55 protein-coding genes and 2 pseudogenes (2 of these 57 only partly in view) are annotated in these 54,885 nt (G+C 74.4%); 32 read left to right on the top strand and 25 right to left on the bottom strand.

Annotated features, from left to right (window positions below; all coding sequences use genetic code 11):
• Window positions 1–382: the beginning of a geranylgeranyl reductase family protein gene (locus SCA03_RS04070; protein WP_030890388.1), read on the bottom strand. It extends 995 nt beyond the left edge of the window; 382 of the gene's 1,377 nt are visible here — the first part of the coding sequence; the start codon lies at window positions 380–382; its stop codon lies beyond the left edge, outside the window.
• A 245-nt stretch (window positions 383–627) separates the two neighbouring features.
• Here SCA03_RS04070 and SCA03_RS04065 point away from each other — a divergent pair, with 245 nt between their 5' ends.
• Both SCA03_RS04065 and SCA03_RS04060 read left to right on the top strand, forming a co-directional pair.
• Window positions 628–1,959: a dipeptidase gene (locus SCA03_RS04065; RefSeq protein ID WP_051857103.1), complete on the top strand. Its 1,332-nt coding sequence runs from the start codon at window positions 628–630 to the stop codon at window positions 1,957–1,959.
• Window positions 1,960–1,986: 27 nt separating this feature from the next.
• Window positions 1,987–2,657: pseudogene (locus SCA03_RS04060) on the top strand (dienelactone hydrolase family protein); the annotation flags it as partial.
• 146 nt (window positions 2,658–2,803) lie between these two features.
• On the opposite strand, the gene SCA03_RS04055 reads toward SCA03_RS04060, so the two are convergent.
• From SCA03_RS04055 to SCA03_RS04045, 3 genes are all read right to left on the bottom strand, one after another.
• Window positions 2,804–3,850, bottom strand: coding sequence for an NUDIX hydrolase (locus SCA03_RS04055; RefSeq protein WP_030890397.1), 1,047 nt, complete (start codon window positions 3,848–3,850; stop codon window positions 2,804–2,806).
• Window positions 3,851–4,157: 307 nt separating this feature from the next.
• A complete protein-coding gene (locus SCA03_RS04050) occupies window positions 4,158–4,487 on the bottom strand; it encodes a DUF8129 domain-containing protein (protein WP_030884747.1) in 330 nt (109 codons plus the stop codon).
• A 472-nt stretch (window positions 4,488–4,959) separates the two neighbouring features.
• Entirely contained in the window at window positions 4,960–5,904 is a 945-nt protein-coding gene (locus SCA03_RS04045; RefSeq protein WP_086815956.1) for an ROK family protein, read from the bottom strand.
• Between the two features lie 343 nt (window positions 5,905–6,247).
• Between SCA03_RS04045 and SCA03_RS04040 the strand changes: the two genes are divergently transcribed.
• Entirely contained in the window at window positions 6,248–7,243 is a 996-nt protein-coding gene (locus tag SCA03_RS04040) for a LacI family DNA-binding transcriptional regulator (protein WP_051845898.1), read from the top strand.
• A gap of 31 nt (window positions 7,244–7,274) precedes the next feature.
• Entirely contained in the window at window positions 7,275–7,565 is a 291-nt protein-coding gene (locus SCA03_RS37150; protein WP_141275204.1) for a DUF2992 family protein, read from the top strand.
• A gap of 172 nt (window positions 7,566–7,737) precedes the next feature.
• Here the strand turns inward: SCA03_RS37150 and SCA03_RS04030 are convergent, their stop codons facing one another.
• Together SCA03_RS04030 and SCA03_RS04025 are read right to left on the bottom strand one after the other, a co-directional pair.
• Complete coding sequence (locus SCA03_RS04030) at window positions 7,738–8,475, bottom strand: response regulator transcription factor (protein ID WP_030884731.1); 738 nt, start codon at window positions 8,473–8,475, stop codon at window positions 7,738–7,740.
• Window positions 8,472–9,734 (bottom strand): sensor histidine kinase, encoded by a 1,263-nt coding sequence (locus tag SCA03_RS04025; RefSeq protein WP_141275203.1) that lies wholly within the window; start codon window positions 9,732–9,734, stop codon window positions 8,472–8,474. The genes SCA03_RS04030 and SCA03_RS04025 overlap by 4 nt, the downstream gene beginning before the upstream one ends.
• A gap of 213 nt (window positions 9,735–9,947) precedes the next feature.
• Here SCA03_RS04025 and SCA03_RS04020 point away from each other — a divergent pair, with 213 nt between their 5' ends.
• Window positions 9,948–10,856, top strand: a complete 909-nt coding sequence (locus SCA03_RS04020) for a CPBP family intramembrane glutamic endopeptidase (RefSeq protein WP_086817901.1) — start codon at window positions 9,948–9,950, stop codon at window positions 10,854–10,856.
• 132 nt (window positions 10,857–10,988) lie between these two features.
• On the opposite strand, the gene SCA03_RS04015 is transcribed toward SCA03_RS04020, so the two are convergent.
• Together SCA03_RS04015 and SCA03_RS04010 are read right to left on the bottom strand one after the other, a co-directional pair.
• Complete coding sequence (locus SCA03_RS04015; protein ID WP_030884721.1) at window positions 10,989–11,636, bottom strand: response regulator transcription factor; 648 nt, start codon at window positions 11,634–11,636, stop codon at window positions 10,989–10,991.
• Window positions 11,621–12,880, bottom strand: coding sequence for a sensor histidine kinase (locus SCA03_RS04010; RefSeq protein WP_086817900.1), 1,260 nt, complete (start codon window positions 12,878–12,880; stop codon window positions 11,621–11,623). The genes SCA03_RS04015 and SCA03_RS04010 overlap by 16 nt, the downstream gene beginning before the upstream one ends.
• A gap of 333 nt (window positions 12,881–13,213) precedes the next feature.
• On the opposite strand from SCA03_RS04010, the gene SCA03_RS35930 reads away from it, so the two are divergent.
• Window positions 13,214–13,495: a hypothetical protein gene (locus SCA03_RS35930; protein ID WP_230988475.1), complete on the top strand. Its 282-nt coding sequence runs from the start codon at window positions 13,214–13,216 to the stop codon at window positions 13,493–13,495.
• A 282-nt stretch (window positions 13,496–13,777) separates the two neighbouring features.
• Window positions 13,778–14,719 carry an alpha/beta fold hydrolase gene (locus tag SCA03_RS04000; protein ID WP_086817899.1) on the top strand — a complete coding sequence of 314 codons (942 nt, stop codon included), beginning with the start codon at window positions 13,778–13,780 and terminating at the stop codon, window positions 14,717–14,719.
• 76 nt (window positions 14,720–14,795) lie between these two features.
• On the opposite strand, the gene SCA03_RS03995 is transcribed toward SCA03_RS04000, so the two are convergent.
• A complete protein-coding gene (locus tag SCA03_RS03995) occupies window positions 14,796–16,094 on the bottom strand; it encodes a DUF6986 family protein (protein WP_030884709.1) in 1,299 nt (432 codons plus the stop codon).
• 224 nt (window positions 16,095–16,318) lie between these two features.
• Between SCA03_RS03995 and SCA03_RS03990 the strand changes: the two genes are divergently transcribed.
• On the top strand, window positions 16,319–17,455 hold the full coding sequence (locus SCA03_RS03990; protein ID WP_371863892.1) for a pyridoxal-phosphate-dependent aminotransferase family protein: 1,137 nt from the start codon (window positions 16,319–16,321) through the stop codon (window positions 17,453–17,455).
• Window positions 17,456–17,575: 120 nt separating this feature from the next.
• Here SCA03_RS03990 and SCA03_RS03985 read toward each other — a convergent pair whose 3' ends face one another.
• Window positions 17,576–18,805, bottom strand: coding sequence for an acyl-CoA dehydrogenase family protein (locus SCA03_RS03985; protein ID WP_086817898.1), 1,230 nt, complete (start codon window positions 18,803–18,805; stop codon window positions 17,576–17,578).
• A 296-nt stretch (window positions 18,806–19,101) separates the two neighbouring features.
• Between SCA03_RS03985 and SCA03_RS03980 the strand changes: the two genes are divergently transcribed.
• On the top strand, window positions 19,102–19,746 hold the full coding sequence (locus SCA03_RS03980) for a TetR/AcrR family transcriptional regulator (RefSeq protein WP_030884701.1): 645 nt from the start codon (window positions 19,102–19,104) through the stop codon (window positions 19,744–19,746).
• A 90-nt stretch (window positions 19,747–19,836) separates the two neighbouring features.
• On the opposite strand, the gene def is transcribed toward SCA03_RS03980, so the two are convergent.
• Entirely contained in the window at window positions 19,837–20,406 is a 570-nt protein-coding gene (gene def / locus SCA03_RS03975) for a peptide deformylase (RefSeq protein WP_030884699.1), read from the bottom strand.
• Window positions 20,407–20,562: 156 nt separating this feature from the next.
• Here def and SCA03_RS03970 point away from each other — a divergent pair, with 156 nt between their 5' ends.
• From SCA03_RS03970 to SCA03_RS34965, 4 genes are all read left to right on the top strand, one after another.
• On the top strand, window positions 20,563–21,801 hold the full coding sequence (locus tag SCA03_RS03970; protein ID WP_030884696.1) for a Mur ligase family protein: 1,239 nt from the start codon (window positions 20,563–20,565) through the stop codon (window positions 21,799–21,801).
• Window positions 21,802–21,852: 51 nt separating this feature from the next.
• A complete protein-coding gene (locus SCA03_RS03965; protein WP_030884693.1) occupies window positions 21,853–22,581 on the top strand; it encodes a type 1 glutamine amidotransferase in 729 nt (242 codons plus the stop codon).
• 109 nt (window positions 22,582–22,690) lie between these two features.
• Window positions 22,691–23,659, top strand: coding sequence for a cytochrome c oxidase assembly protein (locus SCA03_RS03960; RefSeq protein WP_030884690.1), 969 nt, complete (start codon window positions 22,691–22,693; stop codon window positions 23,657–23,659).
• A gap of 172 nt (window positions 23,660–23,831) precedes the next feature.
• Complete coding sequence (locus SCA03_RS34965) at window positions 23,832–23,987, top strand: hypothetical protein (RefSeq protein WP_030884687.1); 156 nt, start codon at window positions 23,832–23,834, stop codon at window positions 23,985–23,987.
• 33 nt (window positions 23,988–24,020) lie between these two features.
• Here SCA03_RS34965 and SCA03_RS03955 read toward each other — a convergent pair whose 3' ends face one another.
• From SCA03_RS03955 to SCA03_RS03945, 3 genes are all read right to left on the bottom strand, one after another.
• Window positions 24,021–24,560, bottom strand: a complete 540-nt coding sequence (locus SCA03_RS03955; protein WP_030884685.1) for a type 1 glutamine amidotransferase domain-containing protein — start codon at window positions 24,558–24,560, stop codon at window positions 24,021–24,023.
• Between the two features lie 95 nt (window positions 24,561–24,655).
• Entirely contained in the window at window positions 24,656–25,453 is a 798-nt protein-coding gene (locus SCA03_RS03950) for an ABC transporter permease (RefSeq protein ID WP_170297990.1), read from the bottom strand.
• A 113-nt stretch (window positions 25,454–25,566) separates the two neighbouring features.
• On the bottom strand, window positions 25,567–26,361 hold the full coding sequence (locus SCA03_RS03945; RefSeq protein ID WP_086817709.1) for an ABC transporter ATP-binding protein: 795 nt from the start codon (window positions 26,359–26,361) through the stop codon (window positions 25,567–25,569).
• A 73-nt stretch (window positions 26,362–26,434) separates the two neighbouring features.
• Between SCA03_RS03945 and SCA03_RS03940 the strand changes: the two genes are divergently transcribed.
• The 4 genes and pseudogenes from SCA03_RS03940 to SCA03_RS03925 all read left to right on the top strand — a co-directional run bounded on the left by SCA03_RS03940 (window position 26,435) and on the right by SCA03_RS03925 (window position 29,436).
• Window positions 26,435–27,097 carry a TetR/AcrR family transcriptional regulator gene (locus tag SCA03_RS03940; RefSeq protein ID WP_030884678.1) on the top strand — a complete coding sequence of 221 codons (663 nt, stop codon included), beginning with the start codon at window positions 26,435–26,437 and terminating at the stop codon, window positions 27,095–27,097.
• Window positions 27,085–27,426: a DUF6204 family protein gene (locus SCA03_RS03935; protein ID WP_051845894.1), complete on the top strand. Its 342-nt coding sequence runs from the start codon at window positions 27,085–27,087 to the stop codon at window positions 27,424–27,426. The genes SCA03_RS03940 and SCA03_RS03935 overlap by 13 nt, the downstream gene beginning before the upstream one ends.
• Before the next feature lie 97 nt (window positions 27,427–27,523).
• Window positions 27,524–28,246, top strand: coding sequence for a lysophospholipid acyltransferase family protein (locus SCA03_RS03930; RefSeq protein WP_086817708.1), 723 nt, complete (start codon window positions 27,524–27,526; stop codon window positions 28,244–28,246).
• A gap of 139 nt (window positions 28,247–28,385) precedes the next feature.
• Window positions 28,386–29,436, top strand: a pseudogene (locus tag SCA03_RS03925) (NAD-dependent epimerase/dehydratase family protein).
• A gap of 79 nt (window positions 29,437–29,515) precedes the next feature.
• Here SCA03_RS03925 and SCA03_RS03920 read toward each other — a convergent pair.
• The 7 genes from SCA03_RS03920 to SCA03_RS03890 form a co-directional block, all read right to left on the bottom strand.
• A complete protein-coding gene (locus SCA03_RS03920) occupies window positions 29,516–31,195 on the bottom strand; it encodes an alpha/beta hydrolase (protein WP_086817707.1) in 1,680 nt (559 codons plus the stop codon).
• Window positions 31,196–31,309: 114 nt separating this feature from the next.
• On the bottom strand, window positions 31,310–32,101 hold the full coding sequence (locus SCA03_RS03915; protein WP_086817706.1) for an urease accessory protein UreD: 792 nt from the start codon (window positions 32,099–32,101) through the stop codon (window positions 31,310–31,312).
• Window positions 32,098–32,799 (bottom strand): urease accessory protein UreG, encoded by a 702-nt coding sequence (gene ureG / locus SCA03_RS03910; RefSeq protein WP_030884657.1) that lies wholly within the window; start codon window positions 32,797–32,799, stop codon window positions 32,098–32,100. The genes SCA03_RS03915 and ureG overlap by 4 nt, the downstream gene beginning before the upstream one ends.
• Window positions 32,800–32,946: 147 nt before the next feature.
• Window positions 32,947–33,612 (bottom strand): urease accessory protein UreF, encoded by a 666-nt coding sequence (locus tag SCA03_RS03905; protein ID WP_030884653.1) that lies wholly within the window; start codon window positions 33,610–33,612, stop codon window positions 32,947–32,949.
• A gap of 116 nt (window positions 33,613–33,728) precedes the next feature.
• A complete protein-coding gene (locus SCA03_RS03900; RefSeq protein ID WP_086818266.1) occupies window positions 33,729–35,450 on the bottom strand; it encodes an urease subunit alpha in 1,722 nt (573 codons plus the stop codon).
• Window positions 35,443–35,754, bottom strand: a complete 312-nt coding sequence (locus tag SCA03_RS03895; protein WP_030884648.1) for an urease subunit beta — start codon at window positions 35,752–35,754, stop codon at window positions 35,443–35,445. The genes SCA03_RS03900 and SCA03_RS03895 overlap by 8 nt, the downstream gene beginning before the upstream one ends.
• Before the next feature lie 11 nt (window positions 35,755–35,765).
• On the bottom strand, window positions 35,766–36,068 hold the full coding sequence (locus SCA03_RS03890; RefSeq protein WP_030884644.1) for an urease subunit gamma: 303 nt from the start codon (window positions 36,066–36,068) through the stop codon (window positions 35,766–35,768).
• 608 nt (window positions 36,069–36,676) lie between these two features.
• Between SCA03_RS03890 and SCA03_RS03885 the strand changes: the two genes are divergently transcribed.
• Window positions 36,677–37,639 (top strand): M28 family metallopeptidase, encoded by a 963-nt coding sequence (locus SCA03_RS03885; RefSeq protein ID WP_230988474.1) that lies wholly within the window; start codon window positions 36,677–36,679, stop codon window positions 37,637–37,639.
• 63 nt (window positions 37,640–37,702) lie between these two features.
• On the opposite strand, the gene SCA03_RS03880 is transcribed toward SCA03_RS03885, so the two are convergent.
• Entirely contained in the window at window positions 37,703–38,014 is a 312-nt protein-coding gene (locus SCA03_RS03880; RefSeq protein WP_030884638.1) for a type II toxin-antitoxin system Phd/YefM family antitoxin, read from the bottom strand.
• Window positions 38,015–38,100: 86 nt separating this feature from the next.
• Between SCA03_RS03880 and SCA03_RS03875 the strand changes: the two genes are divergently transcribed.
• Both SCA03_RS03875 and SCA03_RS03870 read left to right on the top strand, forming a co-directional pair.
• Window positions 38,101–38,745 (top strand): ATP-dependent Clp protease proteolytic subunit, encoded by a 645-nt coding sequence (locus SCA03_RS03875; protein WP_030884635.1) that lies wholly within the window; start codon window positions 38,101–38,103, stop codon window positions 38,743–38,745.
• 6 nt (window positions 38,746–38,751) lie between these two features.
• The gene (locus SCA03_RS03870; protein WP_030884632.1) at window positions 38,752–39,060 is read left to right on the top strand and encodes a hypothetical protein; all 309 of its coding nucleotides are present in this window, start codon (window positions 38,752–38,754) and stop codon (window positions 39,058–39,060) included.
• A 269-nt stretch (window positions 39,061–39,329) separates the two neighbouring features.
• Here the strand turns inward: SCA03_RS03870 and SCA03_RS03865 are convergent, their stop codons facing one another.
• Window positions 39,330–39,770, bottom strand: a complete 441-nt coding sequence (locus SCA03_RS03865; RefSeq protein ID WP_030884629.1) for an ATP-binding protein — start codon at window positions 39,768–39,770, stop codon at window positions 39,330–39,332.
• A 323-nt stretch (window positions 39,771–40,093) separates the two neighbouring features.
• The gene (locus tag SCA03_RS03860) at window positions 40,094–41,251 is read right to left on the bottom strand and encodes an 8-amino-7-oxononanoate synthase (RefSeq protein WP_141275202.1); all 1,158 of its coding nucleotides are present in this window, start codon (window positions 41,249–41,251) and stop codon (window positions 40,094–40,096) included.
• A gap of 284 nt (window positions 41,252–41,535) precedes the next feature.
• On the opposite strand from SCA03_RS03860, the gene bioB reads away from it, so the two are divergent.
• The 11 genes from bioB (at window position 41,536) to SCA03_RS03805 (ending at window position 53,332) form a co-directional block, all read left to right on the top strand.
• Window positions 41,536–42,615 carry a biotin synthase BioB gene (gene bioB / locus SCA03_RS03855; RefSeq protein ID WP_030884624.1) on the top strand — a complete coding sequence of 360 codons (1,080 nt, stop codon included), beginning with the start codon at window positions 41,536–41,538 and terminating at the stop codon, window positions 42,613–42,615.
• Window positions 42,608–43,981 carry an adenosylmethionine--8-amino-7-oxononanoate transaminase gene (locus SCA03_RS03850; RefSeq protein WP_086817004.1) on the top strand — a complete coding sequence of 458 codons (1,374 nt, stop codon included), beginning with the start codon at window positions 42,608–42,610 and terminating at the stop codon, window positions 43,979–43,981. Before bioB ends, SCA03_RS03850 begins: the two co-directional genes overlap by 8 nt.
• Before the next feature lie 5 nt (window positions 43,982–43,986).
• Entirely contained in the window at window positions 43,987–44,799 is an 813-nt protein-coding gene (gene bioD, locus SCA03_RS03845; protein ID WP_086817006.1) for a dethiobiotin synthase, read from the top strand.
• Window positions 44,800–45,150: 351 nt separating this feature from the next.
• Complete coding sequence (locus tag SCA03_RS03840) at window positions 45,151–45,819, top strand: class I SAM-dependent methyltransferase (RefSeq protein WP_086817949.1); 669 nt, start codon at window positions 45,151–45,153, stop codon at window positions 45,817–45,819.
• 100 nt (window positions 45,820–45,919) lie between these two features.
• Window positions 45,920–46,372 carry a GNAT family N-acetyltransferase gene (locus SCA03_RS03835; RefSeq protein ID WP_086817948.1) on the top strand — a complete coding sequence of 151 codons (453 nt, stop codon included), beginning with the start codon at window positions 45,920–45,922 and terminating at the stop codon, window positions 46,370–46,372.
• Window positions 46,373–46,603: 231 nt separating this feature from the next.
• Window positions 46,604–48,001, top strand: a complete 1,398-nt coding sequence (locus tag SCA03_RS03830; protein WP_051845892.1) for a hemolysin family protein — start codon at window positions 46,604–46,606, stop codon at window positions 47,999–48,001.
• Window positions 47,998–49,008 (top strand): hemolysin family protein, encoded by a 1,011-nt coding sequence (locus tag SCA03_RS03825; RefSeq protein WP_030884609.1) that lies wholly within the window; start codon window positions 47,998–48,000, stop codon window positions 49,006–49,008. Before SCA03_RS03830 ends, SCA03_RS03825 begins: the two co-directional genes overlap by 4 nt.
• Window positions 49,009–49,133: 125 nt before the next feature.
• Window positions 49,134–49,952: an SGNH/GDSL hydrolase family protein gene (locus SCA03_RS03820; RefSeq protein ID WP_030884605.1), complete on the top strand. Its 819-nt coding sequence runs from the start codon at window positions 49,134–49,136 to the stop codon at window positions 49,950–49,952.
• 24 nt (window positions 49,953–49,976) lie between these two features.
• A complete protein-coding gene (gene purB, locus SCA03_RS03815) occupies window positions 49,977–51,407 on the top strand; it encodes an adenylosuccinate lyase (protein WP_030884603.1) in 1,431 nt (476 codons plus the stop codon).
• A gap of 56 nt (window positions 51,408–51,463) precedes the next feature.
• Window positions 51,464–51,970, top strand: coding sequence for a G/U mismatch-specific DNA glycosylase (mug, locus tag SCA03_RS03810; protein ID WP_037849190.1), 507 nt, complete (start codon window positions 51,464–51,466; stop codon window positions 51,968–51,970).
• Between the two features lie 159 nt (window positions 51,971–52,129).
• Window positions 52,130–53,332, top strand: coding sequence for an ROK family protein (locus tag SCA03_RS03805; protein WP_141275201.1), 1,203 nt, complete (start codon window positions 52,130–52,132; stop codon window positions 53,330–53,332).
• Window positions 53,333–53,544: 212 nt separating this feature from the next.
• Here the strand turns inward: SCA03_RS03805 and SCA03_RS03800 are convergent, their stop codons facing one another.
• On the bottom strand, window positions 53,545–54,303 hold the full coding sequence (locus SCA03_RS03800) for a GntR family transcriptional regulator (RefSeq protein ID WP_086815406.1): 759 nt from the start codon (window positions 54,301–54,303) through the stop codon (window positions 53,545–53,547).
• Window positions 54,304–54,493: 190 nt separating this feature from the next.
• Here SCA03_RS03800 and SCA03_RS03795 point away from each other — a divergent pair, with 190 nt between their 5' ends.
• Window positions 54,494–54,885 carry the 5' portion of an SDR family NAD(P)-dependent oxidoreductase gene (locus SCA03_RS03795; RefSeq protein ID WP_086815405.1) on the top strand. The gene runs 382 nt beyond the window's last position, so only the first 392 of its 774 coding nucleotides appear in the window; its start codon is at window positions 54,494–54,496; its stop codon lies beyond the right edge, outside the window.

Genomic DNA, 54,885 nt, shown 5'->3' with positions numbered 1-54,885 from the left:
CCGACTCGACCAGCCGGTGGTCGAACTCCGCCCGGTTGACGAGACCGAAGAGCATGTTCCGGGAGCGGCGGGTACGCGAGAGCTTGCCGTTCAGGGAGAACGTGACGGCGTGCACACGGTCCCGCAGCGGCAGTTCGAAGCCCGGCGGGAGGCTGTCCCGGGACGGTCCGATGATGCCGCCGCCGCAGGTCTTGTAGCGGGGCAGTTCGGCCTTCTCCAGGAGCAGCACCCGGCGTCCGGCGACCGCCGCCGCGTAGGCAGCCGAGGCCCCAGCGGGCCCCGCCCCCACCACGACGACGTCCCAGACCTGCTCCTCGCCGCCGGACCCGGCGCCCCCGGCTCCTGCGCCGTCCTCGCTCCCGGCTGCGTTCTCGCTGCTCACGATGTGCTTCTGCTCCCGGTCGACCTCGTTGGGGAATCGTGCACCGCATCCTACGGCGCCGCTCATGTGCGATACACATGTCTCCGTACACGTGTGCCAACGTCGCGCCCACAAGGAGCGTTCCCATGCAGCACTCTCCGTCCGACCCGACGGTCGTCCCCGGTGCCTCCGTCTCTCCGGCGACCGCCGGCGCGCACGAGTCCGCCGCCGCGCCGGCGGGCATCGCCGGCACGGTCGCCTCCCTCATGCCGAGGGCCCGCGACGAGCTGGCGGAGCTGGTGGCCTTCCGCTCCGTGGCGGATCCGCAGCAGTTCCCGCGCAGCGAGTGCGAGGGCGCCGCCGCCTGGGTCGCCGACGCGCTGCGCGCCGAGGGGTTCGAGGACGTCGCGGCGCTGGACACCCCGGACGGCACCCAGTCCGTCTACGGCTTCCTCCCCGGCCCCGAGGGCGCACCGACCGTCCTGCTGTACGCGCACTACGACGTGCAGCCGCCGCTGGACGAGAGCGCCTGGCGCACCCCGCCGTTCGAGATGACCGAGGGGCCGGACGGGCGCTGGTACGGCCGCGGCACGGCCGACTGCAAGGGCGGCTTCGTGATGCATCTGCTGGCGCTGCGCGCGCTCAAGGCGAACGGCGGGGTGCCGGTCTCCGTCAAGGTGATCGTCGAGGGCTCCGAGGAGCAGGGCACCAGCGGTCTGGAGCAGTACGCCGAGGCACACCCCGAGCTGCTGCGGGCCGACACGATCGTGATCGGCGACACCGGCAACTTCCGCCGCGGGCTGCCCACCGTCACGGCGACGCTGCGCGGCATGGCCGTCGTGCACATCACCGTCGACACCCTCGAAGGCAACCTGCACTCCGGGCAGTTCGGCGGCGCGGCGCCCGACGCGCTGGCGGCCCTGATCCGCACGCTCGACTCGCTCCGGGACGAGGCGGGCGACACCGTCATCGACGGGCTGGCCACCGGCGAGCGCTGGGAGGGGCTCGGCTACCCGGAGGAGGAGTTCCGTTCGGACGCCAAGGTGCTCGACGGGGTGGAGCTGCCCGGCAGCGGCACCGTCGCGGACCGCGTGTGGGCCCGCCCCGCGGTGACCGTGCTCGGCATCGACTGCCCCCCGGTGGTCGGCGCGACCCCGTCCGTGCAGGCCCGGGCGCGCGCCTCCGTCTCGCTGCGGGTGCCGCCCGGCATGGACACCACGGAGGCCATAGAGCTGCTGACGGCGCACCTGGAGGCGCACGTGCCGTGGAACGCGCGGGTCGCGGTCCAGGTCATGGGGCAGGGCCAGCCGTTCAGCGCCGACACCACGAGCCCGGCCTACACCGCCATGGCGACGGCGCTGCGCACCGCCTACGACGGGCAGGAGATGCAGACGGCCGGCATGGGCGGCTCCATCCCGCTGTGCAACACCCTGGCCGCGCTCTACCCCGAGGCGGAGATCCTGCTGATCGGGCTGAGCGAGCCGGAGGCGCAGATCCACGCCGTCAACGAGAGCGTGGACCCGGAGGAGCTGGAGCGCATGTCCGTCGCCGAGGCCCTGTTCCTGCGCGCCTACTCGGGCCACGCGGCGGACGCCTGACGGAACGCCCGCTGCCGGACGCACCTCCTGCGCGGACCGCCCGCCGTCGACAGCCGTACACGAACGGGCGGCCCGCGCTCCGCGGTCGGGCCCGAGGGGATGGGGCTCAGCGATGTGGAGCGCGACCGGGCCGACGCGCCGGCCGAACCCGGGTACGTGGCGCCGGCCTTCGACCTGCACGGCGGGCGCTGTCCGAGCGACCCGGAGGAGATGCCGGCCCGCTGTACGCCGCTGCTCGCCGGCTCCGGGCGGACGCGGGACACCGGCCGGGCGGCGCTCGACGTGCTGCGCGCCGAACCGCGCAACGGCCCCGGCCGGATCGCCGCCGTCGGCCACGGCACCGGAGGCGCCGTGGCCCTGGAACCCGGGCGCGACGGTGCCGGTCTGCGGGCGATCGGGACGGTCAACGCCGTGACCACGGGCCGCCCCGGCGAGGCGTCACGTATCCGCTGCCCGGTGTGGGCGGGGGTCGGCTCCGAGGACCCGGGCATGCCGTCCGCGCAACAGGCGGCGTTCACCGCGGAGATGCAGGCCGCGGGCGTCGACTGGCGCCTCGTGGTGTACGGCGGGGCCCTGCACGCCTTCCACCACTCGCCGGCCGGCCACGCGGCGGTTCCCGGCGTCGGTCACCCCCGCTGCACGCACGGCGGGCCTGGCGCGACATCGTCGGCCTGCTCTCCGAGTGCGTGCCCGTGACGCCGTGGCCGACCGGCGCCACGGCCTCGTCTTCGGCCCCCCGGGTTCCCCGGGTCCTCCGGGCCTCGGCCCCGCGGTCCCCGGGACACAGCGGTGAACGTCCGCCGACGCGGCGGCGGTTGGGCGGCTGCGGGAAGCCGGGCGCCCGTCACTCCGGTACGACGGTGTCGGGCGCACCGACCGGAACGCCCGCCTCCAGGTAGAGCGGCAGTCCGGAGCGCCGGGCCCGCAGCGCACAGCGCAGCCGCTCCCTGCGCACCGGCGGCAGCAGCCGTGCCGCCTCCTCCTCCGTGGCGAAGCACCAGCCGCGCAGCTCGGCGCTCGGCAACAGCAGCGCCGCGGCGTCCCCGGCCGCCAGCCGGCCGCCGTCGAACAGCAGCCGCAGCCCGCCGAAGCCCGGCGGCTTGGGCGGCTCCCAGTCGACGACGAGGAGGGAGGGCGGCGTGGACAGATGCAGCCCCAACTCCTCGAAGACCTCCCGGACTCCCGCCGGCACCGGCGCCTCACCGGGCTCGACCACACCGCCGGGGAACTCCCAGCCCGGCTTGTAGGTGGGGTCGACGAGGAGCACCCGGTCGCGCTCGTCGAAGAGCAGCACGCCCGCCGCGACGGTCTCCGCCGTCGGCTCGGGTGTCTGCACGATGTCGACCGCGCCGTGCCCGGCCTCGACCGCCTCGGCGAGGCGCTCGGCCGTCCTGCGCGGGGTCAGCCGCGAGGTGTCGACGGTGTGCGCGTCGTCGGTCAGCCAGGGCAGCGCCGCCGTGTACTGCCCGAGCCGGCGCAGACACCAGGCGCGCCCGGCCTCGTCCCCCTCGGCCGAGGCACGCTGGTCTATCCGGCAGCGCAGCACCGGCTCCTCGGCGTGCAGCAGCAGATGGCGCACGGGTATGCGGCGGGCCGCGAGCGCCCCGAACATCTCGTCGCGGTACTCGCGGCGCAGCAGCGTCATCGGGGCGATGAGCGGCCCCGGCACCTCGTTGAGCAGGGCGGCCGCCGTGTCGACCACGAGCCGGCGCCAGGACGGCAGCTCCTGGAAGTCGTCGACCTCGCCCAGGCGTTCCTTCGGCAGCATGTGGCGCAGGCCCGCGCCTATCAGTTCGGGGTCGTAGAGCGTGCTGCCCGGCAGCAGGTCCAGGAGTTCGTTCGCCGCCGTGGTCTTGCCCGCGCCGAAAGCGCCGTTCAGCCAGACGATCACGGTCGTTCCCCCCTCATCCGTCGTCCCCCGTTCAGTTGCCCGCATCCCCCGGTGCGGGAAACGCGCCGGGCGGCTCTGCGGGCGCCACGGAAATCTGGGCGCTCACGCCCCGGCGCATTCGACGGGCGCACACAACCGACGAGGCCGCGGCCTTCGGGCGGGGCGTCCCGGCCGTCACCCGCGGCCCGGACCGGAACGGCCCCGCACACGGCCGGGCGGCCGGGCGGCGGCATGCGGCGAGCGCGGCCGGTTCAGGACGGCGTCGGACGGCCGCGGTCCCCGGCGAGGATTCAGGTCAGGAGTCCGCTCAGGGCATCCGGTACTTGCCGTGCCGCAGGGGCTCCGTCGGCTCGGCCGCACTGTCCGGGGAGACGGGGGACGAGCCGGAGGTCGCGTCGGGGACGTCGGGGCCGCCGGCGGCCGGATCGCCGCCGGAGGGCTCGCCGCCGGCCGCCAGCTGCTCCAGGCGCGCTTCGAGGACCGCCACGACCTGCGGCCGGTCCGCGTGCGCACGCTCGTGCTCCAGCAGATGCCGGACGGCACCGCTCTCCAGCGGGCGGATCCGGTGCTCGATGCTGGCGGCGGGCAGCTGATCGTAGTCGGGCAGCGGCAGAGGGTTCGACTGCTGTGCTGACATGGCAGTGGGGCCTCCTTCCCGGACGCCCGGGTTCCGGTGCGTTCCGCGCCGTCGTTCCCAGGATGCGGGCCGTCTCTCCCGCCCGCAGTCCGACGACGGGTGTCCAGCGACGCGGGCGCCTACACCTGCGCGGGACGCGACACCGGGCGCGGAGCGCGCCCTGAGCGCCGGAAGGCCGCGGGTCGCCGGAAGACCCGCCCCCGTGTGAAGCCGAGGCGTGCCCGGGCGGGGAGCCGGGAGACAGTCCGGGTGAAGGCCAGGACACGACCGGGGACGAAGCCCGGGAGACAGTCCGGATGAAGGCCGGGGCGGCCCCGGGGCGAGAACCAGGGCGCGGCACGGGCGAAGACCGGGAAACGGCCCGGGTGAAGGCAGGGCACGGCCCGGGCGAGGGCCAGGGCACAGTCCGGACGCAGGCCGAGGGCCGCCACGGGAGGAAGGCTCGCTCCCGGCGGATGTCCCGGGCGGCGGCTCAGGCCACGGGTTCGCCCAGCAGTTTCCAGGCGGCAGCGGCGGCGCCGATCAGTCCCGCGTCGGTGCCCGTCCGGGCCGGGGCCAGCTCCAGGCCCTGGACGAAGGAGAGCGTGGCGTAGCGGTCCAGCTCCACCCGCAGCGGGTCGAACAGCACCTCGCCGGCGCGTGCGACGCCGCCGCCGATGACGGCGATGTCGATCTCGACGAGCGTGGCGGTGGCCGCGATGGCCGCGGCGAGGGCGCGCGCGGCCCGGCCGTAGGCGGCGCGCGCGAGCGGGTCGCCGGCCCGCGCTGCCGCCGCCACACCGGCCGCCGTGGCGTCCCCGTCCGGCCCGGGCCGCCAGCCGGTCTCCCGCGCGTAGCGGGCGATGTTGGTGCCGCTGGCGATCCGTTCGACGCAGCCGTGACCGCCGCAGGGGCAGCGCTCGCCGTTCATGTCGACGCTGATGTGGCCGATGTGCCCGGCGTTCCCGGTGGGGCCCGGGTGCAGGGTGCCGTCCAGGACGAGTCCGCCGCCGACCCCGGTAGAGACGACCATGCAGAGCGCGGCCGTCCTTCCCTGGGCCGCGCCCTGCCAGTGTTCGGCGGCGGCGATCGCGGGGCCGTCGCCGATCAGCGAGACGGGCATCCCGTCGACCCGCTCACGCACCGTCGCCACCAGCGGATGGTCGCGCCAGACGGGGATGTTGACCGGGGAGACCGTGCCCGCCTTGGCGTCCACGGGGCCCGCGCTGCCGATCCCCAGGGCGCGGGCCCGCTGCCACTCGGGGGCGGCCCGCAGCTCGTCGAGCACCTCCAGGAGCGAGGAGTCCACCTTGGCGGCGCTCTCCTGCGCGAAGGTGGGCCGCTGGGCGCGGACGAGCAGCCGGCCGGCGCTGTCCACCAGGGCGCCGGCGATCTTGGTGCCTCCGATGTCGAGCGCGACGACGAGATCCTGGTGCATCAGCAGCGACTCCTGCGCGTGCGGTGGACGGACGACCCGCACGGTGCGCGGGGTGGGCCGGACAAGTGTGGCCAGTTCTGACAACGTTGTCCAGTCCCGCCCGCGTTCCGACTATGCTGCTCGGTGCCCGGTCCCCCACGCGGCGGAACGCCCCTGCCGCTCCGGGGTCCGGACCGCGACGGACGGCGCACGACGGCCGGTGGGCGACCGCCTCCGCACCCGTCTCCCCGCGCGCTTCCGTCCGCCCGAGCCGTCCCACCGGAACAGGAGCCCCGTGGCCGAGACCGTACGCTCCGCAGCAGCTCAGCCCGCCGGACGCCGCCGCCATGCGGGGCGGCCGACGATGAAGGACGTGGCGGCCCGGGCCGGCGTCGGCCTCAAGACGGTCTCGCGGGTCGTCAACGGCGAGGCCGGGGTCTCCAGCGACACCGAGCGCCGGGTCAAGGAAGCGATCACCGCGCTCGGTTTCCGGCGCAACGACAGCGCCCGCGTCCTGCGCAAGGGCAGCACGTCCAGCATCGGCCTCGTCCTGGAGGATCTGGCCGACCCCTTCTACTCACCGCTCAGCCGCGCGGTGGAGGAGGTCGCACGGGCCCACGGGGCGCTGCTGATCAACGGCTCCAGCGCGGAGGACCCGGAGCGGGAGCAGGAGTTGGTGCTCGCCCTGTGTGCGCGGCGTGTGGACGGGCTCGTCATCATCCCGGCCAGCGACGACCACCGCTATCTCGCCCCGGAGATCGACGCCGGCGTCGCCACCGTCTTCGTGGACCGGCCCCCGGGGCGTATCGACGCCGACGTGGTGCTCTCGGACAGCTTCGCCGGAGCACGGACCGGCGTCGCCCATCTGATCGCGCACGGGCACCGGCGCATCGGCTTCATCGGTGACCAGCCCGGCATCCACACCGCCGACGAGCGGCTGCGCGGCTACCGTGCGGCGATGGCCGAGGCCGGGCTGGAGCCCGCGGACTCCTGGGTGGCGCCCGGCAGCACCGACGCGGCCCGGGTGGCCGCCGACGCCGCGCGGATGCTGGACGCGGCCGAGCCGGTGACCGCCTTCTTCTCCGGCAACAACCGTGTCACGGTCACGCTGGTACGGGAGTTGGCGGCGCCCGCGCGCGCGGGAAGCGGGGTGGCGCTCGTCGGGTTCGACGACTTCGAGCTGGCCGATCTGCTCGCACCGCCGGTCACCGTCGTCGCACAGGACCCGGCCGACCTCGGCCGCAACGCCGCCGAACTACTCTTCCGCCGGCTGGACGGCGCCGAGGACCCGCCACGCCGCCTCACCCGCCCCACCCGCCTCGTCCCCCGCGGCTCGGGCGAACTCCCGCCCCGGCTCTAGCCGAGGAGGCAACGCGGAACCGCCGGCCTTCGTGCGCCGCGGTTCCGACGCGTTGCCGGACCGCGGCCCGGCCGCATCCGCGGTGCCCGACGGGGCGCGGCCGGCGACGACCTCCGTCAGCCCCGAGCGGCCGGCCCGGCCGGCGGCTCGGGAGCAGGCGCGGCGGCCCGCCGGCCCGGCCGCCGCCGAGGCGCTCCGGGCCGCGCACGGGCAGGCCGGCCACGAGAACGCGGCCGCCGCGAAGCGCCGCAGGGCCGCGGAAGCCGCACAGCGCCGCGCTCTCGCCAGGGCGAAGGCCAGGGCCCCGCATTGCAGGCGCTGACCGCCGGCGGCCCGCCCCACCGGTGAACCGGCGGACGACGAGCGGGAGTTGAGCGGGCCGCTGCCGCCGACGGGGGACGCGGGCCGCGGACGGTCGGGACGCACCGCGGCGGGTCGTCGTCCGGGAGCACACCCGGAACAGAGGGACGTACGGAACACGCCTCCGACGCGGCTCACCACGCCTCCTGTTCGGCGTCCGTGCCCGGTGCGGGATGCAGGAGGCCGTGTTCGTAGGCGACCACCACCGCGTGGGTGCGGTTGTCGGCGTGCAGTTTGGCGAGGATGTTGGCGACGTGGGTCTTCACGGTCTCGACGCCGACCGTGAGCCGTCGGGAGATCTGCTGGTTGGAGAGGCCCTCCGCCATCAGGCGCAGGGTGTCTCCTTCCCGTCGGGTGAGCGCGGTGCCGAGGAGGGGGCGGTCCCGGCGTGCGGGGGCGAGGGGCGGGCGACGGACCGCGAGGCGGCGCAGGGTCTCCGGGAAGACCAGCGCGTCGCCGGTGGCCACCGTGCGGATGGTCTCCGCGATCCGGGTCGAGGGGGCGCGCTTGCGGATGAAGCCCGCGGCACCGGCCAGCAGCGCGTCCCACACGTACTCGTCGTTCTCGAAGGTGGTGATGACGACGACCTTCGGCGGCTCGGCGACCTCGGCACGCAGCCGCCGCGTCGCCTCGATGCCGTCCAGCCGCGGCATACGGACGTCCATCAGCACGACATCGGGCCGCAGCCGCCCCGCCAGCGGCACGACGTCCGCGCCGTCGGCCGCCTCCCCCACCACCTCGATGCCGGGGCGGGCCGACAGCAGGGTGCGCAGTCCCGCCCGCGTCAACTCCTCGTCGTCCACGACGAGTACGGACACCGCCGCCCCGTCCGGTGTGCCCGCCCCGTCCGGCGCACCGCAGGGGGCCGTCATGCCGCTGCCGCCGACGGCAGCGGCAGCGCGACGGACAGCCGCCACCGGCCGTCCGGTGCCGGCCCGGCCGACAGCTCCCCGCCCAGCAGTTCGACCCGCTCGCCGATGCCGGCCAGCCCGTGCCCGACGCGTTCCGCGTCCGGCCGCTCGGCGGAGGCGAGGGGCTTGCCCGGCAGCGGGTTGGTCAGCTCCAGACACAGCCGGTCCGCCGAGGCCGTCACGCTCAGGCGCAGCGCGGAACGGTCGCCGTGCCGCAGCGCGTTGGTGAGGGCCTCCTGGAGGATCCGGTACGCCTCCCGTGACGTGGCGGCGGGCAGCCGCGTCAGATCGCCCTCCACCCGGGCGGTCAACTGCGCGCCGGCGCGCTCGGCCTGCGCGGTCAGCGTGCCGAGTGCGGCGAGGGTGGGCTGCGGCCGGGTGGGGGCCCGCTCGTCCCGCAGGGCGCCGACGACGTGGTCGAGGTCGTCCATGGCGGCACGGGTCGAGCCCTCGATGTTGCTGAGCGCGCGCTTGGCCGCCTCCGGGTCGCGGTCGATCAGCTCACGTCCCACCGCCGCCTGGATGGTGGAGGCCGTCAGGGTGTGCCCGATGGAGTCGTGCAGATCCTGCGCGAGCCGGTTGCGGTGCTCCAGGCGCCGTGTGCGTTCCTCCGCCGCGGCGAGCCGTTCCGCCGGACTGTGGCCCAGCAGCCGCGTGGCGAGACGGCGCAGCACGAGGGTGGCGCCGGCCGTCAGGTAACCGACCGCCAGCAGACAGCCGGCGCCCAGCAGCAGCGTCCACGCGCCCCGCCAGCCGTGCGGCGCGGCGAGAGTGAACCAACCGAGGGCGATCCGGCCGCCGTCGGAGAGCCAGATACCGGGGAAGGCGAACGCCGCGAAGAGGCCGAGCCCTGTGGCGCACAGCAGCACGCTCCCGACGACGGTGTGCGCCAGCATCCACCCGGCCGTGCGCAGCCGGTCGCCCCAGGGCATGCGCGGACGGTCCACGGGCGCCGGGAGCCGGGCGTCCAGCAGCGCCCGGGCCAGCGCCACGCTGCCGCGCCGGACCGGGCGGGGCAGCGCCATGAGGACGACCGCCGACACGAAGCCCAGCAGAAGAAGGCCCGCGACGAGCGGTGCCGCCGTTTCGGGGCCCCGTACGGCCGCGGTGGCGACGACCGCGACGGCGAGCGGGGGCAAGGCCGCCGCGGCGCCCGCACAGGCGAGGACCCAGCCTCGGCACGAGGACCGGCTCAGGGCCGGAGCGATCACGTTGCGCATGGCGGCACTGTAGAGGCGGCGCCACAGGTGCACCTCCCCCGGAAGAGCCAGCGGCGCCTCACCGCAAGGAGCCACCCCTCGCCCGCTCCGACCGGTGAGGCGTTTCCCCGCCCCGGCCGCCACGGTGGTCCGCGCCCCGCTCCCGAAGCCGCCACGGCGGACGGGGGCCGGCAGGTCCGACCGGCACACCGCATCCGCAGGAGGAACCGCACCATGACGTACCCCGTGCACGTCCCGGCCCCGCACGGCGGCCCGCCCGTCCCCGACGTCCGGGCGACGAGGCGCAAGGGCACGGCCGTCTTCCTCGCGCTGTCCTTCGGCGGCACCTGGCTGTGGCTGTTCTTCGCCACGGCCGTGCTCGGACTCTCCCCGCTGCACCCGCTGTTGCAGCTCCCGGCGTTCTGCATGCCCGGGATCGCGGCCTTCGCCGCACGCCGCTGGGTCACCCGGGAGGGCTTCGCCGACGCGGGACTGCGGCCGCGGCTGCGGACGGCCTGGCGCTCCTACGTGGTCGCCTGGTTCGGCCCGCCCCTGCTCGCCTGCGGCACGTTGGCGACGGCTGCCGCGCTGGGCATGTGGCACCCGCGCTTCTCCGGGCCGGGCGGGCTCCTGCCCGGTCCCGGCGAACTGCTGTCCCTGCTCGGGCTGATGCTGGTCGCGCTGGTGCTCACGCCGGTCTATCTGGGTGAGGAGTTGGGCTGGACCGGCTATCTGCGGCCTCGTCTGTGCGGCGGCGCGCTCCTGCCCTCCACCGTCGGGACGGGGTTGATCTGGGCGGTGTGGCACTTCCCGCTGGCCTTCATCGGCTACGTCGAGTACGCGGATGTGGGCCTGGGGCTGCTGATATGGACGGTCTCGTTCCAGCTCCAGGAGGTGATCCTGCTGTGGCTGTACAAGCGCAGCGGCACCGTCTGGGTGGCCGGTCTGGCGCACGCGGGCAACAACATGGTGCTGTTCGTCGTCCTCGGGGAGTACCTGGAGGGCGAGGCCGGGCTGGGCGCCGCCCGGCTCACGGCGCTCTCCACGGTGCCGATGGCCGCGGTCTGCCTCTGGCTCGTGGCGACGCGCGCACTGAGCACGGGCAAGGGCCTGGGCGCGGGCGCGGTGCACGACCGCGGCTGAGGTGGCTCCCTTGCGGCCGGACGGCTCCCGGAACGCTCGGCGGCGCGGGCGGGGGGCGGGTCCGTCCCCCGGCCGGTCCGGGCCGGTTCGGGTCCTGTGGGAGTACCGGTTCAAGCCCTGGGAAGCAGCGGTTCAGGTCCTGTTGAAGTAGGCGAGGACGGCGCGGACGCGGCGGTTGGTGTCCTCGTCGTCGGTGATGCCGAGCTTGCCGAACAGCGAGGTCGTGTACTTGCTGACGGCGCTCTCGCTGAGGAAGAGGCGCCGGCTGATGGCCTGGTTGGACAGCCCCTCGGCCATGAGGGCCAGCACGGAGTGCTCGCGGTCGGTGAGCCGCTCCAGCCCCCGGTTCGGCGCGCTGCCGGCCAGGAGTTTCGCGATGACGGCCGGATCCATGGCGGTGCCGCCCTCCGCGACGCGCTCCAGGGCGGCGAGGAACTGCTCGGCGTCGAACACGCTCTCCTTGAGGAGGTAGCCGACGCCGCCGGAGCCGTCGGCCAACAGTTCGCGGGCGTAGAGCTGTTCGACGTGCTGGGAGAGGATGAGGACCGGCGTTCCGGGCATTTCGGCGCGGGCCGCGAGCGCCGCCCGCAGGCCCTCGTCGGACTGGTCCGGTGGCATACGGACGTCGATGACGGACACGTCCGGGCGCCAGGTGCGCAGTGCTTCGAGGGTCTCGGGCCCGGTGGACGCGGTCGCCACCACCTGGTGTCCGTACGCCTCGATCAGACGGACCATTCCGTCGCGGAGCAGGTAGAGGTCTTCGGCTACGACGATTCGCATGGCACCGCCATCCTCACACGGGTCGGACCGCCCGGCGGACTGGTGATCGTGAGGACGCCGTCGAAGACGGCCAGCCGGCGACGGAGTCCGTCGAGTCCGCCGCCGGGCCGGTCGTCGGCGCCGCCCCGGCCGTCGTCCTCGACCTCGATGACGACGCCGGCGGCGTCCCGGGCGAGGGTGACGTGGGCGCGGGTGGCGCGGGCGTGCTTGACCGTGTTGGTCAGCAGCTCGGCGACGCCGAAGTAGAGCGCCGACTCGATCGGCGCCTCCAGGCGCGGCGAGGTGTCGGCGTCGACGGTCACGGCGAGCGGGACGTCCAGCCCCAGGGCGCGGACCGCGTCGACGAGTCCCCGCTCGTTCAGCACCGGCGGGCTGATCCCCCGTACCAGTTCCCGCAGTTCGGCCAGCGAGCCGGCGGCGCCGGCCCGTGCGTCCCGCAGCAGCGCCCTGGCCCGCCCGGGGTCGGTCTCCATCAGCTTCTCCGCCGTCGCCAGGGAGAGCCCGAGCGAGACGAGACGGGCCTGCGCCCCGTCGTGCAGATCCCGCTCGATGCGGCGGATCTCGGCGGCCTGCGCGACCGTGGTGTCCGCGCGCTGTGCGGTCAGTTCGTCCACCCGGTCCGCCAGCGCCATCGCGGCCGACGGGCGCAGAAAGCGGCGGGCCACCGGCGCGAGGGGCCGCCAGGCGTACGGGGCGACGGCGACGGCCGCGACCAGGCCGAGCGCCCCGGCGAGCCGGGAGGCGGGCCCCGGCCCGCCGAGCCCGACGACCGCGGCGGCCACCCCGGCGGGCGGGAGCGCGGCGACCGGGCCGGCGGTGAACGGCAGGATCAGGGTGAAGCGCAGATCGCGCCGGACGGCGGGGTCGGCCCAGCGGACCCGCCACTTCTGGTCCAGCAGGGCGTCGCGGCGGGTGCGTGCGTAGCCGGAGCCGTTCCACCAGTAGCCGGTGGACATCTGCGTCACCGGCCCGGCCCGGCGGTACCCGGCGGGGACGACGGTGCCCGTCCACCGGGCGACGAGCCGGCGGACGATCCGGCACACCGGGCGGGACAGGGCGAGCGTGCCCGCACCGACCAGCAGCACCGGCCCCACCCACGACCACGGGTTTCCCGGCCCCCACCACACGCCCCAGGCCACGGCCGCCGCCCACACGGCCGGGGTCAGCATGCCGACGGCCGCCACGGCGCACGCCCGCGCGAACCCCACGGCGACGCGCACCGGCCACCGATCCGACTGCCTCATGCTCCCTCCCTCTCCTCTTCCTGCCTCGTGCCGTCCGTCTCCGTCCGGCGCTCCCACTGTGCACCGCACCGAAGCCGCTTCCTGCCTGGTCGGCCCGGGAGTGGGTGCAGACCCACCCCGTCGTGCGTCCAGGCGCATACCGGGGGCGCCGCGCGGTTCCTAGCGTCTCGGGCATGGAAACCCACACACCTCACACGGCCGGAGCGGCACCCCACGAAGTCCCCGGTGCGCAGGCGGCGTTCGGCAGGGCGAGGAACAGCGTCCTGCTGTACGGAGCGCTCAGCGGGGCCGTTCCTCGTGGCGGTCGCCGTGGCGGCGGGCGGCGGACACCCGGTGAACACGTTCATGTGGGTCCGGGCCGTCCTGCTGCCGGTGGTCGCCGTGCTGGTCCACCGGCTGACCGTGTCCGCCTCCCGGGGGTCCCGCCGGGCCTTCGAACGCCTCGGTGCGCTCGCCGTCGTCATGCCGGTCGCGATCATCGGCGTCGACGCGGTCCCCGGCGTCTGTCCGCCGTGGTACGCCGTCGCGCAGACCGTCTGTGTCCTGCCCGTCGTCCGCGTCGCCTTCCTCACCCGCGGCTCCGCGCTGCGCGCCGCCTTCCCCAAGCGGCCCTGACCGGGGGCGGGTTGTGCGCCCGCGGCCCTCGCGGGACGGCGCACGGGCAGCCGGCGCCGGGCCTGTCCCCCGTGGGAGCTACGCGCAGATGTCCACCGCGGGGTGACGATCGCGGGGCGCCGGATCCGTAGCGTACGGCGCAGCCGCGGCGGCCGGGGAGCACCGGCCCGCGGGGCAACGGGCCGGTGCCCGTGTGCCGTTCCGTGGTACGCGGTGCCGTTCTCCGTCGCACCGGCGCGCGTTCCACCGATCCCCCGTCGATTCGTTTACCGAGAGGGCAAGATGACGCGCAAGGGCAGGGCATTCTCCACGGTCGCGCTGTGCTGCTGCACGGCGGCGGCCGGTGCGGGGCTGGTGGGTTGTGAGGACGCCTCGAAGGCGGAGGGGAAGCCGGCGGCCGGGCACAGCGCCTCGTCCGCCGAAAAGCGGCCGGACGGCGGCCTGTTGACCGGCACCCGGAAGATCGACGTCTCCGGCCACTCGGTGCACGTCTCCTGCTCGGGCCGGGACGAGGGGCCCGGCGCGCCCGTGGTCGTCCTGCTGTCCGGCGGCGGCGACCATCTGGGGAAGATGGCCGCGTTCCAGAAGACGCTGGGCAACAAGAACCGGGTCTGCTCCTACGACCGGCTCGGCCAGGGCGCCAGCGACAAGCCGTCCGGCCCGCAGACCTTCGAGAGCACCGGCCAGATCCTCACCGGGGTGCTGAAGCGGGTCGCCGGGGACCGGCCCGTCGTCCTGGCCGGCCACTCCCTGGGCGGGATCATCGCCGCCCGGTACGCCCCCGACCACCGGGACAAGGTCAAGGGGCTCGTGCTGCTGGACGCGACCTCGCCGACGAACACGGCCGACATCGCCCAGGCCATCCCCGAGTCGGCCGGCGGCGAGGCGGGGCAGCTGCGCGAGCAGAACCTCGCGATCTTCCGGGGGAAGAACCCGGAGAAGCTGCGGATCCCGGACGGCAAGGTCCGCTCGGCGGGCGACATCCCGGTGGAGGTCGTCAAGCACGGCAAGCCGTATCTCGCGGCCGTTCCCGAGTACGGGCCCGCGCTGGAGCGGTCGTGGACCCGCGGCCAGCACAAGTGGCGGGCCCTGTCCACCGAGAGCAGGGGAAGCACGGCCGAGCACAGCGGGCACTACATCTACCTGGAGGAGCCGGACGTCGCCGTCGAGGCTGTCCACCGCGTCACCGCCCGGGTCGCGGACGCGGAACGGAGCGCCGGCTGAGGGCGCCCGGAACGGCCCGTGCGACCGGCGGCGTCCGGGAGAGCCCGGGGCCGCCGCCGGTGTGCCGGGGTCGCCGTCAGCCGGCGGACGGGCGCCCCGCCAGCCCGGCGAGGGCCGCCCGGTCCATGCCGGCGGCCTTCTCGACCTCGTCGGACGTGAGCGCTCCGCAGTCGAGTCCGCGCAGCAGATAGGTGCTGAGCGCCCGGGCTGTGGCGGGCTCGTCCATGACGTCCCCGCCGGAGCGTGCGACGTAGGCGGCGAGCCGCTCCCCGGCCCGGGCGAAGCCCTCGCGGTGGAAGGCGTAGACGGCCGCGTACCGCGTGGGCAGGTGGCCGGGGTGCATGTCCCAGCCCTGGTAGTAGGCGCGGGTCAGCGAGCGGCGCACCAGCCCGTGGTGCAACTGCCAGGCGGCGTGCACCTGTTCGCGGTCGCCGACCGGCAGGACGTTGGTCGAGCCGTCCGAGAGCCGCACGCCGGTACCGGCCGCGGCGGCCTGCATGACGGCCTTGGCGTGGTCGGCGGCGGGGTGGTCCATGGCCTGGTAGGCGGCGCTGACGCCGCAGGCCGCGCTGTAGTCGAAGGTGCCGTAGTGCAGCGAGGTGGCCCGGCCGCCGGCGGCGTCGATCATGCGCGCGACGGTGGCCCGGCCGTCGGGCCCGACGATCGACTGCGCGGTCTCGATCTGGATCTCGAAGCCGATGCGGCCGGCCGCCAGTCCCCGCGCCTTCTCGAACTCCTCGCACAGCCGCACCATCGCGGTGACCTGCTCGGGGTAGGTGACCTTGGGCAGGGTGAGCACGAGCCCGTCGGGCAGCCCGCCGGCCTCCATGAGCCCGGTGAGGAAGATGTCGAGCGTGCGGATGCCGCGCTCGCGCACATCGGCTTCCATGCACTTCATCCGGATGCCGGCGTAGGCGGGGGCGGCCGGTCCGCGGCCGGCGGCGCGCGCGGCGAACGCGGCGGAGACCAGCTCGGCGGCGCGAGCCGCCGCCGCGTCCTCCTCGGCGTCGGGCCGGGGGCCGTAGCCGTCCTCGAAGTCGATGCGCAGGTCCTCGACGGGCTCGGTGCCCAGCTTGGCCCGTATCCGCTCGTACACCGGCCCGGCCAGCTCCTCGTCGATGCCGAGGACGCGGGCCAGCGCCGGTGCGTCGGGAGCGTGCGCGTCGAGCAGTTCGAGGGCCTGCTCGCCCCACTCCTGGACGGTGGTCCGGGTGACGGCGTCGGCGGGGACGTAGACGGTGTGCACCGGCTGGCGGGTGCCCGGGTCGCCCGGGTACCGCCGGGCCAGCTCGGCGTCCACGTCGGCGAGTTGGGCACCGATGTCCTTGCTCACCGAGGTGCCGAAGGTGGTGCTGACCGTCCCGCCCTGCGTCATCTGCGCTCCTTCTGCCGATCCGAGCCTCAACAGTTTGTTGAAGCACCGCCGGTGACGCTAAGGTCCGCCGCTCCCCCGGTCAAGGGTCCGCCTCCGGCGGCGACCCGGTAGCGACCTGGTGCGCGGGCGCGGAGCCGGTACGGGCGGGCGGCCCAGCAAGTCGTAGAGTCGGGCGGGTAACCGGAGCCGTGGCCCAAGGCGGCTCTTCGTGCTGGAAGGCGACCGTGACTGCGCAACACGAACCCACGCCCGACTCCCGCCGGCTCCCCTGGCTGCTGGACCTGCCCGCCATGGACGCGGCCCGCTTCGCCGCCGTCGAGGACAAGGCCGCGGCCGTCCTGCACACCACCGGCGACGTGGTCACGATGCAGGGCGAGGCACTGCTGCCGCTGGAGTCCTGCATCCGCTCGGCGGCCGGCCCGGGCACGACGGCACTGAACGTGATCACCGGCCCCTACGGCGAGACCTTCGGCACCTGGCTGCGCTCGACCGGCGCGCACGTCGTCACCCTGGACGTGCCCTCCAGCCGCGCCGTCACCCCGGACGAGATCGCCGGGGCCCTCGCGGAGCATCCCGCGATCGACTTCGTCTCGCTCGTGCACGCCGAGGCCGCCACCGGCAACACCAACCCCGTCGACGCGATCGGCCCGCTGGTGCGCGCACACGGCGCGCTGCTCATGGTCGACGCCGTGGCCTCCGTCGGCGCCGAGCCGGTGCTGACCGACGAGTGGGGCATCGACCTGTGCGTGATCGGCGGCCAGAAGGCGCTCGCCGGGCCCGCCGGGGTCTCCGTCACCTCGGTCAGCGAGCGCGCGTGGGAGCGCATCGCCGCCAACACCCGTGCCCCGCGCGGCTCGTACCTCTCGCTGCTCGACTGGAAGAGCCGCTGGATCGAGCCGGGGCGCACCGCACTGCCGCACGCACCGGCGCAGTTGGAGATGCTCGCGCTGGAGCAGGCGCTGGACCGGATCGCGGCCGAGGGCCTCCCGGCGGCGCACGCGCGGCACGCCGCGACGGCCCGTGCCCTGCGCGCCGGTGTCCGCCGACTGCCCGGCGTCGGCTGCTACGTCGTCGAGGACGCGCACGCGGCACCGGCCGCCACCACGCTCACCGCGCCGGACGGCACCGACGCGCGCACGCTGACCGCCGATCTGCTGGCCGCCGATCCCTCGCTGCCCCTCCAGACGGCGACCGGCACCGACGGCCCCGTCCTGCGGGTCAACCACTACGGCGCCGCAGCGGGCCTGCCCACCGTCCTGGACACCCTGGCCGCACTCGCCCGCGCCACCGCTCCGGACGCCCCGGATGTCCTGGAGGCAGCCCGCGCCGCGGCGGAGTCCGCCTGGGAGGACGCGCGGTAGCCACGCCGCGGGCCCGCCTCCGGGCCACCACCCGTGACCCCGCGCGCCCCGGAAGCCCTGGGCCTCCGGGGCGCGCCACGTGCTGCTGCGCGGTACCCGCGGTGTCCGGTGCGCGTGCGCTCAGCGGATCGGGACGTCCGAGAGGCTGCGGGCGATCACGAGGCGCTGGATCTCGCTGGTGCCCTCGAAGACGGAGTAGATCGCCGCGTCACGGTGCATCCGCTCGACCGGGTACTCGCGTGTGTAGCCGTTGCCGCCGAGGATCTGCATGGCCTGCGCGGTGACGGCCTTGGCGGTCTCCCCCGCGTACAGCTTCGACATCGAGCCCTCGGCGGACTCGAACTTCCGCCCGGCGGCGGCCATCCAGGAGGCCCGCCACACCAGCAGCCGCGCGGCGTCCACCCGGGTGCGCATGTCGGCGAGCTGGAAGGCCACGCCCTGGTTGTCGATGATGGGCCGGCCGAACTGCACCCGGGTCTGTGCGTAGTCGAGTGCGACCTCGTAGGCGGCGCGTGCGATGCCCACCGCCTGCGCGCCGACGGCGGGCCGGGACGCCTCGAAGGTCGCCATGGCGGCGTTCTTCACACGCTCGCCACCCTTGGCCCGCTCCCGCGCCCGCGCGAGCCGCTCGTCCAGCTTCTCCTTGCCGCCGAGCAGGCAGTGCCCGGGCACCCGCACGTCGTCCAGCACGACCTCGGCGGTGTGCGAGGCCCGGATGCCGTGCTTCTTGAACTTCTGGCCCTGGGAGAGGCCGGGGGTGCCCGGCGGGACGATGAAGGAGGCGTGGCCCTTGGAGCCCAGCTCGGGGTCGACGACCGCGACGACGACGTGCACGTCGGCGATCCCGCCGTTGGTCGCCCAGGTCTTGGTGCCGCTGAGCACCCATTCGTCCTTGGCCTCGTCGTGGACCGCGCGGGTGCGCATGGCCGCGACGTCGGAGCCGGCGTCGGGCTCGGAGGAGCAGAAGGCGGCGACCTTGACGTCGTTCACATCGCCGTACATCTGCGGTACCCAGGTGCCGATCTGCTCCTCGGTGCCGTTGGCCAGGACGCCGACGGCGGCGAGGCCGGTGCCGACGATGGACAGCGCGATCCCCGCGTCGCCCCAGAACAGTTCCTCCATCGTCACGGGGATGCCGAGGCCGGTCGGATCGAAGAACTGCTGGGCGTAGAAGTCCAGGGAGTACAGCCCGATCTTGGCCGCCTCCTGGATGATCGGCCAGGGGGTCTCCTCGCGCTCGTCCCACTCGGCGGCGGCGGGCCGGATCACGTCGGCCGCGAACCCGTGGACCCAGTCGCGTACTTCCTTCTGGTCGTCGTTGAGGTCCAGGGTGAACTGGGTGTCGGCCATCGTCGGGGTCCTCCGCCTGTCTCTCCGGTCGTTACCATGGGTAATCCCTCGGCGTCGCCAGTCTGTTACCGGCTAGTAGCGCTGTCAACTCCTCTCCTGCCACCCCGGCCACCCCCTCTCGCGGGGCGGCAGGACACCCGGCGGTGTTACGTTGCGTCGGGAAAGTCCGGGCTGCGCCAGGGGCACACGGCACCGGACGGGGGCAGGAACCGGGGGACGTGCACGACGGGCCGCAGCGCGACGAGCGGCCCGAGAGGGGCCGGGACGGGCCACGAGGGCGGGGAGAGAACGCACCGATGGAGACCACACGTGAGGACGCGCCGCTGAGCGCGACCGAGAAGCGGCGCGCCGAGCTGCTGGAGGCCGCGGACCGCGTCGTCCTGCGGGACGGCCCGGGCGCCTCGATGAACGCGATCGCCGCCGAGGCCGGCATCACCAAGCCCATCCTCTACCGGCACTTCGGCGACAAGGGCGGCCTCTACCGCGCGCTGGCCGTCCGGCACACCGACGCCCTGCTGGCCTCGCTGCGCGCCGCGCTGGACGCCCCGCGGGAGCGCCGCGAGCGCGTCGAGGCGACGCTGGACACCTATCTGGCGGCCATCGAGGCGCGCCCCCAGGTCTACCGGTTCCTGATGCACCCGGCGGAGAACTCCCCGGCGGGCGAGCGGGGCTTCGACGTCGGGCAGTACTCGGCGCCGCTGCTGCGCCGGCTGGGCGAGGAGCTGGCGAAGGTCATCGCCGAGCGGGTCGATCTGGGCCCGGAGAGCGAAGGGCTGGCCCGGGTGTGGGGCCACGGGATCGTCGGCATGATGCACGCGGCCGGGGACTGGTGGCTGCGCGACCGGCCGTGCGAGCGGCGGCAGTTGGTGCGGCACCTGGCCGATCTGCTGTGGGGCCGGCTGGCGGCGGCGGGCGACCGCGTCGGCGGCCCCGGCTTCTGACGACCGTCCCTCGCCTCCGTCCCCGCCCTCACCGGCATCGCCGTCGTCACCGGCATCGCCGTCGTCGTACCGGCGGCGCCGACAGCGACGTCACCGCCCCTGCCGCTCCGCCGTGTTCCAGGGCGCCCGCCGGGCCGCGCGCAGCGCCCGGCGGCGGCGCAGCCCGGTGAGGCGGTCGGTGTAGAGGACGCCGTCGAGGTGGTCGCACTCGTGCTGGAGGCACCGGGCGAAGAAGCCCGTGCCCTCGATGCGGAGGGGTTCGCCGCGCAGGTCCTCGCCCTCGACGACGGCGACGTCGGCGCGCGGCGTCACGGACTCCAGCCCCGGCAGCGACAGACAGCTCTCGAATCCGCTGACGGTGTCGCCCTCGGTGTGCACCAGCCGGGGGTTGAGCACGTACCCGCGGTGCCGGCGCTCGTCGTCGTCGGGGCAGTCGAAGACGAACAGCCGCAGCGGCACGCCGACCTGGCAGGCGGCCAGGCCCACACCGTCGTGCGCGTACATGGTCGCGTACAGGTCCTCGACCAGGTCCTCGACGGATCCGGCCGGCGGCCCGTCCCCGGGGCCCACCGGGCGGTCGACGGCGTGCAGCACGGGGTCCGGGTACAGCCGCATCCGGCGGACGGTACCGGCGCTGCCGGGAATGGGAGATCGTCGCACCGCGACAGGGTACGGGCACCGCGACAGGGTACGGGCACCGCGGCAGGGTACGGGCGGCCCCCCGCGGATGATCTTGGCAGGGGTGGCGCGGTCCTGGAGGGGTCGCGGGCTCGGTAGGCTTCTCTCCTACGCGAGGGGCAAGGAGGTTCACACACGATGGCAGGCAACACGGAGCCGCTGTCCGCGCGGTCCCGGCTGGCCGTGACGGCGGGAAAGGCGGCTGCGGCGGTGTCGCGGGCGGCCGGCCGCGGCAGCGGGTCGGTGATCGGCGGAAAGGTGGCGCTCAGGCTCGACCCGGACCTGCTCCAGCGGCTGGCCCAGCATCTGGACGTCGTCCTGGTGTCCGCGACCAACGGCAAGACCACCACCACCCGGCTGATCGCCGAGGCGCTGCGGGCCAACGGCGAGGTCGTCTCCAACGCCCTGGGCGCCAACATGCCTGCCGGTATCACCTCGGCGCTCGCCGGCGGGTCCTCGGCGCGGTACGGCGTGATCGAGGTGGACGAGAAGTACCTGGCGGGCGTCGCACGGGATGTGACGCCCAAGGCCATAGCGCTCCTGAACCTCTCGCGTGACCAGCTCGACCGTGCGGCGGAGACGCGGATGCTGGCCGAGAAGTGGCGCGAGGGCCTCTCCGGCCAGAAGGCCGTGATCGTCGCCAACGCGGACGACCCGCTCGTCGTGTGGGCGGCCTCCTCCTCGCCGAACGTCGTCTGGGTCGCGGCGGGCCAGGAGTGGAAGGACGACGCCTGGTCCTGCCCGGCCTGCGGCGGTGTGATGCAGCGCCCCGGCGACGACTGGTTCTGCGGCGAGTGCGGCTTCCGCCGCCCCACCCCCAGCTGGGCGCTGGCCGGCGAGCACGTGCTCGACCCGCACGGCTCGGCCTGGCCCATCCACCTCCAGCTGCCCGGCCGGGCGAACCGCGCGAACGCGGCCACCTCGGCCGCCGTCGCCGCCGCCTTCGGCGTCGCGCCGCAGACGGCGCTGGAGCGGATGTACGCCGTCAAGGCGGTCGCGGGCCGGTACGACGTCGTCGGCTACGAGGGCCGTGAGCTGCGGCTGCTGCTGGCGAAGAACCCGGCCGGCTGGCTGGAGACGTTCTCGCTGATCGACTCGCCGCCGGCGCCGGTGATCCTGTCGGTGAACGCCCGGGGTGCGGACGGTACGGACACCTCGTGGCTGTGGGACGTCGACTACGGTCGACTGGCGGGGCACCCGATCTGTGTGATCGGTGACCGGAAGCTCGACCTCGCGGTCCGGCTGGAGGTGGCCGGCGTCCACTTCGAGGTGTGCGAGGACGCACAGGACGCGGTGCGCCGGTGCCCGCCCGGGCGCATCGAAGTGATTGCGAACTACACCGCGTTCCAGGATCTGCGCCGTGCGGTCGGCAACTGATCCGGCTTCTTCCTCCGTCCGACCCATCGATCCGCTGAAGGAGCTGGCGGTATGAGTGACGCGAGTCTGCGTCTGGTGTGGATCTACCCCGATCTGCTGAGCACGTACGGTGACCAGGGCAACGCGCTCGTGGTGGAGCGCCGCGCGCGGCAGCGCGGGCTGGGTGTGCAGCGGCTGGACGTCCGCTCGGACCAGCCGATCCCCACCTCCGGGGACATCTATCTGATCGGCGGCGGCGAGGACCGCCCGCAGCGGCTCGCCGCCGAGCGGCTGCTGCGGGACGGCGGCCTCAACCGGGCCGTCGACAACGGCGCGATCGTCTTCTCGGTCTGCGCCGGCTACCAGATCCTCGGCCACGAGTTCGTCAACGACCTCGGCGAGCGCTCCGCCGGGCTCGGTCTGCTGGACGTGGTGAGCACCCGTGGCGAGGCGGAGCGCTGCGTCGGCGATGTCCTCGCCGACATGGACGAGAACCTGCGGCTGCCGCAGCTGACCGGGTTCGAGAACCACCAGGGCGTCACCCACCTCGGTCCCAGCGCCCGTCCGCTGGCGCGGGTCCGCCTGGGCCAGGGCAACGGGACGGGCGACGGGACCGAAGGCGCCTGGAACGACACGGTTTTCGGCACCTATATGCACGGCCCGGTGCTGGCCCGGAACCCGCAGATCGCCGATCTGCTGATCAAGCTGTCGCTGGATGTGAACGCGCTGCCGCCGGTCGACGACCGGTGGTACGAGGCCCTGCGGCAGGAGCGGATCGCCGCGGCGACCCAGCCCGTCTGATCCCCCGGAACGCCTGGGTACCGCCCGGGTGCGCCGCCCCGGCGAGGGTGGCGTACCCGGGCGGTTCTAGTCTGGTGCGGGCGTATCGGTCGGTTGCGGGAGAGTTCGGATGGATCACGGCGGGCACGGCGGCATGACGATGGATCTGCCGCCGTTCACTCTCGGTCGGGGACTGGAGTTCACGGGCGAGCCGTTCTTCCTGGTGGGGTGTCTGGTGGCGCTCGCCCTGTACGGCTGGGCGGTGGTGCGGCTGCGTCGGCGGGGGGACGCGTGGCCGGTGGGGCGCACGGTCGGCTTCGTGGTCGGTGTGCTCACCGTCGCGCTGGTGATGTGCACCGCGCTGAACGACTACGGCATGGTGCTGTTCAGCGTGCACATGGTGCAGCACATGGTCATCAGCATGCTGTCGCCGATCCTTCTGCTGCTGGGTGCGCCGGTGACGCTGGCGCTGCGGGCGCTGCCGTCCGCCTCCCGCGGGCCGGGGGGCGAGCGCCGCACGGGCCCGCGCGAGCTGCTGGTGGCGCTGTTGCACAGCCGCTACATGCGGGTGATCACGCACCCGGTGTTCACCATCCCGCTGTTCATCGCGAGCCTGTACGCGCTCTACTTCACGCCGCTGTTCGACTTCCTGATGGGCTCGAAGGCCGGGCACATCGCGATGATGGTGCACTTCCTCGCCGTCGGCCTGGTCTTCTTCTGGCCGATCATGGGTGTCGACCCGGGGCCGCACCGTCCCGGCTATGTGATGCGGATGCTGGAGCTGTTCGCGGGGATGCCCTTCCACGCCTTCTTCGGCATCGCGCTGATGATGGCCTCCGAGCCGATGATCGAGACCTACAGCGATCCGCCCGCCTCGCTGGGGGTGAGCGCGCTCTCCGACCAGTCCTCGGCCGGGGGGATCGCCTGGGCGTTCAGTGAGATCCCGTCGGTGATCGTGCTGGTGGCCCTCGTCTTCCAGTGGTACGTGACCGAGCAGCGTCAGGCCCGGCGCCGGGACCGCAGGGCCGACCGGGACGGCGACAAGGAGCTGGCGGCCTACAACGCCTATCTCGCCTCGCTCCAGGCCAGGAGCAACTGACGCGGACCTGTGCGGTAGCGCGAGGGGCCGCGGCCGGGGGACCATGGGACCCGGCCGCGGCCCCTGTGTCTGTGTGCGCGACCCGTGCCGTCCCGGGGCCGCCGGGAGGAGGGTGGTTCTCATGCCAGGGAGCCCGACACCGAAAACGCCCAGAGTGCCCAGGACCTCGCGCATGCCGGCTTCGGCGAAGGCGATGACCGCCTGCACGCTGACCGGCCTGGTGGTGGCCACGGCCTACACCGTGGCGCTGGGCGGCAGCGGCTGGCTGTGGTTCCTGTGGGTGGTCCTGGGGCTGCTCACGCTGGGTGTGCTGGCGACCCGCGGCTAGCGGGAGACCAGCGGGAGGTGGGGCGGCGGGCGCTCAGCCCGCCGTGCCGAACTCGTTGAGCATCGCCGCGTCGAACGCCTTGAGGTCGTCCGGCTTGCGGCTGGTGACCAGGACGTTCGGGCCACCCTTGCAGGTGACGACCTGCTCGTCGCGCCAGGTGCCGCCGGCGTTCTCGATGTCGGTGCGCAGGCTCGGCCACGAGGTGAGGGTCCGGCCGCGTACGACGTCCGCCTCGACGAGCGTCCAGGGCGCGTGGCAGATGGCGGCGACGGGCTTGCCGGCGTCGAAGAACGCGCGGGCGAAGGCGACGGCGTTCTTGTCCAGTCGCAGCGCGTCGGGGTTGGCGACGCCGCCGGGCAGGACCAGCGCGTCGTAGTCGTCGACGGAGGTGTCGGTGACGGCCACGTCGATGTCGAAGGTGTCGGCCTTGTCCAGGTGGTCGAACGCCTGGATGCTGCCGGTCGTGGTCGAGACGAGCACCGGGGTGCCCCCGGTGTCCTTGATCGCTGCCCACGGGTCGGTCAGCTCCACCTGCTCCACGCCCTCGGGTGCGACGAGAAATGCGGCACGCATGCGGTTCACGTCCCTTCCGGTTGTCGGTTGCGGCTCGTCCCCGGGTCCCCGGGGCGCGGGGGCGGCATGCATGGGCGCGGCCCGGTCGGCGCCGGTCAGCCGCGGCCGGCGCGGGTGAACAGCCGGGTCGCGGCCGCCAGGCACAGCGCGGCCAGGGCGAGGGTGACCGCGGCGCCGAGCCCGACCGTCCCGGCCGCGTAGTGGCCGCGGAAGACCTCACGTACGGCGTCGACGGTGTAGCGGAACGGCACGGCGCGGGAGAGGCCGTCCAGCCAGCCCGGGGCGAGGCTCATCGGCAGCAGCAGCCCGGAGAGCAGCATCAGCGGGATGACGCCGGTGTTGGCGACGGCGGCGAACTCCGGCGGGGTCCGCAGGCGCGCGGCCAGTCCGTAGGAGAGCGCGGCGAGGGCGCCGGACAGGACGGCGACGAAGGCGAGGCCGGCGAGCACACCGGGCAGCGGGGCGCGCAGGCCGAACGCGAAGCCGAGCAGCACCAGCAGCACGGACTGCGCGACGAGCTGGACGACGTCGCGCAGGGTGCGTCCGAGCAGGAGCGCGAGCGGGGCGACGGGCGTGGCCCGCATCCGGTCGACGACGCCGAGGTTGCGGTCGACGATGAGCCCGAGGCCGACGAACGAGCCGCCCAGCAGGGCGAGTTGGACGAGGATGCCGGGGACGAACGTCTGCCAGGGGGAGCCGTCGGCGCCGAGGTCGAGCCGGGTGAGCAGCGGCCCGAAGAAGGTGAGGAAGAGCAGCGGCTGGAGCATGCCGAACAGGAGGTTCGTCCGGGAGCGGAGGGTGGCGCGCAGACAGCGGCCGAAGACGACGGCGGTGTCGGCGGGCAGCCGGGGGATGCGGGTGGGTGCGGGTGCGGGGTGTGCCGTGGTGGTCATGGTGTGGTCCGGTCTCGGGCCGGTGCGGGGACCGGCGGGGTCGGTGACGGGGATCGGGGACAGGGACGATGACGGGGCGGGCCGGGCCGGGCCGGGCCGCCGTGGGGCGCGGCTCATACGGCGAGGGGTTTCTCGGTGGGGCCGCGCCCGGTGAGGGCGAGGAAGGCGTCCTGGAGGGTGCCTGCCGAGTCCGCGGGCGCGTACCGGGACCTGAGCTGTGCGGGGCTGCCCTCGGCGACGGCCCGGCCGCCGTCGATGACGACGACGCGGTCGCACAGCGCGTCCGCCTCGTCCAGGTAGTGCGTGGTGAGGAAGACGGTCGTGCCGAGGTCGCGGCGGATGCGGCGGATCAGCTCCCACAGCCCGGCCCGGCTTCCGGGGTCGAGTCCGGTGGTGGGCTCGTCGAGGAAGAGCACCTCGGGACGGTTGACGAGACCGAGCGCGATCTCCACGCGCCGGCGCTGGCCGCCGGAGAGCGCCCCGGTCGGCCGGTCCAGCAGTGCGGTCAGGCCGAGTTCGGCGGCCAGTTCGCCGGCGCGGGCGCGGGCCGCGGCGCGCGGCATGCGGTGCAGCCGCCCCTGGGTGACCAGCTCCTCGCGGACGCCGCAGCCGGGGTCGAGGCCGCCGGCCTGTGCGACGTATCCGATGCGGGCGCGTACCCCGGCGGGGTCGCGCACCAGATCGCGGCCGGCGACGCGGGCCTGTCCCGCGGTGGGCGGGAGCAGGGTGGCGAGCATCCGCTGGGTGGTGGTCTTGCCGGCGCCGTTGGGGCCGAGGAAGCCGAGGATCTCGCCGCGCGGGACGGTCAGATCGAGGCCGCGCACGGCGTGCACGGGGCCGGAGGGGAGCCGGTAGCTGCGGGCGAGCCCGCGGACATGGAGGGCGGGGACGGGTTCCTGGTCGGACATGGCGACGAGGAAAGCACAGCGGAATACAGAAATGCAATGCGATTCAGTTTTGGAGTGCGGTTAGACTTCTCCTATGAGTGAAGGGCTGCGCGAGCGCAAGAAGCGACAGACGCGGGAGCGGATCCAGGCGACGGCCATGCGGCTGTTCGTCGAGCGGGGCTTCGACAAGGTGACCATCGCCGAGGTCGCGGCGGCGGCCGAGGTCTCCGTGAACACCCTGTACAACTACTTCGAGGCCAAGGAGGACCTCGTCCTGCCGCCGGATCAGGCATCCCCCCAGCGCCTCGCCGACATCGTGCGCGAGCGCGGCCCCGCCGACTCCCCCGCACGGGCCGTGCTGAGCAGGCTCCGGGACGAACTGCGCGACCACGACCCCAAGCTGGGCCTCACCGAGGGCTTCGGCGCCGTCTTCGAGATGATGCGCAACGCGCCCACCCTCACCGCGCGCCTGGAGGACCTGGGCCGGCAGATGACCGACGCGCTCGCCGTCCTGCTCACCGAGGAGACGGGCGCCGAGCCGGACGATCCCGAACCGCTCGTCGTGGCCGGGCAGATCGGCTGGTTCCACTCCCTCGTCTTCGCCGAGATCGGCCGGCGTGTGACGGCCGGCCGCTCCCCCGACTCCATCGCCACCGACATGCTGCGCCTCCTCGACGTCGTCGAGGAACAGCTCGGCGCCCGCGCCTTCACCTACGCCGTCCGCGACGCACGAGAGGAACACCCGTGTTCAGAGTGACCATCAGAGGGGCCTTCGGCCCGCTCGACGACGCCGGCCGGGCCGCGCTGCGGGCCGGTACCGACGGTGCCGTACCCGGCTACACCGAGGCGGGCTCCTTCACCTGCGACGCCGGGCTCTCGTCGTTCACCTTCCGCTGCCAGGTGGCGCCCCCGCCGCCGGGCCAGGAGGAGGACGAGGAGGGCTGGGCCACCCTGCGGGCGCTGGAGGCCCTGGAGGCGCACGGCCATCCGCACCGGGTGCTCCGGGTCGGGGTGACGGACATGCGCGCCATCAAGATCCGGCGCAAGGGCGGGGCGGGGCAGCGGGCGGAGCGCCGGGCCCGGTGACGTGCCGGGCCCGCGGCCCTACACTGACGCTCCCGGCGCCGGGCACCGGCGGCCCCGCTTCCTGCCTGCCCCCTGCCTGCCCCGAGGAGCGCCCCGCGTGTTCTACCAGCTGCTCAAGTACGTACTGCTGGGGCCGCTGTTGCGGCTGCTGTTCCGGCCGCGGATACAGGGGCTGGAGCACATCCCGGAGCGGGGGGCGGCCATCGTCGCGGGCAACCATCTCTCCTTCTCCGACCACTTCCTGATGCCCGCGATCCTCCGCCGGCGCATCACCTTCCTCGCGAAGGCCGAGTACTTCACCGGACCCGGCCTCAAGGGGCGGCTGACGGCCGCGTTCTTCCGCAGCGTCGGACAGATCCCCGTGGACCGCTCCGGCAAGGGCGCCGGGCGCGCGGCCGTCGAGGAGGGCCTGACCGTCCTGCGCAGGGGCGAGCTGCTGGGCATCTACCCGGAGGGCACCCGCTCGCACGACGGACGGCTCTACAAGGGCCGGGTCGGGGTGGCGTCCATGGCGCTGGAGGCCGGTGTGCCGGTGGTGCCCTGCGCCATGGTGGGCACCTTCGAACTCCAGCCGCCCGGACGGAAGTTGCCCCGGCCGGGGCCGGTGACCATCCGGTTCGGCAAGCCGCTGGACTTCTCCCGGTTCGCCGGGCTGGAGGGCGAGCGCGCCGTGCTGCGGGCCGTCACCGACGAGATCATCCACGAGATCATGCGGCTGTCCGGCCAGGAGTACGTCGACATGTACGCACCCGACGCCAAGGCGGCGCAGGCGGCCGAGCGGGGACGGCTGCGGCCCCGGCGCAGGGGCGCCCGCCCCTGACCTCCCCCGTGCCGGAGCCCACCCTCGCGCGGCGTCCAACTGCCGTACGCCCGGCCTCCGTTGGACTGCGCTCTCAGCGGAATCCCCCGCGGGCGAAACACCCCGGCCCGCCCCTCGCCCTGCCCGTAGCGTGCCCGGTATGGCAGATCACGCACGGGCACTGGTGGTGGGGGCGACGGGACAGATCGGGCGGGCGGCGGTGCACGCGCTCGTGGCCGACGGATGGGAGGTGACGGCGGCCTCGCGCGGCGGCGGACGCGACGCGCGCTGGCCGCGTGAGGTGCGCACGCTCGCCCTCGACCGGGACGAGCCGGAAGCGCTGGCGGCGGCGGTGGGCGAAGGGGTGGGGCTGCTGGTCGATGTGACGGCGATGTCCGGGGAGCACGCGCCAACTCGCCGCGCTGGCCGGGCGGGTGGGCTCCGCCGTGGTGCTCTCGTCGGCCGCCGTCTACGTCGACGCGCGGGGGCGCGCCTTCGGTGCGCACAGCGACCCCGGCCTGTGCGCCGACTACCCGGTGCCCGTCACCGAGCGGCAGCCGACGCTGGAGCCCGGCGAGGGCTACGGGGCGCAAAAGGTATTGCTGGAGCGGGAGTTGCTGGCGCTCGGCAAGCGGCTGCCGGTCACGCTGCTGCGGGCGGGCGCGGTGCACGGGCCGCACTGCCGTACGCCGCGCGAGCTGTACTTCGTCAAACGGTGGCTGGACGGCCGCCCGGTGCGGGTGCTGGCCCACGGCGGGGAGAGCCGGTTCCAGCCGGTGCATGTGGACAACGTCGCCGAACTGGTGCGGCTGGCGGCCCGGCGGCCCGCCTCCCGGGTGCTGAACGCCGGTGATCCGACGGCGCCCACCGTCGCGGAGATCGCCCGCGCGGTCGACGCCGCCGTCGGCTGGGAGTGCGAGACGGTACTGCTGGAGGGGGCGCCGCCCGCCGCGGAGCCGTCGGTGGGGCGGACGCCCTGGTCGCTGCCGAAACCGCTGGTGTTCGACATGGCCGCGGCCGAGGCGGAGTTGGGCTACCGGCCCGTGACCACGTACGAGGAGTCGCTGCCGCGGACGGTGGAGTGGCTCGCGGCCACCCTGCGCGGCCGGGACTGGCGCGTGGCCTTCCCCGAGATGGCGGCGGCCTACGAGCCGACGGAGCTGTTCGCCTACGACGCGGAGGACCGCTGGCTGGCCGGCCGGCGCGCCTGAGCGGCGAGGCACCGCGGCACACGCGGAAGGGGCGGCCCCGCCTTGGGGACCGCCCCTTCTCAGGGTGTTCAGCCGCGTGTCACCGGCCCGTGGGCAGGGCGGGAAGCGCCGCCGAGGCGCTCTCGGCCTTCGCGGTGGCCTTCTTCGCGGACTTCTCCGGTTCGGGCGTCGCGTGCGGGCCGCAGGTGACGTCCTTCGGGTCGGTGGTGCCCTTCAGCAGATAGGCGTCCACCCGCTTGTTGATGCAGTCGTTCTTCAGGTTCGTGATGCCGTGCGAGCCGGCGTCCTTCTCCGTGATGAGGCGGGAGTTCTTGAGCCGCTTGTGCAGTTCGACGGCGCCCGGGTACGGCGTGGCGGCGTCCCGGGTCGCGGAGATCATCAGCACCGGGTGCGCCGTGCGGGTGTTGACGTCCGTCGGCTTGTGCTGCTTGAACGGCCAGACGCCACAGGGGTAGTTCATCCAGGCGTTGGACCAGGTCAGGAACGGGTACTTCGCGTGCAGCCGGGTGTTGTCCCGGTCCCAGGTGCGCCAGTCGCGGGGCCACTTGGCGTCGTTGCACTCGACGGCGGTGTAGACGGCGTTGCTGTTCTCGTCCGCCCTGTTGCCGGCCTTGTCGGACAGGTCGGCGCCCGCGGCCTCGACGAGCGGCTTCTCGTCGCCCTTGAGGTAGGCCGACCAGGCCGAGGCCACCTCGGCCCACGCCGAGTCGTAGTAGGGCGCGCTCTGGAAGAAGCCCAGCAGCTCCTCGGGGCCGACGGCGCCGCCGAGGGGCTCCTTCTTCGCGGTGGCGCGCAGCTTCTTCCACTGCGTCTCCACCTTCGCGGGGGTGGAGCCGATGCCGTAGACGTCGTCGTGGCGCGCGACCCACTTCTTCCAGTCGTCCCAGCGGGTCTGGAAGGCGATGTCCTGGTCGAGGTTGACGTCGTACCAGACCTTGTCCGGCGCCGGGTTGACCACGCTGTCGGTGATCATGCGGCGGACGTGGCCGGGGAACAGCTCGGCGTAGACGGCGCCCATGTAGGTGCCGTAGGAGACGCCGAGGAAGTTGAGCTTCTTGTCGCCGAGCGCGGCGCGGATGACATCGAGGTCACGGGCCGCGTTGGGCGTGGTCAGCGAGGAGATGAGCGCCTTGTCGTTGCGCTCCTTGCAGCCGTCCGCGTACTCCTCGGCGACCTTGCGGTGGGCCCGCTTGTCGGCCTCGTCGTCGGGCACCGGGTCGGGCTTGGGGCCCTTGACCCACTCCTGCGGGTCGGCGCAGGAGACGGGGGCCGAGTGGCCGACACCGCGCGGGTCGAAGCCGACGAAGTCGTAGGCGGTGGCCGCCTTGGCCCACAGCGGGTTCTTGGCGGGGATGCGGTTCGGGAAGGCCAGGCCGGAGCCGCCGGGACCGCCCGGGTTGTAGACGAGGGAGCCCTGGCGCTCGCTCTTGCCGCCGGTGCTGCGCGCCCGGTCCACGGCTATCTTGATCTTCTTCCCGTCCGGGTGGGCGTAGTCGACGGGGACGGTCACCCAGCCGCACTGCACGGGTGCCTTCAGGCCCCAGTCCGCGGGGCAGTCCTTCCAGTCGACGCCGACGCGGGCCGCCCGTGCGGCGGCCTTCGCGACGCCGCGGGCCTCGGCCGAGCCGTGCCGCCGGTCCTTGGCGGCGCCGGCCGCCGTGCCGTCGGCGAAGGCGGACGGCACGGATATCAGGCCCGCCGTCAGGGCTCCCGCGGCGATCGTGCCGGCGGCCGCTATGGCCGCCTTCCGTCTGTTCACGCTGTTCCCCCACTCTGTCCTGACGCCGCTGTGCGACGGCGTCCCGGTGGCGTCGGATGTCAGGAGGATCTTTCTCCGCCACCACCGGCAGGGGACAGAGCCGGTGGACGTTCTTTACCAAGACGTAAAGGTGTACGAGGCGTCGAGCGCACGTCTGAGCTGCAACGCGTCGGATGCGACGGCGGTGACCAGCACACCGGGCCCGGCCAGCGGGGTGAGCACGGTGCCCTCCCCCAGCACGGCCGCCTCCCGGGGCAGCCGGCCCGGCTCCGGGTCGACGACGAGGAGCTGCCCCACGGCGCGGTGGCCGCCGAGCACGGCCGGGCCGTCCCAACCGGGGGCGCCGGGGCCGTGGTCGAGCTGCTGGTCGAGCAGCGGCCGGCCCGCCCGGTGCACGGTCAGCCGGGTGCTCAGCCTGCCCGGCTCCTCGGCCGTGCGCCCGAGCACCTGCTCGTCGCGCAGCACGAGACGGGCGTCGGCCGCCATGTCCACCCGCAGGCTCTGGTACAGCTCGCTGCCCCGGGCGGAGATCAGCGGTTCGGGCAGCCAGTGCACCCGGGCGCCCGCGCCGAGCGTCAACCGCACGTCGTAGTACGCCGGTTCGGGGATCCGGCCGGGCAGCGCGATCGTGGCGGCGGTGCTGTCGATGCGCAGCGCGGCGCCCGCCTCCGCCGTCACGTCCACACCGATCCGGTCGCCGCCCAGCGGCGCGCTCATGGCGCCGACGAGGGTGATCCGGGCCCAGGAGGGGTCGGCGGCACGGGTGCGGCGCGGCGCCAGCGGTCCGTCGCCGCTGCGGACGGGCAGCGCCGTGCCGCCGCACCCGTCGGGTGCGGCGACGATCCGGGTGCTGCCGCGCACGCCCGCGGACGACGGGCGGGCGCGGGGGACGGTACCGGTGGTCATGCGGCGGGTGCCGCCCCGCCGGTCCAGGCGGCGAGCTGCTCGCGCGCCCAGTCGGCCACCGGGCCGACACCGGCCTCGGAACGCAACGACTGGAAGATCACCGGGAGTTCGCCGCGCTGCGCCTTGGCGTCCCTGGCCATGCCCTCCAGATCGGAGCCGACGTACGGGGCGAGGTCGGTCTTGTTGATGACCAGCAGATCGGCGGTGCTCACGCCGGGCCCGCCCTTGCGCGGGATGTCGTCGCCGCCGGCGACGTCGATGACGAAGATCTGGGCGTCGATCAGCCCCTGGGAGAAGGTCGCGGTCAGATTGTCCCCGCCGGATTCGACCAGCACGAGGTCGAGCGGACCGACGGCCTCCTCCAGGTCCTCGACGGCCTCCAGGTTGGCGGAGATGTCGTCGCGGATCGCGGTGTGCGGGCAGGCGCCGGTCTCCACGGCGGAGATCCGCTCGGGCGGCAGCACGGCCTCGCGCAGCAGGAAGGCCGCGTCCTCGCTGGTGTAGATGTCGTTGGTGACGACGGCGAGCGAGAGCCGGTCGCGCAGGGCGCGGCACAGCGCGGCGACGGTCGCGGTCTTGCCGGAGCCGACGGGGCCGCCGAGGCCGATGCGCAGGGCGCGGCGGCTGCCGTCGGCCCGGGTGGCGGGGGCGCTGTGGGTGTGCCGCTCGGGGTCGGTGACCTGGTGGTCGAGATGCACGGTGGTCCTCCGAAGGAAGCGTGGGCCCGGGCGTGGGCCGCGCGGGCCGGTGTTTCGGTACTGAAGTGATGAGGGCGGTGAGGGGGACGGGGGGTGAGGGGTGGTGCGGTGGAGAGGGGCCGGACGGGGCGGCTCCGAGGGAGACGGTCAGGACGCGAACAGGCGGACGGGCCAGGTCGCATGGGACTCGGCGACGAGGTCGAGCAGCGGCGCCGACGCGGCCGGCAGGGCCTCGACAGGACCGTCCGCCGCGCGGGCGGCCGTCTGCGCGACCTGTTCCGTCTCTGGGGCGAGCCGGGCCAGTACGGCGGTGGCGTCGAACGGGTCGAGGCTCAGCAGCCGGACGACGGCGGTGGCGGGGCCGCTGATGTTCTCGTAGGCGGCGGCGTACGCGGCGTCCAGCGGGGTCAGCCCGGCGGACCGGGCGGCCAGGCCCAGCACGACGGGCTGGTGTGCGCCCTTGGGCCGGGCGGCGGCCAGTTCGTCCAGCGCGGGCGAGGGCCAGGTGGCGCGGGCGGCCCGCATCATCTGGCGGCCGAGCCGGCGTGCCGTGCGGCGCAGTGCCGGCGAGGGGGTGCGGGCGTCGGCTGCCTCGTCCAGCGCGAGCGGGTCGTGGCCGGCGGCGGCAGCCGCCGCGAGGCCCGCCGCGGTCAGTCCCGCGGTGTGCAGCCGCCCGCGGCAGAAGTGCTCCAGATCGCCGGCGCCGCGCAGCCGCCCGGCCTTGACCGCGCCTTCGGCGCCTCCCGAGTGGGCGTGGCCCCCGGCGGGGAACCGTCCGTCGGCGAGTACCAGCAGTGCGGCCGAACCCGACATGTGTCACCTTCCTGTTCTGCTCCGGCCCGGGGCCGGGGCCCCGCTGCCGTCCCGGTGCCGCTCCCCGGTGCCGGGGAGCGGTGCTCCTGTGCGGTGTTCCTGCTGCGGCGGGGCCGTCAGAACAGGAAGTACCGCTGGGCCATGGGGAGTTTGGCCGCGGGCTCCGGGTCGACGACGGTGCCGTCGATGGTGACGGTGAAGGTGTCCGGGTCGACCTTGACGTGGGGCCGTGCGTCGTTCTGCCGCATGTCGGCCTTGGTGACGGGGCGGGTGTCGCGGATGGCGACGAACCGCTTGCCCAGGCCGAGCCGTTCGGGCAGCCGGTCCTCGATCGCCGTCGGGGTGACGAAGTTGACCGAGTTGGCGCCCGGGGCCCGCCCGGTGGCGCCGAACATCCGGCGCGGCAGCACGGGCTGCGGGGTGGGGATCGAGGCGTTCGGGTCGCCGAGCTGCGCGTAGGCGATCTGTCCGCCCTTGATCACGGTCAGCGGCTTGACGCCGAAGAAGGCCGGCTCCCACAGCACGAGGTCGGCGAGCTTGCCGGGCTCGACGGAGCCGATCTCGTCGTCCATGCCCTGGGCGACGGCGGGGTTGATCGTGTACTTGGCGACGTAGCGCCGGGCCCGCAGGTTGTCGGCACGGCCGTCGCCGGCCAGCGCGCCGTAGCGCTCCTTCATCACGTGCGCGGTCTGCCAGGTGCGCAGCACGACCTCACCGATGCGGCCCATGGCCTGTGCGTCGGAGGAGAGGATCGAGATGGCGCCCAGGTCGTGCAGGGTGTCCTCGGCCGCGATGGTGCTGGGCCGGATCCGGGACTCGGCGAAGGCGAGGTCCTCGGGGACGGCGGGGTTGAGGTGGTGGCAGACCATCAGCATGTCGAGGTGTTCCTCGACGGTGTTGACGGTGTGCGGCCGGGTCGGATTCGTCGACGAGGGCAGCACGTTGGACTCGCCGACGACGGTGATGATGTCGGGCGCGTGGCCGCCGCCGGCCCCCTCGGTGTGGTACGCGTGGATGCCGCGTCCGGCGATCGCGGCGAGGGTGTCGCCGACGAACCCGGCCTCGTTGAGGGTGTCGGTGTGGATGGCGACCTGGGCCCCGGTCTCGTCGCACACGGAGAGCGCCGCGTCGATGACGGCGGGCGTGGCACCCCAGTCCTCATGGATCTTGAACCCGACGGCCCCGGCGCGCAGTTGTTCCATCATGGAGGCGCGCGACATGGTGTTGCCCTTGCCGAGCAGCCCGACGTTGACGGGCAGCTGGTCCATGCCCTCCAGGGTGCGCGCCATGTGCCAGGCCCCGGGGGTGACGGTGGTGGCCTTGGAGCCCTCGGCGGGGCCGGTGCCGCCGCCGACCAGCGTGGTGATGCCGGAGGCGAGGGCCTCGTCGGCGAGCTGGGGGCAGATGAAGTGCACATGGGTGTCGATGGCCCCGGCGGTGAGGATCTTGCCGTTGCCGGCGATGATCTCGGTCTCCGGGCCGATCACCAGCTCGGGGTGCACCCCGTCCATCGTGTCCGGGTTGCCGGCCTTGCCCAGCGCGGTGATACGGCCGTCACGGATACCGACGTCGGCCTTGATCACTCCCCAGTGGTCGAGGACGAGCGCGCCGGTGATGACAGTGTCCGGGGCGCCTTCGGCGCGGGTGACCAGGGACTGCCCCATGGACTCCCGGAGGACCTTGCCGCCGCCGAAGACGGCCTCGTCACCGGAGCCGTCGGGCCCCTGGGAGCGGTCCTCCTCGATCTCGACGACGAGCGCGGTGTCGGCGAGACGGACCCGGTCCCCGGTGGTGGGGCCGAACAGGTCGGCGTAGTCGGGGCGGGACAGCTCAGGCATCGAGGGGGCCTCCTGTGGCGGCGCGGAGCCCGGCGACGACGCGCTTGCCGCGCAGCGGGACGAGAGCGACGTCGACGGGTATGCCGGGCTCGAAGCGCACGGCTGTCCCGGCGGCGACATCGAGGCGCTTTCCGCGGGCTGCGTCGCGGTCGAATTCCAGCCCGGGGTTGGCCTCGGAGAAGTGGTAGTGGGAGCCGACCTGGATCGGACGGTCGGCGGTGTTGAGCACGGTCATGCGGGTCACTTCGGCGCCCTTGTTGACCACGACCGGCTCCTCGGCGAAGAGGATCTCTCCGGGGATCATGCGGCTCCTTGTCAGGCGATGGGCTCGTGGACGGTGACGAGCTTGGTGCCGTCCGGGAAGGTCGCCTCGACCTGCACGTCGTGCAGCATCTCGGGGATGCCCTCCATGACGTCCTCGCGGGTGAGGACGGTGCGACCGGAGGCCATGAGTTCGGCGACGGTCCGCCCGTCGCGGGCGCCCTCCAGGACGTGCGCGGTGATCAGCGCGACGGATTCGGGATGGTTGAGCCGCAGCCCTCGGTCCTTGCGCCGCTGTGCCACGTCGGCCGCCACATGGATGAGCAGCCGCTCCTGTTCGTGCGGGGACAGTTGCATAGATCTCCACCTCACCGTCGTCACGCCGGGCTGGGACAGCCCTGGTTCATTCGCGACGACAGACAGCTTCGATAGATGTATCACACACTGGAGTCCGGGGTCACAAGTACCCCTGAATGACAGAGTGATGAGGTTTCATCGGCGTTACCGCCCTGTTTCACGCCCCAAACAGACATATCCGGAATGACCGCCGGGCTGTATTCGGCCGGTTCGATGCGGCTTGACCGCGCCTTCAGCAACTTCCAGGGACTCCTGGTGCTCCCGGGACGCCGCCGCGACATTGCGCAGCGTCGGGGTGAGCACAGGGCGCGCGGGAGCGAGGGCATGCGGGCGGGGCCGGAAGGGCGCCGGTGAACACCCCGCCGGTGGCCGCCCGCTCACGACAGGGAGCCCGCGCGGCACTGTTCAAGTTACGCGCCCCCTCTGCCGCTCCGTCACCCGGGGCGGCCCCGCACCGGCACTCCGCGTACCGCCCGCCCCCGCGGACACGGGCCGCAACTGGGCATGCACCGGGCGCTCTTGACGGGGTGACGGGCACCCAGCACCATCATGCCCACGTCAAATCGCGGTCGCTCCGCACGGCATCCCCCACAGCATCGGAGCCCACAGTGATACGCAGACCTCAGCGCCGCACCCTGTGCGCGCTCACGGCCAGTGCCGCGCTCACCCTGACCTTCGCCGGCGCCGCCGGGGCCCAGCCGGGCTCCGGCGGCGCCGCCGCACGGGCCGAGGCACCGGACATCCCGGTGGCCGCCGTACAGCAGCACCTCAAGGAGTTCCAGACCCTGGCCGAGCAGAACGGCGGCAACAGGGCGCACGGCGAGCCCGGTTACCGGGCGTCGCTGGACTACGTGAAGGGCAAGCTGGACGACGCCGGATTCGAGACGGACATCCAGGAGTTCACCAGCGGCGGGAAGACGGGCTACAACCTGATCGCCGACTGGCCCCGCGGCGGCAGCGCCGCGGACGGAACGGTGATGACCGGCGCCCACCTCGACTCGGTCCCCGCCGGCGCCGGGATCAGCGACAACGGCTCCGGCTCCGCCGGCGTCCTCCAGACGGCGCTCGCCGTCGCCGAGGCGAACCTGGAGCCGGCCAAGCATCTGCGCTTCGCCTGGTGGGGCGCGGAGGAGCACGGCATGGTCGGCTCCAGCAGCTACGTGGAGAGCCTCCAGCAGGGCGAGTTGGACGGCATCGACGCCTATCTGAACTTCGACATGATCGGCTCCCCCAACGCCGGCCACTTCGTCTACAACGAGGACCCGTCCCTGGAGAAGGTCTTCACCGACTGGTTCGCCGCGAAGGACGTCCCGACCGAGGCGTCCAAGGAGACCGACGGGCGCAGCGACCATGTGCCCTTCCAGGACGCCGGCGTACCGGTGGGCGGCTCGTTCACCGGCGCCGGGTACACCAAGTCCCAGGAGCAGGCGGACAAGTGGGGCGGAACGGCCGGTGAGCCGTACGACCCCTGCTACCACTCGGCCTGCGACGACTTGTCGAACGTCGACGAGAAGGCGCTCGATCTGCACAGCGACGCCATCGCCCACGCCGTCTGGCAGCTGAGCAGCTGACGGCACGACCGCGGCGGAACCGGGGGCCGACGGAACGTCGGCACCGCACGCTCCGCCCGGCGCTCACCCCTCCCGGCCCGGCCGCCTGTCACCGGCGGCCGGGCCGCGGTGTTCGGCGGCGATACCGAACCGCCGGCGCTCCTCCCGTTCGCCCGCAGCGGACCCCCACTCGCGCACGGACGAGACGGTGCTGATCACCTCGTCCTGCTCGCCGGTGTCCTGCGTATCGAGTCGCTCCAGGTCAGCGGCCGAAACGAGCCCCACGAGCGGCTTGCCGTGGCGGGTGACCACGACGCGTTCGCCGCCGTAGACGACGCGGTTGATCAGCTCGGCCAGCTCCGCCCGGGCTTGCGTCACCGGAATCTCGTAAGCCATGCTCCCCAGCATACGTTCTGTACGTCCTGTACATTTTGCACGGACGTGCTGGTCACAGAGGAACATCGAGTTGTGGGGAGCCCGCCATGCCCTTGCCGACGCAGCCGACGGCCCGGTACGTCCTTCCGGAGTTCACGGAGCGCACCAGCCACGGCAGCCGCACGATGGACCCGTACTCCAAGCTCATGGAGGAGCGGATCGTCTTCCTGGGCACGCCGATCGACGACACCTCGGCCAACGACGTGATGGCGCAGTTCATCCACCTCGAACACGCCGCGCCGGACCAGGACATCTCGCTCTACATCAACTCCCCCGGCGGCTCGTTCACGGCGATGACGGCCATCTACGACACGATGCGGTTCGTCTCCTGCGACATCGAGACCGTCTGCCTGGGCCAGGCCGCCTCGGCCGCCTCGGTGCTCCTGGCCGCGGGCACCCCCGGCAAGCGGCTCGCGCTGCCGGGCGCCCGGGTCGTCATCCACCAGCCGGCGCTCGCCGAACCGGCGCAGGGGCAGGCCACGGATCTGGAGATCCAGGCCAACGAACTGCTGCGCAACCGGGAGGTGCTGGAGGAGCTGTACGAGCTGCACACCGGGCAGGCCCGCGAGCGGATCAGCGCCGATCTGGAGCGCGACACGATCTTCACCGCCGCGCAGGCCGTCGAGTACGGCCTCATCGACCGCATCACCACCAGCCGCAAGCGCAACCCCGTCGACCCGCGGCACGGGTGAGCGGCCGTGCTGCCCGAACAGCCCCCGCTGCCCGCGCTCACCCGGGCGGAGGGCGAGGTGGTCGACACCTATCTGGAGATCCTCGACCTGCTCGGCCGGATCAACCCGGGGCGCGGCGGCGACACCTACCGCGCGCTGCGGGCCGCGCAGGCCCTGGCCGGCCGGGCGACGGCGCTGCGGGACGCGCTGACGCTGATGCACCGGCGCGGCGAGAGCGAACTGCACGCCGCGACGCTCGCCCGCGCCCTACGGGTGCTGGACGGCGAACGGCGTGCCGGGCTGCTGGGGCTGCCGCCCGCCCGGAACGGCCGCTGAACACCCGGGCGTCCGCGGCCGCTTGCCCGCCGCCCTCCGGGCCCGTCGAGCCGCGCGGCCGGTGGACCGTGGGGCCGGTGGGCCTGGGGGCCGGTGGGCCCGGGGGCCGCTGAGCTGACGGGCGGGGGGCCGGGCCACCGGTCCGCAGAGCCCCGGGCCGCCCCGTCACCGCGTCGCCGCGTCGCCCCGTCACCGCGTCGCCCCGTCACCGCGTCGCCGCGTCACTGAGTCACTGCGTCACCGCGTCGCCGCATCCCCGCGTTCCCGCGTCACTGGGCGGGCACGGGGGCCGGGGGCGCCCAGGGGAAGGTCGCCCAGACCGTCTTGCCGCCCTCCTCGGCGGGCGTGACCGTCAGCTTGCCGCCGGCCTCGGCGGTCAGCGCCCGGACGATCACCAGCCCGCGGCCGTTGTCCTGCTGGACGGCGGCGGGAAGGCGGCGCGGCTCGCGGGGGTGCCGGTCGGTGACCCCGACGCAGACCTTGTCGGCCCCGTCCAGGCGCACATCGAGCCGGAAGGTCGGCGAGTGGTCCTGGGCGTGCTGGACGGCGTTGGTCGCCAGCTCCGAGACGATCAGCCGCAGGGAGTCCAGTGCGTCCCCCTCGTCGGGCAGCCCCCACTCGGCGACGACCCCGGTGGCGAATCTGCGGGCGGCGGTGACCGAGGCCGGGGCGCTCGGCAGGGTGATGGTCGCTTCCTGGTGGTCTGCCATGCGGTGGCCGTCCCTTTCCCGCCCGGGCCCGCTGCTCCGTCACGCGGCGGCGGGCTACTGGGGAGACGGAGCCGGCCCGGTTCGCCGCTGCGCGTCAGCGTGCCACCGCGAGGACAGCTTCGCGGCCGATCGACCGTCATGCGGGTACCCGGATCGCCCGATGCGGTGAACTGCACGCCGGTTGCCGCACTTTGCGGACCGTACGGGCGTAGCGGCTCCCCCGGCCCCGCGGCCCCCTCCCCCGGCAGCGCCCACGGCCCGCCGGACCCCGCGCCTCCCCCGCCGCCGGACCCGTGCCTCCCGCGCCGCCGGGCCCGTACCGGTCAGCCGCCGGCCGGGGCGTGCGCGACGACGGTGCCGACGGCGCGCTCCAGCTCCGCCTCGGGCAGATCGGCGCGGGCCGTCAGCCGCAGCCGGGAGACGCCGTCGGGCACGGACGGCGGCCGGAAGCAGCCGACCTGGACGCCCGCGGCCCGGCAGTCGGCCGCCCAGCGGACCGCGGCCCGGGGCGAGGGCGCGCGCACCGGGACGACGGCGGCGTCCGGGCGGGCGGTGGACAGCCCGGCCGCGGCCAGCCGGGTGTACAGCCCGGCGGCGACGGCCCGCACCCGCGCGGCGCGGGCGGGCTCGCGGCGCAGCAGCCGCAGCGCGGCCAGCGCCCCGCCGGCGGCGGCCGGGGCGAGACCGGTGTCGAAGATGAAGGTGCGCGCGGTGTCGACCAGATGGTCGATGACGCGGGCCGGGCCCAGCACGGCGCCCCCCTGGCTGCCGAGCGCCTTGGACAGCGTGACGGTCACGACCGTGCCCGGGTCGCCGGCCAGGCCCGCGGCGTGCGGTGCGCCCCGGCCGCCGTCGCCGAGCACACCGAAGCCGTGCGCGTCGTCGATCAGCAGTCCGGCGCCCGCCGCGCGGCAGACCTCGGCCAGGGCCGCCAGCGGCGCGGCCTCGCCGTCCACCGAGAAGACCGAGTCGCTGACGACGAGCGCCGGGCCGGTGCCGCGGGCGCGCAGGGCCTTGCGGACGGCCTCGGGATCGTTGTGCGGGGTGACGGTGGTGGCGGCGCGGGAGAGGCGGCAGCCGTCGATGAGCGAGGCGTGGTTCCCGGCGTCCGAGACGAGGAGCCCCGGGTCGCCCGGGGGCGCGGTGAGCGCCGTGACGGCGGCGAGGTTGGCCGTGTACCCGGAGGAGAAGACCAGCGCGGCCTCGAAGCCGCAGAACGCGGCGAGTTCGGCCTCCAGCCGGGCGTGCAGCCGCGTCGAGCCCGTGACCAGGCGCGAACCGCCCGAGCCTGCGCCCCAGGTGCGGGCGGCACGGGCCGCCGCCGCGGTGACGCGGGGGTGCCGGGAGAGCCCGAGGTAGTCGTTGCCGGCGAGGTCGAGCAGTGCGGAGCGGGCGGCGCGGGGGCGCAGCGTGCGCCGCAGCCCGGCGTCCGCGCGCCGGCGCTGCGCGCTCGCGGTCCATGCGAAGGGGTCGTACGGCATGGGCTGGCCCGTCCTTCTCGGTGAGGGTGCTGCCTTCGCTGTGCGGGGTGCCGCCGTCGCCACGGAGGCTTCCGCGGTGGCGGACCGTCACCTCGCCTGCACTCCCCGGTACGTGGCGCCGGTTCCGGGGACCGGGACTTCCGGGGAGTGGCTTTGTAGGCAGTCCATAGAACGTAACCGACCGGATTCCTGGTCAGCGTGCGACGGTGTCCACACCTGACCGGAGTCGGCTTGTGGGGTTCCTCCATTTCGTGACGCCGAGCCGTGGGCCAGGATCGTTGCCCATGGATGATCTGCTGAACGCCCTCGCCGACAAGGGCCTGCGGGGCGAGACGGCCACCCGTGACGAGGCACTGGCGGTGCTGCGGTCCCCGGACGAGGCGCTGCTGGACGTGGTCGCCGCCGCCGGGAAGGTGCGCCGGCGGTGGTTCGGCCGCCGCGTGAAACTGAACTACCTCGTCAACCTCAAGTCGGGGCTGTGCCCGGAGGACTGCTCGTACTGCTCGCAGCGGCTCGGCTCCGAGGCGGGGATCCTCAAGTACAGCTGGCTGAAGGCCGAGGAGGCCGCCGACGCCGCCGAGGCGGGGGTCAAGGGCGGTGCGAAGCGGGTCTGCGTCGTGGCGAGCGGGCGGGGCCCCTCGGACCGGGACGTCGAACGGGTCTCGCGGACCATCGAGGCCATCAAGGAGCGCACCGGCGGCGTGGAGGTCTGCGCCTGCCTGGGCCTGCTGTCACCGGGCCAGGCCGAACGACTGCGTGCGGCGGGCGCCGACGCCTACAACCACAACCTGAACACGTCCGAGGCGACGTACGGCGACATCTGCACGACGCACACCTACGAGGACCGGGTCTCGACGGTCCAGCAGGCCCGGGACGCGGGCATGTCGCCCTGCTCCGGACTGATCGCGGGCATGGGCGAGACCGACGAGGACCTCGTCGACGTGGCGCTCGCGCTGCGCGAGCTGGACGCCGACTCCGTCCCCGTCAACTTCCTCATCCCCTTCGAGGGGACGCCGCTGGCCGGTGAGTGGAATCTGACGCCCCGGCGGGCGCTGCGCATCCTCGCGATGGTGCGGTTCGTCTGCCCGGACGTGGAGGTCCGGCTCGCCGGCGGGCGCGAGCTGCATCTGCGCTCACTCCAGCCGCTGGCGCTGCACCTGGTCAACTCCCTGTTCCTGGGCGACTATCTGACCAGCGAGGGGCAGGCGGGACGGGCCGATCTCGACATGATCGCCGACGCCGGGTTCGAGGTGGAGGGCCCCGGCACCAGCACCCTGCCCGCACACCGCCTGTCCGGGGAGCCGCACGAGCGGGTGGCCGTGCGCAGGCGCGGCACCGGGACGGAGCTGCCCCCGAATGCCTGAGCCGAGCACGCCGGCCGGCGCTCCCCCGAGGGGCACGCTCCCGCCCGGCGCATCTCCGGCGGACGCACAGCCGGGGGCGGTGGAGGAGCTGCTGGCGCTGGACCGCCGGCACGTGTGGCACCCGTACGGGCCGATGCCCGGCCGCAGCACCCCGTTCGTCGTCGAGTCCGCGTCGGGCGTACGCCTACGGCTGGCCGAACCGGTGTACGGGCACCGGGAGTTGGTGGACGGGATGGCCTCGTGGTGGTCGGCCGTGCACGGCTACGGCCACCCGGTGCTCGACGCCGCGGCGCACGCCCAGCTCGACCGGATGAGCCATGTGATGTTCGGCGGGCTGACGCACGAGCCCGCCGTCCGGCTGGCCGCCCGGCTCGCCGGGATGACGCCCGGCGACCTGGAGCACGTGTTCCTCTCGGACTCGGGCTCGGTGGCCGTGGAGGTCGCCGTCAAGATGTGCCTCCAGCACTGGCGTTCGCTGGGCCGCCCCGCCAAACGCCGGCTGATGACCTGGCGCGGCGGCTACCACGGGGACACCTGGCAGCCGATGTCGGTGTGCGACCCGGAGGGCGGGATGCACCACCTGTGGTCGGGCGCGCTGCCCCGGCAGGTGTTCGCCGACGCGCCGCCCAGCGGTTTCGACGCCGCTCCCGACGAGGACTACCTCGCCCATCTGCACGAGACGGTGGCACGTCACGCGCACGAACTGGCCGCGGTCGTCGTCGAACCCGTCGTACAGGGCGCGGGCGGGATGCGGTTCCACTCCCCCGCCTACGTCCGGGCGCTCCGCGAGGCGTGCGACGAGCACGGCGTGCTGCTCGTGCTGGACGAGATCGCGACCGGCTTCGGCCGGACGGGCAGGCTGTTCGCCGCGGAGCACGCCGGGGTGACGCCCGATGTGCTGTGTCTGGGCAAGGCGTTGACCGGCGGCTATCTGTCGATGGCGGCGACGGTGTGCACCCCGCGGGTGGCCGAGGGGATCTCCCGCGGCACGGTGCCCGTACTGGCGCACGGGCCGACGTTCATGGGCAATCCGCTGGCCGCCGCGGTCGCCGGCGCCTCCCTGGACCTGCTGCTGTCCGGGGACTGGCAGGGGAACGTACGGCGCATCGGCGAGGGTCTGCGTACCGGGCTCGCGCCCGCGGCGGCGCTGCCCGGTGTGACGGAGGTGAACGTGCTCGGCGCGATCGGCGTCGTCCGGCTCGACCACGAGGTGGACGTCCCGGCGGCCACCCGCGCGGCGGCGCGAGCCGGGGTGTGGCTGCGGCCGTTCCGCGACGCGGTGTACGTGATGCCGCCGTACCTCACCGACGACGAGGACGTGGCACGGATCGCCGCGGCCGTGTGCGCCGCGGCGGAGGAAGGATGAGCGGAATGAGCACGGCGGCAGCGGCGGACCCGGGCCGCGGGACGGGCCGGGCGGAGGGCGCCGGGGCGGCCGCCGCGCCCTCGGGCGTCCTGGTGGTGTCGGGCACCGGCACGGAGATCGGCAAGACGGTCACGACGGCGGCGCTGGCGGCGTGCGCGCTACGGGCCGGGCGCACGGTCGCGGTGCTCAAACCGGCGCAGACGGGCGTCACGGGAGAGGAGCCCGGCGATGTCGCGGAGGTCCGCCGGCTGGCCGGGGACGGGGTGACGGGCGCCGAACTGGCCCGCTACCCCGAGCCGTTGGCGCCCGCGACGGCCGCACGGCGCGCCGGGCTGCCGGGCGTGGGCCCCGGCGAGATCGCGGCGGCGGCACACGCTCTGGCCGAGCGGCACGCTCTCGTGCTCGTCGAGGGCGCCGGGGGCCTGCTGGTGCGGTTCGACGGCTCCGGCAGCACCCTGGCGGACGCGGCGCGGCTGCTGGACGCCCCCGTGCTGGTGGTGGCGGCGGCCGGGCTGGGCACGCTGAACGCCACGGCACTGACCGCCGAGGCCCTGCGCGCCCGCGGTCTGACCTGCCGTGGAGTGGTGATCGGCAGCGCGCCGACGCGCCCCGGGCTGGCCGCGCGGTGCAACGTCGACGAGTTCGCGGCCGAGGCGGGCGCACCGCTGCTCGGGGCGGTGCCGGAGGGTGCGGGGGCGCTGCCGCCCGCACGCTTCCACTCGGCGGCCCCGGACTGGCTGGCGCCCTGCCTGGGCGGCCACCGGCCGGCACCGCGGGGGCCGTCCGCCGCGCGCGCGAGGGCGCACGCCGGCGGGTGAGGCGTGGCGGCGGGCCGGGCACCGGCGCCGGTGTCCGGCCCGCGGGGTCACCGCCCCGTGCGGGCCCTGGAACCCCCGGGCCCGCACGCCGACACGCCCGCCCGCCCGGGGAGTCGGTCGCGACGTGGCCGCCCCGGGCCGTGCGCGGGTAGCGACGTCCGGCCCGACGCGCGGCGTGGGAAGGCGACTCTCCACCGGACAGCCCGCTCGCTCCCCCGGTGACGGCCCCCCACACACCGGTACGGCCCCGACACGCGTACCCGCAAGGGGACTTGGCCGCGGCCCGGGCAGGCGGCAGGCTGGCGGCGCGCCCACGCCCGGGGCGTGCCGCCAGCCGGAAAGGGGAGAGACATGTCTGTCCGGTCCAGCGCGCCACCGCGCGACGCCGTGCACCATCCGCTGTTCGCCCGCTGCTACGCGCGGATGAGCGTGGTCGCCGACGAACGCGGCGGTGTGGCGGCGCACCGCGCCCAACTGGTGGCCGGGCTGTCGAGCCGGGTGATCGAGGTGGGCGCGGGCAACGGCCGGAACTTCGCCCACTACCCCGGCTCGGTGACGGAGGTGTACGCCGTCGAACCGGAGCGCAGGCTGCGGCAGTTGGCGGCCGAGGCGGCGCTGCGGGCCGAGGTGCCCGTCGACGTCGTCCCGGGCACCGCCGAGCGGCTGCCGGCCGGACGCGACACGTGCGACGCCGCGGTGCTCTCCCTCGTGCTGTGTTCGCTGCCGGATGTGGCCGGCGCACTGGCCGAGCTGCGCAGGGTGCTGCGGCCCGGCGCCGAACTGCGCTTCTTCGAGCACGGATTGGCGCACGGGCATCCCCGTACGGCGCGGGTGCAGCGCGCCCTGGACCGCACGGTGTGGCCCAAGCTGTTCGGCGGCTGCCACGTCGCCCGCGATCCGCTGGCCGCGATCGAGCAGGCCGGCTTCACCGGGCTGGAGTTCCGCCGGCTGCGGGTACCGGAGTCCGGCCCGCCACTGCCGCACACCTTCCATGTGCTCGGCAGCGCCCGCTGCCCCTGACGGACCGCGGCGGGGACCGGCACGGCGATCGGCAGGGAGCGCCGTCCCACCTGGTGGAATTCCGCCCGGCACCGGTGGGCGGTGTGCTGGGCTGCCCACCATGGACGATCTTCGAATACGCGCGGCGGGCCCGGACGGCATCGACGCGGTGCTCGCCTTCTGGCGGCTGGCCACCGAGGGCACCAGCGTGAGCGACGACAGGGACGGGGTGGCCCGGCTCCTCGACCGGGACCCGGAGGCCCTGCTGCTGGCCGAGCGCGGCGGGGAGCTGCTGGGGACGGTGATCGCGGGGTGTGGGGGCACCTCCCGGACGGAGTCCGGGGGAGGCTGGCGGTGCTCGCTCTACCGGCTGGCCGTCCGCCCGGGCGCCCGGCGCCAGGGGATCGCCCGCGCGCTGGTCGCCGCGGCCGAGGAGCGCTTCGCGGCGCTCGGCGGCCGGCGCGGGGACGCGATGGTGCTCGACGAGAACGAGCGCGCTCACCACACCTGGCGGGCCGCCGGTTACGCACCGCAACCGCAATGGAGCCGCTGGGTGACGACTCTGGCTTCCTGACCTGGGCGGATGCCACGCGCGGGAACCGGCGGACCTTGCTCGCCGTTTACGATGAACATCCCGCGCCGGGCCAGCCGCGCCCGCGGAACCGGCGCTCTCGTTCCGAGTCGAAAGGTGTGAGCGTCCGCCGATGGGCGACCCTCCCAGTAGCAGCCACAGATTCTCCTACCGTCACCGACACCGCGCGTGCCCGCGCACCCTGCCCGATCATGGGAGGGAGGTGAGGGACCGATGACGGAAGTCCTTCTGCTGCTCGTGGCCCTCCTGCTGGCGCTGGCCTGCGGAGGCTTCGTCGCCGCCGAGTTCTCGCTGACGACGGTCGAGCGCAGCGAACTGGAGCGGGCCGAACAGCGCGGGGAGCGCGGCGCCCGCAGCGCGCTGGAGGCCGTCCGCTCCCTCACCTTCCAGCTGTCCGGGGCCCAGCTCGGCATCACCGTCACCAATCTGGTGGTCGGCATGCTCGCCGAGCCCTCCATCGCCAAGCTGATCGCCGGCCCGCTGCGCTCCCTGGGGGTGCCCGCCTCGGCCGCCTCCTCGATCGCGCTGGTGCTGGGGACGGCCCTGTCCACCGTCGTCCTGATGGTGATCGGCGAGCTGGTGCCGAAGAACTGGGCGATCTCCCGGCCGCTGCCCGTGGCCAAGCGGGTCGCCACACCGCAGCGGGTCTTCTCCGCCTCGTTCCGGCCGCTCATCCGCCATCTCAACAACACCGCCAACCGCATCCTGCTGCGCATGGGCCTGGAGCCCACCGAGGAACTGGCCTCGGCACGCTCGCCGCAGGAGCTGGTGGCGCTGGCGCGGCACTCCGCGAAGGAGGGCGCGCTGGAGGAGGACACCGCCGACCTGTTCGTGCGCACGCTGCACCTGGCCGAGCTGACGGCCGAGAACGTGATGACGCCGCGGGTGCAGGTCACCTCGCTGGAGGTGCAGGCCACCGCGGAGGACGTCGCCAACGCCACCCGGGCGACGGGCCTGTCCCGCTTCCCCGTGCACCGGGGCAGCCTCGACACGGTCGTCGGCATCGTCCGGATCAAGGACGTGCTGGCCGTACCGGCCGACGAACGCCCCCGGCGCCCCGTCACCGATCTGATGCGCGAGGCACTGCTGGTGCCCGAGTCGCTCACGGTCGACCGGCTGCTGGACCAGCTGTCCGGCGGGGACCGCAGCATCGCCGTCGTCATCGACGAGTACGGCGGCACGGCCGGCGTCGTCACGCTGGAGGACATCATCGAGGAGGTCGTCGGCGAGGTCCGCGACGAGCACGACCCGCTGGAGACCCCGGACCTCGCCCCCGCGGGCGAGGACGCCGAGGGCCGCAGGGTGTACGACGCGGACGGCGCGGCCCGCACCGACCAGCTGGAGTCCATCGGACTGCGCGCCCCCGAGGGGCCGTACGAGACGCTGGCCGGGCTGATCGCCACCGAGCTGGGCCGGATCCCCTCGGCGGGCGACACCCTCACCGTCGCCGGCTGGCGGCTCGACGTCGCGGACGCCCGCGGACGCCGCGCGGCCCGCGTCCGGCTGCACGCGCCCGTACCCGGCGAGGAACACCCGCACGACGAGGACGACCACGGCCGGCACGGCGCCCGCGACTCCCAGGGCGCCCGGGACGAGGAGGCACGGCGATGACGGTGCTGCAACTGTTCATCGGCCTGCTGACGCTGGTCGTCAACGCGTTCTTCGTCGGCGCCGAGTTCGCGCTGATCTCGGTGCGCAGGGCCCAGGTCGAACCGCTGGCCGAGGACGGCGACAAGCGGGCACGGAAGGTGCTGTGGGGCCTGGAGCACGTCGCCCAGCTCCTCGCCGCGGCCCAGCTGGGCATCACGCTGTGCACGCTGGTGCTGGGCGTGGTAGCCGAACCGGCCATCGCCCATCTGCTGGAGCCGGTCTTCCACGCGGTGGGCATGCCCCAGGGCGTGATCCACCCCGTCTCCTTCGTGATCGCGCTCGCGCTCGCCACGTATCTGCACATGCTGCTGGGCGAGATGGTGCCGAAGAACATCGCGCTGGCCGGGCCCGAGCGGGCCGCGCTGGCGCTGGGGCCGCCGCTGGTGGCGCTGGCGCGGGCGCTGCGCCCGGTGATCTTCACCGTGAACACCTTCGCGAACTCGCTGCTGAAGCTGCTGCGGGTGGAGCCGAAGAACGAGGTGGAGGCGGCGTTCTCGGACGCCGACCTGGCGCAGATGGTGGCCGACTCCAGCGAGGCGGGCCTGCTCGACGACCGCTCCACCGAGCGGCTGCGCGACGCCCTGGAACTGGGCCGGCGGCCGGTCGGCGACGTGGCCCAGCCGCTGGACCGGGTCGTCGCCGCACCGTGGGGCGTCACCCCCGAGAGCCTGGAGCGGCTGTCGGCCGGCTCCGGCTTCTCCCGCTTCCCGGTGGTCGACGACGACGGGCGGGTGCTGGGCTATCTGCACGTCAAGGACGCCCTGGACGCCGCACCGCGGGACGAGCCGTTCCCGGTCACGGCGATGCGCCCCATCGCCCGGGTCCGCGGCTCGCTGCCGCTGGACGACGTGCTCGGCGCGATGCGCTCCAGCGGCACGCATCTGGCGGCCGTGACCGGCGCCGACGGGCGTGCGACGGGCGTGGTGACGATGGAGGACGTGCTGCGCGAGCTGGTCGGCTCCGCGTGACGGGGGCGGGCGGGCCGGACGCCGCGTCCGGCCCGCCCCGGCCTCCCGCACCCTCGCCGAGGGAGCGTCCGAATCCCGCTGCCCGCCCGATCGTTGGCTCGGCCACGGGGTTACGATGGGCGACCGTGACCAGCACAGGAGCCCGTACAGACGCCCCCAGCACCGGAACCGGCCCGCGCTTCTCCTCGTTCGTCGCGCTGGGCGACTCGTTCACGGAAGGCATGTCGGACGCGCTGCCGGACGGCAGCTACCGGGGCTGGGCGGATCTGCTGGCGGCCCGGCTCGCGGCCCGGCAGGACGGCTTCCGCTACGCGAACCTCGCGGTGCGCGGCAAGCTGATCGGCCAGATCGCCGAGGAGCAGGTGGACACCGCCGCCGCGATGGGCGCAGACCTGGTGACACTGGTCGGCGGCCTCAACGACGTCCTGCGGCCCAACTGCGACACCGAGCGGGTGTGCGCCCTGCTGGAGCAGTCCGTCGCCCGGCTCGCGCCCTCGGCGGGAACCCTCGTGCTGATGCGCAGCCCCGGGCGCCAGGGCCCGGTGCTGGAGCGCTACCGCCCGCGCATGGAGCAGCTGTTCTCCTTCATCGACGAGCTGGCCGCCCGGCACGGCGCGCTCGTCGTCGACCTGTACGCCTCGCGGACGCTCAGCGATCAGCGGCTGTGGGCCGACGACCGGCTGCATCTGACGGCGGAGGGGCACCGGCGGGTCGCCGAGGCCGTCTGGCAGCGGCTCGGGCTGCCCGCCGAGTCCGACTGGGACGCCCCGCTGCCGCCCGCGACGCCGCCGCCCTGGGCCCGCCGGCGGGCCGAGGACCTGCGGTTCGCGCGGGTGCATCTGCTCCCGTGGATAGGGCGCCGGCTCACCGGCCGCTCCACCGGCGACGGCCGGTCCCCCAAGCGCCCGTCCCTGGCCCCGCTGGCCTGCGAGGAGAGCTCCTAGCCGAGCCCCGTAGACTCGGGTGACGTGACTGAGAAGCCGCGCATTCCGAACGTCCTGGCGTCCCGCTACGCCTCCCCCGAACTGGTCCGCATCTGGTCCCCCGAATCGAAGATCGTGCTGGAGCGGAAGCTGTGGCTGGCCGTGCTCAAGGCCCAGCGGGATCTGGGCGTCGCGGTGCCCGACGAGGCCCTGGCCGACTACGAGCGGGTGCTGACGGATGTCGACCTGGCCTCCATCGCCGAGCGCGAGAAGGTCACCCGGCACGATGTGAAGGCGCGCATCGAGGAGTTCAACGCGCTCGCCGGGCACGAGCACGTGCACAAGGGCATGACCTCCCGGGACCTGACCGAGAACGTCGAGCAGTTGCAGATCCGGCTGTCGCTGGAGCACGCCCGGGACCGGACGGTGGCGCTGCTGGCCCGGCTGGGCAAGCTCGCCGGGCAGCACGCCACGCTGGTGATGGCCGGCCGTTCGCACAATGTGGCGGCGCAGGCCACCACGCTGGGCAAGCGGTTCGCCTCGGGCGCGGACGAACTGCTGGTGGCCTTCGAGCGGCTGGAGGAGCTGCTGCGGCGCTACCCGCTGCGCGGCATCAAGGGCCCGGTCGGCACCGCCCAGGACATGCTGGACCTGCTCGGCGGTGACGGCGAGAAGCTCTCGGACCTGGAGCGCAGGGTCGCCGAACACCTCGGTTTCGGGCGGGTGTTCACCTCCGTCGGCCAGGTCTACCCGCGCTCGCTGGACCACGAGGTGACCGGCGCGCTGGTGCAGCTGGCCGGCGCCCCCTCCTCGCTGGCGAAGACGATCCGGCTGATGGCCGGGCAGGAGCTGGTGACCGAGGGCTTCAAGGAGGGCCAGGTCGGCTCGTCCGCGATGCCGCACAAGATGAACACCCGCTCCTGTGAACGGGTCAACGGCCTGATGGTGGTGTTGCGCGGCTACGCCTCGATGGCCGGCGAGCTGGCGGGCGACCAGTGGAACGAGGGCGACGTCTCCTGCTCGGTGGTGCGCCGGGTCGCGCTGCCGGACTCCTTCTTCGCCTTCGACGGCCTGCTGGAGACGTTCTTGACCGTCCTGGACGAGTTCGGCGTCTTCCCCGCCGTCGTGGAGCGCGAACTGGACCGCTATCTGCCGTTCCTGGCCACGACGAAGGTTCTGATGGCGGCCGTGCGCGCGGGAGTCGGCCGGGAGACGGCACACGAGGTGATCAAGGAGCACGCGGTGGCCTCCGCGCTGGCGCTGCGCGAGGGCGCCGAGCGCAACGAGCTGCTCGACCGGCTCGCCGCCGACTCCCGTATCCCGCTGGACCGCCCGGCCCTCGAAGCGCTGATGGCCGACCGGCTCTCGTTCACCGGTGCCGCCGGCGCCCAGACCGCCGAGGTCGTCGCGCGCGTGGAGGAGGTCCTCGCGCTGCACCCGAAGGCCGCCGCCTACACGCCGGGGGCGATCCTCTGAGCCCGCGTTTCACCCCCGAGGAGCTGGAGGCCGCGCGGGGCCGCCTCGTCCCGGACGTGGCGGCCCCCGGGCTGCACGTGCTGTTCTGCGGGATCAACCCGGGCCTGATGTCGGCCGCGACGGGGCACCACTTCGCCCGGCCCGGCAACCGCTTCTGGCCGGTGCTGCACCACTCCGGGTTCACGCCCCGGCGGCTGCGCCCGGACGAGGAGGGCGAGCTGCTCGACCACGGGCTCGGCATCACCAACGTCGTCGCCCGGGCCACGGCGCGCGCCGACGAGCTGGCCGACGAGGAGTACCGCGAGGGCGGGCGCCTGCTGGAGGAGAAGGTCCGGGAGCTGGGCCCGCAGTGGCTGGCGGTGGTCGGCGTCACCGCCTACCGGGCGGCCTTCGCCGACCGTACGGCCCGGGTCGGGCCGCAGGAGCGGACCATAGGCGGCAGCCGGGTGTGGGTGCTGCCCAACCCGAGCGGCCTGAACGCGCACTGGCGCCCGCCGGAGCTGGCACAGGAGTTCGCCGCGCTCCGCGAGGCCGCCTCGCTGCCCGATCTGTCCGACGGCTGAGCCGCCCCTGCGAGCCGCGCATCCCCAACGGCCCGCCGTCTGCGGACGGTTGGGCGCGCTCCCACCGGAGGCGGCCCCCGGAACGAGTTCGTCCGCACGCTCGCCGTGATCGCCGCCGAGCGGCTACGATCCCGCCACGCGCGAACAGGGAGGCGGACGTTGAGCAGGCTCACCGGAGGGGACCCCTCGCTGCTGCGGCGGATCAATTCCACGGTCGTGCTGCGGTCGCTGTGCGCCGACACGACGACGGCGCTGACGCTGACCGAACTCGGGCGGGCCACGGGGCTGTCCCGGCCGACCGTCGAGGGCGTCGTCGAGGGGCTCATCGAGGCGGGGCTGGTGGCCGAGGCCCCGGACGACCCGGCCGACGCCCGCATCTCCCGCCGCGGCCGCCCGGCCCGCCGCTTCCGGTTCCGCTCGGAGGCCGGTCACCTGCTCGGCATCGAGCTGGGCCCGCACCGGGTCGCGGCCGTGCTGGCGGATCTGACCGGGCGCCTCGTCGGCTCGACCTCCCGCCAGGTCGACGAGGGCGCCTCCGCGGATCTGCGCCTGGAACGCGCCCGCGCCACCGTCGCCGATCTGCTGCGCCGTACCGACATCGCACGGGACTCGCTGCGCGCCGTGGGCGTCGGCACCCCCGGCATCGTGGAGGCCGACGGCACGGTGCGGCTCGGCACGGCCCTGCCCGGCTGGACGGGGCTGGCGCTCGGCGAACGGCTGCGCCGCTCCTTCCGCTGCCCGGTGCTGGTGGAGAACGACGCGAACGCCGGTGTGCTGGCGGAGCACTGGAAGGGCGCTGCCCGCGGCGTGGACGACGTGGTGATGGTGCTGGCGGGGCTGAGCCCGGGCGCCGGCTCACTCATCGGCGGCCGGCTGCACCGGGGCTTCGGCGGCGCCGCCGGGGAGATCGGGGCGCTGCATCTGCTGGGCCGCGAGGCGACGCCGGAGCGGCTGCTGTCCACGACGGACGAGCCGCTGCATCCGCTCGACGAGGCCGCCGTCGCGCGGGTGTTCGCCCGCGCGCGGGGCGGGGACGAACAGGCCGGGCGGGCGATGGACCGCTTCCTGGCGCGGCTCGTGCACGACGTGGCGGCGCTGGTGCTGGCGCTCGACCCGGAGCTGCTGGTGGTGGGCGGCTGGGCGGCCGGGCTCGACGGCGTCCTCGACCCGCTCCGGGCCGAACTGGAGCGCTACTGCCTGCGCCCGCCGCGGGTGGCGCTCTCGCTGCTGGGCGACACGGCCGTGGCCACGGGCGCCCTGCGGCTCGCGCTGGACCATGTGCACGCCGAGCTGTTCACCGTGGAGTCCGTGGACGCCGCCCACACCCCCGACCCCACGCAACGGCCCCCGGCCCTGCCCTGAGCCCGGGGCCCTGCGGTGCGGCATGGGACCCTGCCGTTCAGCGCCGGAGCCTGCCGTACACCGCGGGAGCCCTGCCGTACGCCGCCGGAGCCTTGCCGGGCGGCACCGGTGCGCGCTGTTCACAACCCTGCACGCTGCTCAACGCCGTTGCGCGCCGGGGCTGTTGAGCGCGGCGGCGGAACGCCGGTGGGCGTGGCGCCGCCGGGCGACGTTCAGCCGGCCAGCGCCGGTATGCCCTCACTGTCGCCGAACGAGAGGCGGCAGGTGTCGGCCCGGAAGGTGGAGACGGCGACGCCCGCCGTACGCCCCTGTGCGATGTAGCAGGTGGTGACCACCAGCACGGGGGCGCCGGGCAGTCGGTCCAGCCGTCGTGCGTCGTCGGCGCGTGCCGAACCCAGCTCCACCGTGCGCTCCTGGGACTCCAGTGGGAGCTGCTGAAGCTCCCGCAGCACGGCCTCCGCACGCTCGGCGCCCGCCGCCGCGCCGTCCGCCGGGGAGAGCCGGAGGGCGGGCACACAGGTGCCGGGCACGTACAGCACCTCCGTGGCCACCGGCTGGCCGCCCGTCGTCCGGCTGCGCCGCACCGCGTGCACCGGGGTGCCGGGGGCGCCCAGGAGGCGGCCGACGGGGGCGGGCGGCACGGCCTCCTCGTGGTCCTCGGTGTGCCAGGCGTCGCCCGGCGCGCCCGGCCAGGCGGTTCCGCTGCCCTGTGCGGGGCCGACCTCGACCCCGACGCGGGGCGGTGCGACGGTGGTGCCCACCCCGCGCCGCCGCTGCAACCGGCCTTCCAGCTCCAGCTGTTCGAGGGCCTGCCGGAGCGTGGCGCGTGCCACGCCGAAGCGGGCCGCGAGATCGCGTTCGTTCGGCAGGATCTCCCCCACCGCGAACTCCGAGTCGAGCGCGTCCGACAGGACGGTCTTGAGGTGCCAGTATTTCGGCTCCGGCACCGTTTCCAGCTGCGTGGTCCCCACCCTTGCCTCCGCAATCGCCGTACGCCTGGCGGACTTTATGTGGCTTGTTTTTTAAAGGTCCTTGCGTATGCCCGACCATAGGACGGGCCCCACCCTTGGTCAAGACCAATCGGACGCGCTTGACCTCTTGATGACACTCAGGTCAACTGCGACGATCGATCATCGATCAAATCTCCCCCAGGAGGCGCCCATGCCCCGGCCCGTCACCCCTGCCTCCCGGCAGCGCGTCACCGTCGTCACCGGCGCGAGCCGCGGTATCGGCGCCGCGACCGCCCTGCGGCTCGCCGCCGACGGCCACCACCTCGGCATCGGCTACGCACACGACGCCGAGGCCGCCGAGGACGTGGCCGGCCGGGTACGCGCCGCGGGCGGCGAGGCGGTGACCGTCCCCGTGGACGTCGGCGCGGCGGACGCGGTGGACCGGCTGTTCACCGAGGTGCGCGAGGCGTTCGGACCCGTCACGGGGCTGGTCGCCAACGCCGGGATCTCCGGGCCGCTGGGCAGGTTCACCGAGACCGACCCGGAGGTGATGCGCCGCGTGGTGGACGTCAACGTCACCGGGACCCTGCTGTGCGCGCGCCG

The sequence above is a fragment of the Streptomyces cacaoi genome (genome assembly GCF_006539165.1).
In the GTDB taxonomy this organism is placed as follows: Bacteria; Actinomycetota; Actinomycetes; order Streptomycetales; family Streptomycetaceae; genus Streptomyces; species Streptomyces cacaoi.
This window is presented reverse-complemented; position numbering and strand designations above follow the sequence as displayed.

Bases quoted from the DNA above. Each gene is read 5' to 3' on its own strand.
- SCA03_RS03835 (WP_086817948.1), top strand. From the start codon at position 45,920: ATGGACGATCTTCGAATACGCGCGGCGGGCCCGGACGGCATCGACGCG.
- SCA03_RS04020 (WP_086817901.1), top strand. From the start codon at position 9,948: ATGACGTACCCCGTGCACGTCCCGGCCCCGCACGGCGGCCCGCCCGTC.
- SCA03_RS03995 (WP_030884709.1), bottom strand. From the start codon at position 16,094: ATGACGCAGGGCGGGACGGTCAGCACCACCTTCGGCACCTCGGTGAGC.
- SCA03_RS04000 (WP_086817899.1), top strand. From the start codon at position 13,778: ATGACGCGCAAGGGCAGGGCATTCTCCACGGTCGCGCTGTGCTGCTGC.
- SCA03_RS03895 (WP_030884648.1), bottom strand. From the start codon at position 35,754: ATGATCCCCGGAGAGATCCTCTTCGCCGAGGAGCCGGTCGTGGTCAAC.
- SCA03_RS03950 (WP_170297990.1), bottom strand. From the start codon at position 25,453: ATGACCACCACGGCACACCCCGCACCCGCACCCACCCGCATCCCCCGG.
- SCA03_RS03830 (WP_051845892.1), top strand. From the start codon at position 46,604: ATGACGGAAGTCCTTCTGCTGCTCGTGGCCCTCCTGCTGGCGCTGGCC.
- SCA03_RS03915 (WP_086817706.1), bottom strand. From the start codon at position 32,101: ATGACCACCGGTACCGTCCCCCGCGCCCGCCCGTCGTCCGCGGGCGTG.
- SCA03_RS03860 (WP_141275202.1), bottom strand. From the start codon at position 41,251: ATGCCGTACGACCCCTTCGCATGGACCGCGAGCGCGCAGCGCCGGCGC.
- SCA03_RS03850 (WP_086817004.1), top strand. From the start codon at position 42,608: ATGCCTGAGCCGAGCACGCCGGCCGGCGCTCCCCCGAGGGGCACGCTC.
- SCA03_RS04030 (WP_030884731.1), bottom strand. From the start codon at position 8,475: ATGACGGCCCCCTGCGGTGCGCCGGACGGGGCGGGCACACCGGACGGG.
- SCA03_RS04025 (WP_141275203.1), bottom strand. From the start codon at position 9,734: ATGCGCAACGTGATCGCTCCGGCCCTGAGCCGGTCCTCGTGCCGAGGC.
- SCA03_RS03955 (WP_030884685.1), bottom strand. From the start codon at position 24,560: ATGCGTGCCGCATTTCTCGTCGCACCCGAGGGCGTGGAGCAGGTGGAG.
- SCA03_RS03970 (WP_030884696.1), top strand. From the start codon at position 20,563: ATGGCAGGCAACACGGAGCCGCTGTCCGCGCGGTCCCGGCTGGCCGTG.
- SCA03_RS04045 (WP_086815956.1), bottom strand. From the start codon at position 5,904: ATGCACCAGGATCTCGTCGTCGCGCTCGACATCGGAGGCACCAAGATC.
- SCA03_RS03940 (WP_030884678.1), top strand. From the start codon at position 26,435: ATGAGTGAAGGGCTGCGCGAGCGCAAGAAGCGACAGACGCGGGAGCGG.
- SCA03_RS04015 (WP_030884721.1), bottom strand. From the start codon at position 11,636: ATGCGAATCGTCGTAGCCGAAGACCTCTACCTGCTCCGCGACGGAATG.
- SCA03_RS04010 (WP_086817900.1), bottom strand. From the start codon at position 12,880: ATGAGGCAGTCGGATCGGTGGCCGGTGCGCGTCGCCGTGGGGTTCGCG.
- SCA03_RS03840 (WP_086817949.1), top strand. From the start codon at position 45,151: ATGTCTGTCCGGTCCAGCGCGCCACCGCGCGACGCCGTGCACCATCCG.
- SCA03_RS03945 (WP_086817709.1), bottom strand. From the start codon at position 26,361: ATGTCCGACCAGGAACCCGTCCCCGCCCTCCATGTCCGCGGGCTCGCC.
- SCA03_RS04065 (WP_051857103.1), top strand. From the start codon at position 628: ATGCCGAGGGCCCGCGACGAGCTGGCGGAGCTGGTGGCCTTCCGCTCC.
- SCA03_RS03905 (WP_030884653.1), bottom strand. From the start codon at position 33,612: ATGTCGGGTTCGGCCGCACTGCTGGTACTCGCCGACGGACGGTTCCCC.
- SCA03_RS03880 (WP_030884638.1), bottom strand. From the start codon at position 38,014: ATGGCTTACGAGATTCCGGTGACGCAAGCCCGGGCGGAGCTGGCCGAG.
- SCA03_RS03965 (WP_030884693.1), top strand. From the start codon at position 21,853: ATGAGTGACGCGAGTCTGCGTCTGGTGTGGATCTACCCCGATCTGCTG.
- SCA03_RS04040 (WP_051845898.1), top strand. From the start codon at position 6,248: ATGAAGGACGTGGCGGCCCGGGCCGGCGTCGGCCTCAAGACGGTCTCG.
- SCA03_RS34965 (WP_030884687.1), top strand. From the start codon at position 23,832: ATGCCGGCTTCGGCGAAGGCGATGACCGCCTGCACGCTGACCGGCCTG.
- bioD (WP_086817006.1), top strand. From the start codon at position 43,987: ATGAGCACGGCGGCAGCGGCGGACCCGGGCCGCGGGACGGGCCGGGCG.
- SCA03_RS04050 (WP_030884747.1), bottom strand. From the start codon at position 4,487: ATGTCAGCACAGCAGTCGAACCCTCTGCCGCTGCCCGACTACGATCAG.
- SCA03_RS03875 (WP_030884635.1), top strand. From the start codon at position 38,101: ATGCCCTTGCCGACGCAGCCGACGGCCCGGTACGTCCTTCCGGAGTTC.
- SCA03_RS03890 (WP_030884644.1), bottom strand. From the start codon at position 36,068: ATGCAACTGTCCCCGCACGAACAGGAGCGGCTGCTCATCCATGTGGCG.
- SCA03_RS03865 (WP_030884629.1), bottom strand. From the start codon at position 39,770: ATGGCAGACCACCAGGAAGCGACCATCACCCTGCCGAGCGCCCCGGCC.
- SCA03_RS03900 (WP_086818266.1), bottom strand. From the start codon at position 35,450: ATGCCTGAGCTGTCCCGCCCCGACTACGCCGACCTGTTCGGCCCCACC.
- bioB (WP_030884624.1), top strand. From the start codon at position 41,536: ATGGATGATCTGCTGAACGCCCTCGCCGACAAGGGCCTGCGGGGCGAG.
- SCA03_RS03825 (WP_030884609.1), top strand. From the start codon at position 47,998: ATGACGGTGCTGCAACTGTTCATCGGCCTGCTGACGCTGGTCGTCAAC.
- SCA03_RS03985 (WP_086817898.1), bottom strand. From the start codon at position 18,805: ATGGCCGACACCCAGTTCACCCTGGACCTCAACGACGACCAGAAGGAA.
- SCA03_RS03980 (WP_030884701.1), top strand. From the start codon at position 19,102: ATGGAGACCACACGTGAGGACGCGCCGCTGAGCGCGACCGAGAAGCGG.
- SCA03_RS03960 (WP_030884690.1), top strand. From the start codon at position 22,691: ATGGATCACGGCGGGCACGGCGGCATGACGATGGATCTGCCGCCGTTC.